The organism is Tatumella sp. JGM94, assembly GCF_018257595.1.
GTDB lineage: Bacteria > Pseudomonadota > Gammaproteobacteria > Enterobacterales > Enterobacteriaceae > Tatumella > Tatumella punctata.
Genome location: NZ_JAERJN010000006.1, coordinates 1 through 57,671, shown reverse-complemented (window position 1 = coordinate 57,671; position 57,671 = coordinate 1). Strand labels below are relative to the sequence as shown.

Below are 57,671 nucleotides of genomic sequence, written 5' to 3'. Positions count from 1 at the left end.
AGTACTCGACGAGCCTTTTGATGGCCTGGATGTGGAATCCAGGCAAATCCTCACCCGCCAGTTACAAGCGCTGCATCAGCAAGGCACCTCACTGGTACTGGTACTGAATCGCTTTGAAGATATTCCTGAGTTTATCGATCATGTCGGGGTACTGGCCGAAGGCACACTCAGCCATAGCGGGCCACGCAAGGACATTCTGCAACAGGCACTGATCATGCAACTGGCCCACAGCGAGAAAATCACCACCCTGGAATTACCCGCTACAGATGATCCGGCCACACAGCGACGCTGTCCGGCAGATCAGTCACCGGTGATTTTACGTAATGGTAAAGTCTCATGGGACGATAAACTGATTATTAACGGGCTGAACTGGCAAGTAGAACCGGGCCAGCACTGGCAAATCACCGGGCCTAATGGTGCCGGAAAATCCACTCTGCTCAGTCTGATTACCGGAGACCATCCTCAGGGATACAGTAATGACCTGACCCTGTTTGGTATCCGCCGTGGCAGTGGTGAAACAATCTGGGATATTAAGCAACATATTGGTTATGTCAGCAGTAGTCTGCACCTTGAATACCGTGTCAGCGCAACGGTGCGTACCGTCATTTTATCCGGATTTTTCGATTCAGTCGGCCTGTATCAGTCCGTATCTGATCGTCAGAATCAGCTGGCCAGCGAGTGGCTGGCGCTACTGGGGATGGATAATACACTGGCCAATGCGCCGTTCCATAGCCTGTCCTGGGGACAACAGCGGCTGGTGCTGATTGTCCGTGCACTGGTGAAACACCCGCGAATACTCATCCTGGATGAGCCGTTACAGGGGCTGGATGCCATCAACCGGCAACTGATCCGCCAGTTTGTGACCATTCTGATCCGCGAGGGGCATACCCAGTTATTATTTGTCTCCCACCATGCCGAAGATGCACCTGAATGTATTACCCACCGTCTGAGTTTTGTCCCTGATGGATCCGGGGGTTACACTTATCAGCAATCCCCCCTTCCTCCGCACTGATCTTATACCACACAGGGCGGGACAGCTCCTCTCTGCCCTGTTTTACAGGGCTACTGGCTGGCTGAATCGCCACATATAAATCTGCTGCTTTCCGCTATTTCCCTATTGTGTAAACGTTTCCATTCATCCACACTGATCACAATATTGATAGTTTCTCTATGTTAACGTCAGGGCATTTCGCCTTACCTGACTCATGATACTCAGGATAATATTATGTCCGTATTTAATCCGGTCGATCATCCGCATCGACGTTATAATCCGCTCACTGACCAATGGGTTTTAGTCTCTCCGCACCGCGCCAAACGTCCCTGGCAGGGTGCGCAGGAAACCCCGGCATTACCTGCACTGCCCGCGCATGATCCGGACTGTTTTCTTTGTGCCGGTAACCTGCGCATTACCGGGGATAAAAACCCCGATTACACCGGTTGCTGGGTATTTACCAACGACTTTGCCGCGCTGATGACCGATACACCGCCGGCACCCGAAAACGACGACCCGTTAATGCGTTATGAAGCGGCCCGCGGTACCAGCCGGGTGATCTGTTTTTCTCCGGATCACAGTAAAACCCTGCCGGAGTTATCCGTCAGTGCCTTGCTGCAGATTGTGACTGTCTGGCAGGAACAAACTGAAGTCCTGGGTAAAGAATATCCCTGGGTTCAGGTCTTCGAAAACAAAGGGGCAGCTATGGGCTGTTCTAATCCTCATCCCCACGGACAAATCTGGGCTAACAATTTTTTACCTAATGAGGCCCTGCGTGAAGACAAAAATCAGCGGCAGTATTATCAGCAGCACGGAACCCCGATGCTGCTTGATTATGCCAACAGAGAAATGGCCGACGGTCAGCGGACCGTTGCCGAGACCAGCCACTGGATTGCGGTCATCCCCTGGTGGGCGGCCTGGCCGTTTGAAACCCTGCTGTTGCCTAAATCCCCGGTGTTACGCCTCAGCGAACTGAACAGTGAACAAAGTCAGGATCTGGCGGTGATACTGAAGAAACTGACCAGCCGTTATGACAACCTGTTCCATTGTTCTTTCCCCTACTCAATGGGCTGGCACGGTGCACCTTTTAACGGGGAATCGAATCTGCACTGGCAGCTGCATGCGCATTTTTACCCGCCATTATTACGTTCGGCTACTGTGCGTAAATTTATGGTGGGCTATGAAATGCTGGCAGAAACACAACGTGATTTAACCCCCGAACAGGCCGCAGAGAAAATGCGCGCCGTAAGTGATATCCACTTCAATGAGGCGCGCTGACATGCTACTACAGCAACAGAACCGGACCCTGTTTAATGACCTTTTCGGTTATCCCGCCACCCATAGTTTTCAGGCCCCGGGACGGGTCAACCTTATCGGCGAACATACTGATTATAACCAGGGCTTTGTTTTACCTTGTGCGATTGATTACCAGACGGTCATCAGTTGTGCGAAACGCGATGATAATCTGATCAGGGTAATTGCCGCTGACTATGACTATGACAATGCCAGTGACCAGTTTTCCCTGGATGAGCCGGTACTCAGTGTCCGATCCCCGTTGTGGGCCAACTATGTTCGTGGTGTCGTTAAACACTTACATCAGCGTAATCCTGCTTTTGGCGGCATGGATTTAGTGATTAGCGGTAATGTGCCGCAGGGTGCCGGTCTGAGTTCTTCTGCTTCTCTGGAGGTCGCTGTCGGGACGATGATCCAGCAACTTTGGCAGCTGGACCTTGACCCGGCTACGCTGGCACTGATCGGCCAGCAGGCAGAGAACCAGTTTGTCGGTTGTAACTGCGGTATTATGGATCAGATGATCTCAGCACTGGGTGAAAAAGACCATGCGCTGCTGCTGGATTGCCGGTCACTGGAAACCCGGCCAGTGCCGATGCCACACAATGCCGCGGTGGTGATTATTAACTCCAATTTTAAACGTTCACTGGTCGGCAGTGAATACAATACCCGCAGAGAGCAGTGTGATACTGGCGCCCGGCTGTTTAATAAGCCCTCTTTGCGGGATGTCTCACTGTCAGAGTTCAGTGCGATGGTCACTGATATTGATCCGCTGGTGGCCAGACGCGTCCGCCATATTCTGACCGAGAATCAGCGAACGACTGATGCTGCCGATGCCCTGAGTCGTGGCGATTTAGTGGCTATCGGACATCTGATGGCTGAATCCCATGCTTCCATGCGCGATGACTTTGACATTACGGTACCGCAGATTGATCTGCTGGTAGATATTGTGAAATCAGTCATTGGTGAGCGGGGAGGCGTCCGCATGACCGGGGGCGGATTTGGTGGCTGCATTGTGGCACTTATCCCTGTAGGATTGGTTGAAGATGTCCGTCAGGCCGTTTCTGAACAATACCAGCCGCAGACGGGTATTAAAGAAACCTTTTATGTTTGCCATGCATCACAGGGGGCAGGAATATGTCACACAGCAACCAGTCAATAGCACCGGATGGTCAGCCCTGGCGGATGACCGTGTTACGTAATGCCAACGGTATGGATGTCACTTTTATGGACTGGGGAGCGACCTGGCTCTCCGCCAGAGTACCGCTGGAAGATGGCTCAGTGCGGGAAGCGGTGCTGGGGTGTGCCACCCCGGCCGACTATCTGAACCAGTCTGCCTATCTCGGTGCCTGTATCGGCCGTTATGCTAACCGGATTAGTCAGGCGTTGCTGACACGCAGCGGATGTCAGCTGCAGGCTAACCAGCCCCCGCATCAACTGCATGGCGGGCCGCAGGGCTTTAGCTGCCGCCGCTGGCTGATCGTCAGCCAGACACCCGATGAAGTTATCTATCGCCTGAATTCCCCGGATGGGGATCAGGGTTTTCCCGGTAACCTGACGGCGGAAGTCCGCTATCAGCTTAAAGAGGATAATAGTCTGGTCATCAGTTACCAGGCTGAAACGGATCAGCCCTGTCCGGTAGCATTAACTAATCATGCTTATTTTAACCTTGATGCGAATCAAGGTGATGCACGTCAGCATCGGTTACAAATAAACGCTGATCGTTATTTACCGGTAACTGCTGAGGGTATTCCTGACGGAGATTTACAGCCAGTCGCCGGTAGCGGATTTGATTTCCGCCAGGCAAAATCAGTTGCCGATGATTTTCTGACCGATGCTGACCAGAAAAAAACGTCCGGTTATGATCATGCATTTTTGCTGAACACCCTGAGCGGTAACTCTCAGCCAGCCGCCCGTTTATGGTCAGCCGATGGCAAACTCCGGATGTCCGTGTTTACCGATGCACCGGCGTTACAACTTTATACAGGGAATTTTTTAGCCGGTACTCCGGCGCGACAGGGAGTCTATGAAAATTATCAGGGGATTGCTTTAGAAACCGGTTTTCTGCCGGACTCACCCAATCATCCGGAATGGCCTCAGCCAGATTGCTGGCTGGCAGCAGGTGAAAAAATGCACACACAAACCTGTTACCGGTTTAATGCTGTCTGATTTGCGGTGAAATATCCTGCAGAGAGTCTTCGCCGGACTTACGCAGGCTGCAGTTTTCAGCTATGTTAACCTGTATCCTGCCCGGATGAAGACTCCGGCATTGGCATAGTTTCCATTATCATAGAACTTTTCGAGCATTAAGGAGTTAAGCGATGGCAGTAACCAAGCTTGTTCTGGTACGTCACGGCGAAAGCCAGTGGAATCAGGAAAACCGCTTTACCGGCTGGTACGATGTTGACTTGTCCGAGAAAGGCCGCGGAGAAGCAAAAGCCGCAGGAAAGTTACTGAAAGATGAAGGCTTTAATTTTGACTTTGCCTACACGTCGGTACTGAAACGTGCCATCCATACCCTGTGGAGCGTGCTGGATGAACTGGACCAGGCATGGCTGCCTGTTGAGAAGTCCTGGCGTCTGAATGAACGTCATTACGGTGCTCTGCAGGGCCTGAACAAAGCAGAAACGGCTGAAAAATACGGTGACGAACAGGTTAAACAATGGCGTCGTGGTTTTGCGGTCACTCCGCCGGAACTGGATCGCAGTGATGAGCGTTTCCCCGGTCATGACCCTCGTTATGCATCATTAACTGCAGAGCAATTACCAACCACCGAAAGTCTGGCCCTGACTATTGAGCGTGTTATCCCGTTCTGGCAGCAGTCTATCCTGCCACGTATTAAGACCGGTGAAAAAGTTATTATCGCTGCACACGGTAATTCCTTGCGTGCACTGATCAAATACCTGGATGACCTGTCCGAAGATGAAATTCTCGAACTGAATATCCCTACCGGCGTGCCACTGGTTTACGAGTTTGATGAAAACTTTAAACCACTGAAACGTTACTATCTGGGAAATGCTGATGAAGTCGCGGCTAAAGCTGCTGCGGTAGCTAACCAGGGTAAAGCCAAATAATCCGTTACGGGGATATCTGCCTGTAATCCGCGGCCGGTGAAGACTTTCACCGGCCGTTTTTTTATCCGTGCATCACAGCGCTCGTCTGGCACGTACCGCTGTGGCCAGCTGATGTAATACCTGTTCCGTTGCTTCCCAGCCGATGCAGGCATCGGTGACACTTTTACCATAAACCAGTGGCTGTCCTGCTTCCGGGTTCTGATTACCCTCTTCCAGATTACTTTCTATCATCGCTCCGATAATGTCCCGGTCCCCGCCAGCAATCTGCCCGGCAACATCCGCAGCCACGTCAAGCTGACGGCGGAATTGTTTAAGGCTATTGGCATGGCTGAAATCAATCATAATCTGTGGCTTAAGCCCGGCACCGGTCAGTCCCTGACGAACGGATTCAACATCTTCAGCACTGTAGTTAGGGACTTTTCCGCCGCGCAGAATGATATGACAATCCTGATTCCCGCGGGTTTCGACAATCGCGGAATGGCCATATTTAGTCACCGACAGGAAACAGTGTCCTGCTGCTGCGGCATTAATCGCATCAATTGCCACTTTAATGGTGCCATCAGTGCCATTTTTAAAACCTACCGGACAGGAAAGGCCTGAAGCCAGCTCACGGTGCACCTGAGATTCGGTGGTACGGGCCCCGATAGCGCCCCAACTCATCAAGTCAGCCAGATACTGGGGGGTGATCATATCCAGGAACTCTCCGGCTGCCGGCAGCCCGCTGTGGTTAATATCCCGTAATAGTTGCCGGGCAATTTTCAGCCCGTCATTGATCCGGAAACTGCCATCCATACCGGGATCATTAATCAGACCTTTCCAGCCGACGGTGGTGCGGGGCTTTTCGAAATAAACCCGCATCACAATTTCCAGATCATCGCCCAGTTGCTGACGAAGCTTAAGCAGTCGCCCGGCATAGTCCAGCGCGGCCTGTGGATCATGGATAGAGCATGGACCAATCACTACTAACAGACGATCGTCCTGTCCCTGTAAAATTTTTTGGATCGCCTCACGGCAACGAAATACTGTTGCAGCCGCTTCCTCGCTGGCCGGGAACGCCTCCAACAGTGCCACCGGAGGTAACAGTTCTTTGATATCCCTGATCCTTACGTCGTCGTTCTGATAGTTCATAGTGGTTCCATTAGAAGTGAGTCGAAATCATGGCCTTTACTCTAGCCTGCCGCGCCATCGGAGTAAATCGGCTTTATCCGTGCGGCAGAGAGAAATAAGTGTGGCTGCTGTGAATATCCGGTGGCAGCTGTGAATTTTTACCTGCTGAAATATATACAATATATTCTCCCCTGTTCCGGGCTTATGCCATACTGAACAGGCACGATTTAACAGTTTTTTATACAATGCTGTTCAGTATTACCGGAACAGCCTTTCAGGATTAACATCACTTTATGACTCACTCGCACAACCACAACACTGCCAGTGTCAATCGCTCACGTTTACTGGCAGCTTTTATTGTGACGGTTATTTTTATGCTGGCTGAAGTTATCGGCGGCTGGATGTCGGGTTCGCTGGCGCTGCTTGCAGATGCCGGCCATATGCTGACAGATGCCGCTGCATTACTTCTGGCATTACTGGCAACACATTTTTCAGGCCGTCAAACCGACCGTAACTACAGTTTCGGAATGCTGCGGCTCACCACGTTATCCGCGTTCGTCAATGCACTGGCTTTACTGCTGATTATTGTTTTTATCGTCGCTGAGGCAATAGCCCGCGTCTTTTCGCCGCAACCGGTAGCTGGCGGCCTGATGCTGGGGATCGCTATCGCCGGGCTACTGGCGAATATTCTGTGCTTCTTTTTGCTGCGGCAGGGGAACGGCGAGCAGAATATGAATGTGCGGGCTGCGGCACTGCATGTGCTGGGAGATTTGCTGGGATCCGCGGGGGCGATTATTGCTGCCTTGCTGATCATCCGGACCGGCTGGACACCTTTTGACCCGATTCTGTCAGTAGTGGTGTGTTTACCGGTTCTGAACAGTGCCTGCAGGCTGTTACGCGAAAGTGTACGTGAATTGCTGGAACGTACTCCCGCAGACGTTGATACGGATAAACTGGCCCGTCAGCTTACCTTACAGATTGCCGGAGTACGCAATGTGCACCATATCCATTGCTGGCAGGTTGGTGAAAAGAAAGTGCTGACCCTGCATGTGCAGATAATTTCTGACTATCAGCAGGATCAGTTACTGCAACGTATTCATCTCTGGCTGAATGAGCATTATTCCATATCCCATGCCACAGTACAGCTTGAATACCAGCTGTGCCCGCAGACTGAATGCAGGCTCAGCCACGAAGAACATCCCCATGACAACCCTGCGGCGGCTGGTAATCGTCACCAGCGGCATTCACACCACCATTAATCGGTTACCGGCGGCCGGGGAAGCAGCCCCGTAGCGCCGGATTTTCAGGACAATTACCGTAAACCGCTGGCTTCCAGTTGCAGTAATTGTTGTTTTACCGTTGTTCCGCCGGCAAAACCGGTCAGGCTGCCATCAGCACCAATCACCCGGTGGCAGGGGATAATGATTGATAACGGATTTCTGCCATTCGCCCCGCCTACCGCCCGAACGGCTTTTGGCCTGCCGATACGGGCAGCGATATCCCGATAACTGCGGGTTTCACCGTAGGGAATTTCTGCCAGTGCCTGCCAGACCTGCCGCTGGAACAAGGTCCCTTCTGGCTGTAAAGGTAAATCAAAGCATTTCCTGTCACCGGCAAAATATTCCGTTAACTGTTCTGCCGCCTGTAACAGCACCGGATGTTCCTCAGATAACAGCTCCGGTCTGGCCCTGATACGCGCCGGGGGCTCATTTTCCCAGGCAACCGCAGCCAGTCCCTGCTCACCGGCGATTAATGTCAGCTCCCCGACCTGCGTCGGTAATAATTTATAGAAGTACATGCTTATCATTTCCGGAGATACAGAGGGTGCATCGATTATGCCACGGAACAGCAAACTTATTGCCGTTTTTCGGACATAGGGGTATTTTTTATTGATCGCCGAAAACCGCCAGTAAGTACAGCGGGCGGCCAGGCAAAGGGCTCAGAGGATAACCTGACCCTGCGGCAGGCTTTCATCCGCGGCGGGATAATCAGAGAGCTGAAACGAAAAAAGCACCCTTACGGATGCTTTTCTCTGGAAACTGGTGGGTCGTGCAGGATTCGAACCTGCGACCAATTGATTAAAAGTCAACTGCTCTACCAACTGAGCTAACGACCCTGACGGGAATTTTTTGCGATAGCATTCTTAATGAATGGTGGGTCGTGCAGGATTCGAACCTGCGACCAATTGATTAAAAGTCAACTGCTCTACCAACTGAGCTAACGACCCCTCTTTTACCATTGCCGAATGCAATTTGTTTATCACCCGGCAACGGCGGCATATATTACTGATTTAACTGGGTAGCGCAACTCTTATTTAAAAAAAACTAACTGACTGCTTACCTTTCAGCCTGTAAGACCAGAAATGAAACGATTTCTGGTCAAATCATCGGTAATTAGCCTTCCGCCAGCTTTTTTTGTGCAGCTTTGGCAGATGCTGTTGCGGGATAAAGTTTTACCACTTGCTGGAAAACAGCCCTGGCTTTATCAGTATCTTTTTTATCCTGCATAACCACACCCACTTTAAATAATGCCTCAGGTGCTTTTGGTGATTTAGGATAATTTTTTACTACGGTCGCAAAATAATAGGCAGAATCATCAAGCTGACCTTTATTGTAGTAAAGCTGGCCCAGCCAGTAATTTGCATTAGGCTGATAAGTAGAATCCGGATATTTTTTCACCCACGCCTGCATTGCAGTGATCGCCTGATCAAACTTTTTCTGCTTCAGGATCAAATCAACAGCTGCATTATACTCGCTGTTTGCATCACCTGACTGGGTACCTGACGCGGCTTCTGTCGCCGGTGTGTTAGCGGTACTGGCAGCCCCATTGGTTGCCGCGGCAGCCGTTGCAGACGCAGAATTATTACTACTCAGCGCATCAATTTGCTGATAAAGCTGCTTTTGCTGCTCAGTAACCTGGCTAAGCTGATAGGTGTTTTGCTGAATCTGACCACGCAATGAGTCAATATCATTCTGGGTGTCACTGAGTTGCTGTTGCAGTTGTTGCAGTAACTGTGCCTGTGCATTCGAAATACGTTCAAGGGTGGTGACCCGGTCATCTACCGAGCCAGAGCCAACGCTACTGATTGACGCCTGAGCATGAGCGGCCGGAACGGCCGCTACAGCAATCAGTAACGACAGACTCAGGGTATGAAGTCTGAAGTTACTAATCATATTCTTCTCTTAGTAAACCAGTACGGCACGACGGTTTTTAGCCCAGGCGGCTTCGTCATGACCCAGTACTGCAGGTTTTTCTTTACCGTAAGATACGATAGACATTTGATCTTCGGCGACGCCTTTACCTTGCAGATACATTTTCACTGCATTAGCACGACGTTCACCCAGTGCAATATTGTATTCCGGTGTACCACGTTCATCCGCATGACCTTCGATAGTCACTTTGTATGAAGGGTTGCTGCGCAGGAAGTTAGCATGCTGATCCAGCATCTGAGCGTAGTCAGGCAGGATGTCATACTTATCCAGACCGAAGTAAACAATATTGTTCTGCTGCAGCTGCTGCATTTGCAGACGTGCCTGCTCATCAGAAGACATATTGCCGCTATTAGCGCCATTACCGTATGCACTGTCTGCACCGGTAGTTGCACCGCTATCATTATCATTTTTATGTGAGCTACAAGCTGCTACAGCCAGAACAGGCAGAGCAAGCATTAACCCTTTCAGCAGTTTATTCAGTTGCATTTCAAAATCCTATTATAGTTTGCCATACATATTTACACATGCATCACAGATACGGAGACCAGGCAGGTGATGACACCTGTCCGTCAGTCGCCGGAAGACGCGCTTTGAAACGCCCGTCGGTCGAAACCAACTGCAAGACGGACCCGTAACCCTGAGTAGAGCTATAGATAACCATTGTGCCGTTAGGTGCAAGACTTGGCGTCTCATCCAGGTACGTGTCCGTTAATGTTTGAACGGCTCCCGTTTCCAGATCCTGTTTAGTGACGTGCTGAGCACCGTTTGCGGTACTGATCATCACCATAAATTTCCCATTCGGGGCCACATCCGCATCCTGGTTCTGGTTGCCTTGCCAGGTAATACGTTGTGGTGTACCACCATTAATACCGATTTTATAAATTTGCGGACGTCCCGCCTGATCCGAAGTATACGCCAGAGACTGGCTGTCCGGGAACCATGTCGGTTCTGTACTGTTATATCGCGCATTTGTCAGCTGGCGAATCTGCCCCGACGCCAGATCCATCAGATAAAGATTCAGGCTGCCGGTCTTGGATAAAGCAAATGCCAGTTTGGTCCCGTCCGGAGAAAAGGCCGGTGCACCATTGTGTCGTGGGAAATCAGCGATAGTACGTATCGCACTGTTCGCCAGGGTCTGGACCACCAGTGCAGAACGGCCGGTTTCAAACGTAACATAGGCCAGTTTACTGCCATCCGGTGACCATGCCGGGGACATTAATGGTTGCGGTGAACGATGCACGACAAACTGGTTGTAGCCATCATAATCGGCAACACGCAGTTCCCATGGATACTGGCCACCATTGGTCTGAACGATATAAGCGATACGGGTACGGAATGCTCCTTTGATACCTGTCAGTTTCTGAAATACTTCGTCACTGGCAGTATGGGCCGCATAACGCAACCATTGTTTGGTCACTTTGTACGAGTTCTGAGAAAGTACGGTGCCCGGAGCCCCGGCGGTATCCACCAGCTGATACGATACCTGATAGCTGCCATCTGCATTCCCCTGAACCTGACCGACCACAACAGCATCAATCCCCAACGCAGACCATGCTGCAGGCTGAACCTCTTGTGCAGTTGTCGGTTGCTGAGGCAGGCGACTACGATCTAATGGATTGAACTTTCCACTGTTGCGTAAATCAGCTGCCACGATACCACCGATGTCCTCTGGCGCTGCACCTGTTCCCACCCACTGAAAAGGAACTACGCCTATCGGACGAGCCGTATTGACCCCCTGGGTGATTTCGATGCGTACTTCAGCCTGTGAGACTACGGTCCATAACAATAAAAAAAGACCCAAGGTTATACGAAATGCATGCTTCATCTTTTCTCCCTTATCTGAACTCAGTGTTCATGATAATTCGTATAAATTCCGATAAATTGTCTGATAAAAGAACGACTATCTTTGACAGCATAGTCGTTCTTTTATTCCGCGACACAGTTAAGGCTTAAATACCAGTGTTGCATCTTTTACCGCCTGCCAGACATCCTGACTTGGTGGTTTCGGAATACGTGCCAGTTTAGCCGCCGTAATCGCCGCCTGGCATAACGCCGTATCGCCTCCCGCCGACACCGCAGAAATCAGCGTCCCGTCTGGCATCAGTTTTATCCGGACATTACAGGTTTGCCCTGTATAGTTATCAGAGTCATAGAACTTGCTCTGAATAGCACCCTGTACCTGACCGATATAACTTTCAATCGCCGCACCTGATGCTCCGGATTTCTTCTGTGTTCCCTGACCAGCTGCAGAGGTCCCTGCATTTTTTCCTGCTTTGGGCGCATTTTTCCCTGACGCCAGCCCCCCCAGTAAATTATCAACTTCACTGCTTTGTCTGGCTGCCGCGGCGGCTTTGGCTTTCGCTTCTGCCGCTGCTTTCTGTTTCGCTTCCGCTGCTGCCTTCGCTTTCGCTTCTGCTTCAGCCTTCTGCTTCGCTTCCGCTACTGCCTTCGCTTTCGCTTCTGCCTCAGCCTTCTGCTTCGCTTCCGCTACTGCCTTCGCTTTCGCTTCTGCCTCAGCCTTCTGCTTCGCTTCCGCTGCTGCCTTCGCTTTCGCTTCTGCCTCAGCTTTCTGCTTCGCTTCCGCTACTGCCTTCGCTTTGGCTTCTGCCGCAGCAGCTTTCGCCTGCTGATCTGCCTGTGCTTTAGCTTCTGCCGCAGCAGCTTTCGCCTGCTGATCTGCCTGTGCTTTGGCTTCTGCCGCAGCGGCTTTCGCCTGCTGTTCTGCCTGTGCTTTGGCTTCTGCCGCAGCGGCTTTCGCCTGCTGATCTGCCTGTGCTTTGGCTTCTGCTGCAGCGGCTTTCGCCTGCTGATCTGCCTGTGCTTTGGCTTCTGCATCAGCATCGGCTTGCTTATCAGACTGTTGCTGTGCCTGTTTTGCGGCAGCCTGCTGCTGAGACTGCTGGGCATTATCGCGGTTGTATTGTTCAACGACAGCGCCAGGATCTACCATGACCGCATCAATGTCGCTTCCCCCGCCACCACCGCTGGGTTCAATATTTTCGTCAAACGAGCTAAGGATAAGCACCCCGACCACCAGAACATGCAAGGCGACGGATATCATCATTGAGCGCTTTAACTTATCGTTTTGTTCGGTTGCCTTCGACACTATTGGTTCCCAAAAACAGATGATAATTAAATCGGTTTGGTCATCAGACCGACAGACTTAACACCTGCCTGATGAAGTAAATTCAGTGCTTTAATTATTTCATCGTAAGGCACATCTTTTGCCCCGCCGATCAAAAATATACTTTTCGGATTCGCTTCCAGACAGTGCTGCGCCTCACTGATAATCTGTTCCGGCGGCAGTTGTTCTAACCGTTGATGATCTTCAACAATAGTATATTGTCCGACACCTGAGACTTCTAAAATCACCGGTGGGTTATCATCAGCAGACACTGTTTTAGAATCGGTAGCATCCGGCAGATCCACATTGACACTCTGGGTAATAATCGGTGCTGTTGCCATAAAAATCAGTAACAACACCAGCAATACATCCAGCAGCGGTACAATATTTATCTCTGACTTCAGGTCACGACGAGCGCGACCACGCGTTCTGGCCATGAGTCAACCTCTGCTTACTTAGGGCTTTCGCTGGTAAATGCCTGGCGATGCAGGATTGCGGTAAACTCTTCGGTGAAGTTATCGTAACCCTGTTCCAGCTTATTCACCCGCTGGTTCAGACGGTTATAAGCCATAACCGCAGGTATTGCCGCAAATAAACCAATTGCTGTCGCAATCAGTGCTTCCGCAATGCCGGGCGCAACCATTTGTAAAGTCGCCTGCTTCACTGCACCCAGAGCGATAAAGGCGTGCATAATCCCCCACACGGTACCAAACAGACCGATATACGGGCTGATAGATCCCACCGTACCGAGGAAAGGAATATGGTTTTCAAGATTTTCCAGTTCACGGTTCATCGAAATACGCATCGCACGGCTGGCACCTTCAACAACAGCTTCCGGCGCATGTACATTGGCACGGTGCAGCCGGGCAAACTCTTTAAATCCTGCGTAGAAAATCTGCTCTGAACCATTCAGTTCCTCACGGCGCCCCTGACTTTCCTGGTATAAACGGGATAAGTCGACACCTGACCAGAACTTATCTTCGAAGGCTTCGGCTTCACGGTTTGCCGCATTTAAAATACGGGTACGCTGAATAATGATGGCCCAGGATACGATGGAAAAACCAATCAAAATCAACATAATGAATTTGACCAGAAGGCTTGCCTTCAGGAACAAATCAAGGATGTTCATATCAGTCACTGCTTGAACTCCGCGACAATGGACTTAGGAAGCGCAATCGGCTTCATACGATGAGTGTTGATACAGGCAATAAGAACTTCAGCTTCATTAATCAGCCTGCCCTCTGAATTTAGCATGCGTTGACGAAAAGTCATGGTTGCCCGCCCCATATCGCTGACTTCACTCTCAATGTGCAGTAAGTCATCAAGCCGGGCTGCCGCAATGTAATCGACCGTCATACGCCGTACCACAAAAGCGGTCTGCTGCTCTAACAGCGTTTGCTGCGTAAAGCCGCACTGACGCAACATTTCGGTTCGTGCCCGTTCATAAAAAGCAATGTAGCTGGCGTGGTACACCACACCTCCGGCATCAGTGTCTTCGTAATAGACCCTGACCGGCCAACGAAACAGTAAGTTACTCACCCTGTATCCCGGTATTAAGTTAAACCAGCATACTATACGCAACTGAAATCGGCTTTGGAATGGGACAATACTGACCTGTGAAAATAATTATTTCCGCGGAAACACCCCTCGCCTCTGAGGGGGATAAATATGACAAACTCTTAAGATTTTTTACTCTCTGCGTACAGTCACAGCAGAAAAATTTGCATATACGGTAATAATTTCATCTCCTCTCGCAGGATAACCTGCGGGAGAAAATGATTTATTGGGATTGATCGTCAGAAAAAAGGAGGGAAATACGGATTCAGGCGCTGTAGAAGCAAATGATCGCAGACAATAAAATAATCCAGGCAAAAAGAGGATTAAACACTATCTGCCAGAGCATTGTACGGAGACGAAAACCACTGCCGTGTATCACACTGCTACACACCGCCCAGATGAGTAATATCCCCCACCACAGACTCAGCGTTTTTGAGGACAGTGAAAAACGGGTGGGATCCCAGAGAACACAACCTGCAACCAGCAAACCGGCGATCAGTGAAAGGCCCCGTAAAGGGGCCTTACCGGTCAGGTCATAAATCCTGCTGACCATCCGCTGCATCAGGCCTGTTCATCCTGATTATCTTTACTGCCATTCTCTAATGCCAGTGCAGTCATGATCCCGAAGGAACAAGCCAACAGCGTGCCAAGAATCCAGGCAAAATACCACATGGTTGACCTCTCTTTTAATACAGTGAATGGGTATTACGGTCGATATCATCTTTAGTGATCCGTCCGTACATTTTGTAATAACACCAGGCGGTATATGCCAGGATCAAAGGCACAAAGATAATCGCCGCAAACGTCATAGTGGTCAGAGTCAGCTTGCTGGAGGTCGCATCCCACATGGTCAGGCTCATACCAGGGTTAGTGTCCGATGGCATGATGAACGGGAACATAGCAATACCGGCAGTCATAATAACGCAGGCAATGGTCAGGGAAGAGAATACAAATGCCCAGGCGCCTTTGTTGAGACGGGTAGTGAGTATTGTCAGCAACGGCAGTACTGCCCCCAGCACCGGGAACAACCATAACACCGGCGACTGTTTAAAGTTTACCAGCCATGCACCACTTTCACGGATAACATCTTTACCAAGAGGATCCGAGGCGGCGTGACGATCGATTACACTTTTCACTACATAGCCATCAATACCATAAGCAATCCAGATGCCCGCCACAACAAAGCATACCAGCATCACCAGTGCTGTAACCTGCGTCATACTGCGGCTGCGCAGATACAATTCACCGGCAGTACGCATCTGCAGATAGGCCGCTCCCTGAGTCAGGATCATCGTCAGACTGACAATGCCGGCTAACAGGGCAAACGGATTCAGCAGCATAAAGAAATTACCCGTATAAAACAGGCGCAGATACTCATCCATGTGGAAAGGAACACCCTGCAGCAGGTTACCAAATGCCACACCTATTACCAGCGGCGGAACAAAGCTGCCGATGAAAATCCCCCAGTCCCACATTCCTCTCCAGCGGCTGTCAGCCAGTTTTGAACGATAATCAAAACCGATCGGCCGGAAGAACAATGAGGCCAGCACCAGAATCATCGCAATATAAAATCCGGAAAAGGCGGCCGCATAAACGGTCGGCCAGGCGGCAAACAGCGCACCACCGGCAGTAATCAGCCAGACCTGGTTACCGTCCCAATGGGGGGCAATACTGTTAATCATTATCCGGCGTTCAGTATCTGTTTTTCCGATAATCCGGCAGAGCATCCCTACCCCCATATCGAAACCATCGGTCACTGCAAACCCGATAAACAGAACCCCGATCAGCAGCCACCAGACAAAGCGCAATACTTCATAATCAAACATGTGTGCTCTCCTGAATTATCGTGCCGACTGAGTGGTTGCTGGCAATTGTTCATGATGATAGCGACCTGTTTTCAGACTGCTGGGTCCGAGACGAGCAAACTTGAACATCAGGTACATCTCTGCAATCAGGAACAACGTGTATAAACCACAAATCAGGCCCATGGAAAACAGCAGGTCGCCTGCTGTCAGGGAAGAGTTTGCCACAGCAGTCGGTAATACCTCACCGATAGCCCATGGCTGACGACCATATTCGGCCACAAACCAGCCTGACTCAACCGCGATCCAGGGTAACGGAATACCGAGTAATGCAGCTTTGAGTAACCAGCGGCATTTGCCAATCCGGTTACGCAGCACACTCCAGAAAGAAAGCGCAATAATCGCCAGCAGCAGCACTCCGCAAAGCACCATGATGCGGAAGGCAAAATAGAGCGGTGCTACTTCAGGGATAGAGTCTTTGGTCGCCTTCGCAATCTGAGCTTCTGTCGCATTGGTCACATCCGGTGTGTAACGTTTCAGCAGCAATCCATAACCCAGATCTTTTTTGGTTTGGTCGAATGCGGTACGTACCGCCGGATCCTGGTTGCCGTTGCGCAACTCATTCAGCAATCCATAGGCTTTCATCCCGTTACGAATACGAATTTCATGCTGCGCCAGTAAGTCTTTTAACCCGAGAACCGGGGTATCAAGAGAGCGCGTGGCAATTAATCCGAGCAGATAAGGGATTTGAATCGAGTAGTTATTTTTTTCAGTCTTCTGGTCCGGAATAGCAAACAGAGTGAATGAAGCGGGTGCCGGCTGAGTTTCCCATTCAGCTTCTATCGCAGCCAGCTTGGTTTTCTGTACATCCCCCATCTCGTAGCCTGATTCATCGCCAAGCAGAATAACGGACAACACGGCAGCCATACCAAAACTGGCAGCGATAGCAAACGAGCGTTTGGCAAATGCAGTATCCCGGCCTTTCAGTAAGTAGTACGCGCTGATACCCAGAATAAACATCGCCCCGGTGGTATAACCTGCGGCAACCGTATGAACAAATTTAACCTGCGCTACCGGATTAAGGACTAATTCGGAGAAACTGACCATCTCCATACGCATGGTTTCATAGTTAAATTCAGAGGCTACCGGATTTTGCATCCAGCCATTGGCCACCAGGATCCATAAGGCGGACATATTGGAACCCAGGGCAACCAGCCAGGTGACCGAAAGATGCTGAACCTTGCCCAGACGATCCCAGCCGAAAAAGAACAGACCGACAAAGGTGGACTCAAGGAAAAATGCCATCAGACCTTCGATGGCCAGCGGCGCTCCGAAAATATCTCCGACATAGTGGGAATAGTATGACCAGTTAGTCCCGAACTGAAACTCCATTGTCAGGCCGGTAGCGACCCCGAGGGCAAAGTTAATACCAAATAATTTCCCCCAGAACTTAGTCATATCTTTATAAATTTGTTTACCGCTCAGCACATATACGGTTTCCATAATTGCCAGCAGAAACGCCATACCGAGCGTCAGTGGCACAAACAGAAAGTGGTACATTGCAGTCAAGGCAAACTGTAGACGAGACAGTTCGACGATATCTAACATCCTGACTCCTTGCTCTTTTTAATAAAAATTCTCTTCAGATAACATTGGGTTGCTTCCGGACTTCAGAGAATAAGCCGTTAACGGTACCGGTAAATTGTACTTCGTTGTGTTGACAGAAAATTGACCGATTATTGATAATCAAACGTTTGTATCCGCTAATCAGGGTCTGATACCTGTCATTCCTCTGACTATCACTGTACTGTCAGGACTCACACCAGTGATCTTTATCAACTTTTTAATAACAGGAAAAACAACAGAAAAAACCCAAATTGACGTAAGACAATTTAATCTAAAATCCTTATTTATATCCAGCAGATAAAATAGATATAAGCCATGATTTATTGATCTAAGTCGTTATTTGTCGATAAACTTTTTGATATGTAAATGACCCTGTAACGATATCAATAGATATCCGTGATTACAGGCAGAGACAGAACGATGAACAATACAAGATTATTAAAAACCAGACTTCATGTCAGTTAACCCATGCATTTATAACATGCATTAAAGTAAGCGTAGTACATGATAGTGAATCAGGATATGTATTATTTACAGTTTAATGATATTTAAATAACAAAATAAATCATAATAAAAAGAATAATTGTATTTATCCCATTATTACAGCGTGTTAGTCGTTGAAGATTGTTTGTCATTCACTGACCTCTGCTATAGGGGAAAAAAAACCACCGCCGGCTGGCAGTGGTTTAATCAGAGCCGAAGGAGATCAGCGGGCAGGTAATACCGATTTCACAGCCTCACCGATCTCTGCGAGGCTGTGAACCGTTTTAACTCCGGCAGCTTCAAGAGCTGCAAATTTCTCATCTGCAGTCCCTTTCCCCCCGGCAATAATCGCGCCGGCATGCCCCATACGTTTACCTTTTGGTGCAGTCACACCGGCAATGTAGCTGACGACCGGTTTGGTCACATGCTGACTGATATAAGCGGCTGCTTCCTCTTCTGCACTCCCGCCAATTTCACCAATCATCACAATCGCCTCGGTCTGCGGATCCTGTTCAAACAATGCCAGAATATCAATAAAGTTTGAGCCTGGAATCGGGTCTCCGCCAATACCCACGCAGGTTGACTGTCCATAGCCAATATCTGTGGTTTGCTTAACAGCTTCATAAGTCAGTGTCCCTGAACGAGAGACAATCCCGATGCGACCCGGCAGATGGATATGACCTGGCATAATACCGATTTTACATTCTCCCGGAGTAATCACCCCCGGGCAGTTCGGGCCAATCATCCGCACACCGGCTTCATCTAGTTTGACTTTAACCGTCAGCATATCCAGCGTCGGGATACCTTCAGTGATAGTAATAATCAGTTTAATCCCGGCATCGATAGCTTCAAGGATACTGTCTTTGCAGAACGGTGCCGGCACATAAATAACCGAGGCTGTCGCTCCGGTATGCTCTACCGCTTCACGTACGGTATTGAATACCGGCAGGCCAAGGTGCGTGGTCCCGCCTTTACCCGGCGTGACTCCGCCCACCATTTGCGTACCATAAGCAATCGCCTGTTCAGAGTGAAATGTCCCCTGCCCGCCAGTAAATCCCTGGCAAATAACTTTGGTATTTTTGTCGATAAGAATTGACATTATTTGCCCTCCGCTGCAGCCACTACACGCTGAGCCGCGTCAGTGAGACTGGTTGCTGCAATAATATTTAAACCACTTTCGGCCAGTTTTTTCGCCCCTTTCTCCGCATTATTGCCTTCCAGACGGACCACTACCGGGACATTAACGCCGACTTCTTCAACCGCACCGATAATACCGTCGGCGATCAAATCGCAGCGGACAATACCACCGAAAATATTCACAAAAACCGCACTGACCGCATCATCCGACAAAATAATTTTAAATGCTTCGGTAACGCGTTCTTTAGTCGCACCACCGCCCACATCAAGGAAGTTCGCCGGCTGACCGCCGTGGTGCTTAACAATATCCATGGTTCCCATCGCCAGGCCGGCACCATTGACCATGCAACCAATATTGCCTTCCAGAGCTACGTAATTCAGCTCCCATTGTGCAGCACTGGCTTCACGGGCATCTTCCTGGCTTGGGTCATGCATTTCCCGCAGTTCAGGCTGACGGAATAACGCATTACTATCAATACTCAGTTTACCGTCCAGACACACCAGTTCCCCCGCGGTAGTTATCACCAGCGGGTTGATTTCCACCAGCGCCAGGTCCCGTTCAAGGAAGAGAGTTGCCAGTCCCATAAAAATTTTCGCAAACTGGCTCACCTGCCGGCCTTGCAGGCCAAGTTTAAATGCCAGTTCACGGCCCTGGTACGGCATCGGTCCGGTCAATGGATCAATGGCCATTTTGTGGATCAGATGAGGCGTTTCTTCCGCGACTTTCTCTATTTCCACACCACCTTCCGTCGAAGCCATAAAGACCACACGGCGGCTGCTGCGATCAACGACCGCACCCAGATATAATTCTTTATCAATATCAGTCGCCGCTTCGACCAGAATCTGATTGACTGGCTGACCATCAGCATCTGTCTGATAGGTAACCAGTTTGTTACCCAGCCACTGTTCAGCAAACGCACCAATGTCTTCTTTATTGTGCACAACCTTCACACCACCGGCTTTACCGCGACCACCGGCATGGACCTGACATTTCACGACCCAGGGCCCGGCTCCGATCTTCGATGCGGCTTCTTCCGCTTCACGCGGGGTTGTACAGGCATACCCTGTAGGGGCAGGTAAGCCGTACCGGGCAAACAGTTGTTTTGCCTGATATTCATGTAGATTCATGATGTTCTATCCATTCAGTTCTGAAAAGAATAAAAAACAGGCGCCCCTCAGGAACGCCCGGCTAAAAATCAGACATCCAGTAACAAGCGGGCCGGATCTTCCAGCAGCTCTTTAATCGCGACCAGATAACCCACGGATTCACGGCCATCGATCAAACGATGATCATAAGACAATGCCAGGTACATCATCGGCAGGATTACTACCTGACCATTGACGGCCATTGGTCGATCTTTTATCGCATGCATACCGAGGATCGCGCTCTGTGGCGGGTTAATGATCGGCGTCGACATCAGAGAGCCAAAGACTCCGCCATTGGTAATCGTGAAATTACCGCCCGTCAGTTCTTCAACCGTCAGTTTTCCGTCACGGCCTTTAATCGCCAGCTCTTTAATTTTCTTCTCGATCGCGGCCATGCTCAGGGCATCGACATCACGCAGCACCGGGGTGACCAGACCGCGCGGGGTAGACACGGCAATGCTGACATCAAAGTAGTTATGGTAGACCACATCATCACCATCGATGGAAGCATTGACTTCCGGATAGCGTTTCAGTGCCTCCACAACCGCTTTAAGGTAAAAAGACATAAACCCGAGCCGTACGCCGTGACGTTTTTCGAACGCTTCACCATACTGTTTACGGAGATCCATAATCGGTTGCATGTTCACTTCGTTAAACGTTGTCAGCATGGCAGTGCTGTTTTTCGCTTCCAGCAAACGTTCGGCCACCCGCTTACGTAACCGGGTCATCGGTACCCGTTTTTCACTGCGGTTGCTCAGTGCCGGTTGCTCTGCTGTTACTGTTGCTGCGGCAGCAGGCAGAGGGGCGGTCTTCTGTCCGGCCAGATATTTTTCAACATCTTCACGGGTCAGACGCCCGCCTACCCCGCTGCCTTTAATCTGAGAAGCATCCAGTGAATGTTCAGCAATTAAACGGCGGATAGCCGGGCTAAGAGCATCACTGGATTCTTCTTCCAGCGAAGCCGTCTGTCGTTGTGCCGGGGTCGATTCTTTGGCTTCGGTTTTCACCGCCGATTCTTTGCCGCTGCTGTTACCTTCTTTCAGACGGCCTAATAACTGGCGCGAAGTTACCGTCGCCCCTTCATCTTCCAGTACCGCCTCAAGCACCCCGTCAGCAAACGCCGGCACTTCCAGGATCACTTTATCGGTTTCAATTTCGACCAGCACTTCATCGCGCCGGACGCTGTCACCCGGTTTTTTATGCCAGGTAGCCACAGTGGCGTCGGCAACAGACTCCGGCAAATCGGGAACGAGAATATCTAAGCTACTCATTATCTTTCCTTATAATCAATCAACGTTCAGCGCATCATTTACCAGCGCTTGCTGCTGCTGCTGGTGAACAGACATATACCCGACAGCAGGCGAGGCGGATGCCGGACGCCCTGCATAGCGCAATGACGCTCCCTGCGGTACAACTTCACGGAAATTATGCTGACTGGAATACCATGCACCCTGATTCAGTGGCTCTTCCTGACACCAGATAAAATCGGTCACATGTGAATAAGACTGCAGGATCTCCTGCACAGCCTGATGCGGGAAAGGATACAGCTGTTCAATACGGATGAGAGCCACATCCTGCTGCTCATTTTTACGGCGCTGCTCAAGTAAATCGTAATAGACTTTGCCGGCACACATCACTACGCGGCGAATATTTGCCGGATTCAGCGGATCAATTTCACCGATCGCCGGCATAAACTGTCCGTCTGCCAGCTCCCCGAGCCCGGAAACGGCCAGCGGATGACGTAACAGGGATTTAGGGGACATCACAATCAGTGGCCGGCGCATACCGCGCAGGGCCTGGCGACGTAACATATGATAGACCTGCGCCGGCGTGGAAGGGACACAGACCTGCATATTCTGCTCTGCACAGAGTTGCAGATAACGTTCCAGCCGGGCGGATGAGTGTTCCGGCCCCTGCCCTTCATAGCCATGCGGTAATAACATGACCAGGCCACACATCCGTCCCCACTTTTGCTCACCGGAGCTGATAAACTGGTCAATAACCACCTGAGCACCATTGGCGAAGTCACCAAACTGGGCTTCCCAGATAGTCAGGGTACGTGGCTCTGCGGTTGCATAGCCATATTCAAAAGCCAGTACCGCTTCTTCAGACAATACGGAATCCCAGACTTTGAATTTTCCCTGCCCGTGGTGGATATGCTGTAACGGCGTGTAGGTTGAGCCGTTAATCTGATTATGGATCACCGCATGCCGATGGAAAAACGTTCCCCGTCCGGTATCTTCTCCCGACAGACGAATAGGCACACCTTCATCCACCAGCGTGGCATAGGCCAGGTTTTCCGCCCCGCCCCAGTCGAATGGCCGGGTGCCTTCGGCCATTTCCTGACGGTCACGATAAATTTTCAGTACCCGTGACTGTGCTTCAATACCTTCAGGTATCTGGCTGATACGCCGGGCCAGCTCCTGCAACCGTTTCATCTCAACGGTTGCAGGGTAGCTTTCGTCCCAGTCATGGTTCAGGTACGGAGACCAGGTGTAAGAATTGAGAGTCATCGGACGCCATTCGTCTACCACACATTCACCTGAATCCAGGGCATCCCGGTACAGGTTCATCATTTCTGTGGCATCCGCGCTGCTGATCACCCCTTCATCCTGCAATCGATCTGCATAAATTTTACGGGGCGTCGGATGTTTTTTGATTTTTTTATACATAAGCGGCTGGGTTGCACTTGGCTCATCCGCTTCGTTATGACCATGGCGGCGATAGCATACCAGGTCAATAAAGACGTCACGTTTAAAGGTATTACGATAATCCAGCGCCAGCCGTGTCACAAATGCCACGGCTTCCGCATCGTCCGCATTCACGTGAAAAATGGGTGCCAGCACCATTTTTCCGATATCAGTACAATAAGGTGTTGAACGTGCATCCTGAGGATTAGAGGTGGTGAAGCCCACCTGATTGTTGATAACAATACGAACCGTTCCGCCCACTTCATAACCACGGGCCTGGGACATATTCAGGGTTTCCTGCACGACCCCCTGACCGGTAACCGCAGCGTCACCGTGAATTGTAATTGGCAAAACCTGGTCAATCGACGGCTGTGACAGACGATCTAAACGGGCACGCACCGACCCCATCACTACCGGACTGACAATTTCCAGATGAGACGGGTTAAAGGCCAGTGCCAGATGCACCAGCCCGCCTTCGGTTTCAATATCTGAAGAAAACCCCATGTGGTATTTCACATCACCGGTGCCCAGCAATTCTTTGTGTTTACCGGCAAACTCATCAAACAGATGCTGGGTTTTCTTACCCAGTACATTGATCAGTACATTCAGACGCCCGCGGTGTGCCATACCCAGTACCACTTCACGGGTACCATGTTTTCCCGAATGTCGGATCATTTCACGCAACATCGGGATTAATGCATCTCCGCCTTCCAGAGAAAAACGTTTCGCCCCCGGGAATTTTGCCCCGAGATATTTCTCAATTCCCTCGGCTGCAGTCAGTTCCTGCAGAAATTTTTTCCGCTCGCCGCTCGTAAAGCTGGCACGTCCGGCCACCGATTCAATACGCTGCTGAATCCAGCGCTTTTCTTCGGTGTTATTAATATGCATATATTCCGCACCAATCGAGCCGCAGTATGTCTGCTTCAGTGCTTCATAAAGATCCGCCAGCTTCATGGTGTCTTTGCCAATGGCAAATGACCCCACATTAAAAGTTTCCCCGAAATCTTCGGCCATCAGACCATGAAATGCCGGGTCAAGATCCGGTACCGGATCCTGTTTCCAGAGCCCTAACGGGTCAAGGCTGGCTTGCTGATGGCCCCGAAAACGAAAAGCATTGATCAGCTGCAATACTTTTACCTGCCGGGAATTCGCTTCAGGATCCGTGACCGATGAGGTATACCGGGTGGAATCTTTAGCCAGACGGCGAAAGTAATCACGGGTCGTTGAATGAAATTGTTCCGGACGAAGGTTATCAGCAGGGAATTGTTCAAACAGTTCCCGCCAGACAGGTTCTACAGAATCAGGACTTGTAAGGTAATCCTCGTATAACTGTTCTATATAAGACTGGTTCGCTCCGGCCAGCCAGGAAGAATCCAGCCAGGGTTTCATTGCATTGTTCTGCATGGTGATCCCTTGTGCATTATCATGCTTTTCGTAGTTATTGTTGCCGTTTTCACGGGTGTTCCGGGACAATGCGTCGGCCGATGAGTGCTATTCCACAGTAAATTCTGCCTGCCTGATACTGCCATCCTGCAGGCGTTAAACGGGGAATGATTTTTTACCCTGCATCACTACTGTCCGCAATCATCATCACCTTGTTTTATATCATTAAACAGGGTGTTGTGGACATGCAAGATTGCCTTCAGCAGTCACACTGTCTCCCAGGTTCAACGGAGCGAACATCATGGTGCTGTCTTTGCCCGCAAGGGAACCTTTGTAAACCCTTTCGTCTGTCGCACCGGGAAAAGGTTTACCAGGGTTTCCGTCAATTGCCGGGAAGCAATGCTTCCCGGCGTATCTATATCAGGCCCCTCGTTGCAGCAGCATAGATTTAATGTGACCAATCGCGCGGGTAGGATTCAGCCCCTTCGGACAAACATTCACACAATTCATAATACTGTGGCAGCGGAAAACACTGAACGCGTCATCAAGTGCATCCAGACGTGCATCTGTTTCTGTATCACGACTATCAATCAGGAAACGATAAGCCGCCAGCAAACCCGCCGGGCCGACAAATTTATCCGGGTTCCACCAGAAAGACGGACAGGACGTTGAACAGCAGGCACACAGAATACATTCATACAGGCCATCAAGATGGGCACGCTGATCAGGAGACTGCAGATTTTCCCTGGCTGGCGGGTTACGGTCATTATTTTGCAGGAAAGGTTTAATCTTTTCGTACTGGGCATAAAACTGCCCCATGTCCACGACCAGATCACGGATCACCGGCAGCCCGGGTAACGGACGGATGACAATTTTACCTTTGCCTCTCAGGGCTGAGAGCGGGGTAATACAGGCCAGACCGTTTTTCCCGTTCATATTCAGACCGTCAGAACCACATACCCCTTCACGACAGGAACGGCGAAATGACAAGCTGGGGTCCTGTTCTTTAAGCAGAATTAATGCATCCAGCAGCATCATATCACTGCCTTCTTCTGCATTAAGGGTGTAATCCTGCATCCGCGGGGCATCATCAACCTCAGGATTATACCGGTACAGCGAAAATTCCAGTTTCATTTATCTTTCTCCACCGGTTAATAAGTACGCACTTTCGGCGGGAACGCCGGACGTAACTTAGGCTGCATATTGACTTCACGCCGCGTCATACTTTCAGTCTGAGGTAAATACAGACTGTGGCATAACCAGTTCGCATCATCCCTGTCAGGGAAATCGAAACGGCTGTGCGCGCCGCGGCTTTCGGTACGGTAATTTGCGGCAACTGCGGTGGCATAAGCCGTTTCCATCAGATTATCCAGCTCCAGACATTCAACACGCTGGGTGTTGAAGTCCGGGGAGCGATCATCAAGCCGCGCATCCTGCAGCCGGGCACGGATATGCTTTAATTCTTCCAGCCCTTTGGCCATTGCATCCCCCTCGCGGAATACGGAGAAGTTATGCTGCATACAGGTCTGGAGCGCTTTCCGGATTTCCGCCGGGTCTTCACCCGTAGTGTTATTATCCCAGCGCTGATAGCGGGCCAGCGCAGCATTAATATCGTCTTCTGTCGCATCAGCCAGTGGCCCCTGCTGCTGAATAGATTCCAGCAGGTGCAAGCCCGCAGCACGACCAAACACTACCAGGTCAAGCAGCGAGTTGCCTCCCAGCCGGTTAGCGCCATGCACTGATACGCAGGCGATTTCACCGACAGCAAACAAGCCCGGAACGACCTGATCATTACCATGTTCATCAACCGTCAGCGCCTGACCCGTCACTTTGGTCGGGATCCCGCCCATCATATAATGGCAGGTCGGGATCACCGGGATCGGCTCTTTCACCGGATCCGCATGGGCAAATGTCCGGGAGAGTTCAAGGATCCCCGGTAAACGTGATTCCAGGACGTCTTTACCTAAATGGTCAAGTTTGAGTTTAAGGTGAGGTCCCCACGGACCATCACAACCACGGCCTTCACGGATTTCGATCATCATAGAACGGGCCACCACATCACGTCCGGCAAGATCTTTGGCGTTCGGTGCATAGCGTTCCATAAAGCGTTCACCGTGTTTATTCAGCAAATATCCGCCTTCACCACGACAGCCTTCCGTGACTAACACCCCGGCACCGGCAATACCTGTCGGGTGAAACTGCCACATTTCCATATCCTGTACCGGCACTCCGGCCCGCAGGGCCATTCCCACACCATCACCGGTATTAATATGCGCGTTGGTTGTTGACTGATAAATACGCCCCGCCCCGCCGGTCGCCAGAATGGTCGCTTTGGCTTTGAAATAAACCACTTCTCCGGTTTCGATACAGAGCGCAGTACAACCGACAATTGCACCTTGCTGATTTTTCACCAGGTCCAGGGCATACCATTCAGAAAAGATGGTGGTTTTATTTTTCAGGTTCTGCTGATAAAGGGTATGTAACAACGCATGGCCGGTACGGTCAGCCGCTGCGGCAGTACGCGCTGCCTGTTCCCCGCCGAAATTTTTCGACTGCCCGCCAAAAGGACGCTGATAGACCCTGCCATCATCCAGACGGGAGAATGGTAATCCCATATGTTCCAGTTCCAGAATCGCTTCCGGCCCGGTTTTACACATATATTCGATAGCATCCTGATCACCGATATAATCGGACCCTTTAACAGTGTCATACATATGCCATTCCCAGTTATCTTCATGGGTATTACCCAGGGCAACGGTAATCCCCCCCTGAGCAGAAACCGTATGGGAACGGGTTGGAAATACTTTTGATAACAGAGCACAACTTTGCCCTGACTGTGAAATCTGTAGTGCTGCACGCATACCTGCGCCACCTGCACCAATGACCACTGCATCAAATTCTCTGACCGGCAAACTCATTTACACACCCCACACGATAATCGTTCCGTAAATCGCATACGTAAGTAACGCCAGGATCACCAGCCCCTGCACTACCAGCCGTAATGCTACATTTTTGACATAATCGGTCAGTACCTGCCACATACCGATCCAGCCATGAATCAGAAGCGAAAATAACGCCAGCAGAGTAAATACACGGGTAAATGTTGCGGCAAAAAAACCGCGCCAGACATCAAAAGTGACATGACCGGTAAAAACAAAGAAACCGAGTATATAGAGGACATACAGGGCGATGACAATCGCAGCACCACGCAACAATAACCAGTCATGGATACCATTACGGCCGAGTGCAGAAACGTTAGTTACCATACAAGAACCCCCGCCAGAACCGACAGCACAACAGTGATTGTAAAAGTAATCTGTGCAGAACGTTTACCGGCTGCCAGAGTTTCTTCGAGGAAGCCAAAATCCATCAGCATATGACGAATACCACCCGCGATATGATAAGCCAGCGCCGTCAGAATGCCCCACAGAATGAATCTGACGACCAGGCCATTGAGCATGGCTGATGCGTGTTGAAAGCCTTCGGGGGAAGAGAGAGACAATCCAAGTAACCACAGCAGAATTCCGATAGCGACAAAGGTAATCACGCCGGAGATACGGTGGAGAATTGATGCTATTGCAGTCAAGGGAAACTTGATTGTCGAGAGATCCAGGTTGACAGGTCTTTGTTTTTTCAAGGTTTTGCCCACACAGCTTTTATTATTTTAGCTTCCTCCGGTCCTGCTGGAACGTGAAAATCGTTATCATGCTGATTTTCCCGCCACTCTGACAGTAACATCCAGTGTTAAATGACGCGTAAAAACGCTGGGTGACTCCTGACGACAGGGTATTCCGGAGACCTTTACAAAGTATAAGATGATCACAATCTGATTACAATTACCCTACATATTGTTTGGATAAAATTGGGCAGAACAGTGATCACTATCACGATACAGACAATTTTTCCGACACCTCCGCTGTTGTTCACATTAAATAAACATTTATTTCACATCCTGAGTGTAAAGCCGTTATCATAGCCGCGCATGGTTCGGGATAGACATTCCGATATACCTGCGATATATAACTGACAGGAAGCAAATCGCTTAGATAATCATTACCGAACTATTTCAACGCCGGTAGCAGGCGAAAAATTATATCCGGACGTGTTTGCTGCCACAGGTTGTTTTAGCAAAATACCTGAGCAGTAAACAACAAGCGGTGCGTTTTTTTAAGCAAATATTGCGCATAATTTGGCGTTCCTGATGGTTGCAGTGAGACGCTAAAGGAGACCAGAATGACAGACAAGAAAGTGACGTTAACTTTTGAGGGTGAAACGTCTTTAGAGCTCAATGTCCTTAAAGCCAGTTTGGGTCAGGATGTCGTAGATGTCCGGGCACTGGGCAACCGCGGCCTGTACACTTTTGACCCGGGGTTTACCTCCACCGCGTCCTGCGAATCGAAAATCACGTATATTGATGGTGAGGAAGGTATCCTGTTACATCGCGGTTACCCAATCTCACAATTAGCGACACATTCCACCTATCTGGAAGTCTGTTATATTTTGCTGTACGGCGAGGCCCCGACACCGGAGCAGTACCAACAGTTTAAAACCACCGTCACCCGTCATACGATGATCCATGAACAAATTACCCGTCTGTTCCATGGCTTTCGCCGCGACTCCCATCCGATGGCAGTGATGTGCGGTGTGACCGGTGCCCTGGCTGCGTTTTATCATGACTCTCTGGATGTGAATAATCAGCGCCACCGGGATATCGCCGCTTATCGTCTGCTGTCGAAAATGCCGACGGTTGCCGCCATGTGCTATAAGTATTCCCTCGGACAGCCCTTTATTTATCCGCGTAACGACCTCTCCTATGCCGGGAATTTCCTGCATATGATGTTTGCCACCCCTTGTGAAGAGTATGTGGTCAACCCGGTACTTGAAAAGGCTATGGACAGGATCCTGATCCTGCATGCGGATCACGAACAGAATGCTTCAACATCGACGGTACGCACCGCCGGCTCTTCGGGTGCTAACCCATTCGCCTGTATCGCTGCGGGTATTGCTTCTCTGTGGGGACCTGCTCACGGGGGAGCCAACGAAGCAACGTTACGGATGCTGGAGGAAATACAGACGGTCGAGCATATTCCGGAGTTTATCCGCCGCGCGAAAGATAAAAACGATTCTTTCCGCTTAATGGGCTTCGGTCACCGGGTATATAAAAACTATGATCCCCGTGCCACGGTAATGCGCGAAACCTGCCATGAAGTATTGAAAGAGCTGGACATGAAAGACGACCTGCTGGAAGTCGCTATGGAACTGGAACATATTGCACTCAACGACCCGTATTTTATTGAGCGTAAATTGTATCCGAACGTCGATTTCTATTCCGGTCTGATCCTGAAAGCCATGGGGATACCGACTTCCATGTTTACGGTTATTTTCGCAATGGCAAGAACCGTCGGCTGGATATCCCACTGGATAGAAATGCATGAAGAAGGTATGAAAATTGCCCGTCCGCGCCAGCTGTATACCGGGTACAGTGAACGGGAATTTCATTCCCGCCTGCAGAAATAACCTGCTGAAGGTGCCTGCGGCACCTTCTTTTATCTCCCCCGTGACAACACAGACTTAGCCGGTGAAGAGTTGCTGTAATACTTTTTTCATCGGCGCTTTATCCGCCCGGCGATCAAACCAGTAAGCCAGATTAAGCGCTCCCTGATTTACCAGCATATTCAGCCCGTTAAGTGTCTGACAGCCTTGATCTGCGGCCTTACGTAATAAAGCTGTCTGCGGCGGGTTAGGGATAACATCAGCGACAAACTGGGTGGGTTTCAGGCTCTCAATATCAATATCCGGTAATGCTTCAGCATCATCCAGACCGACTGACGTCGCATTCACCACAATATCCTGTCCGGCATCAATGGCGATACCCGCTGTCCAGTGTACAAATCTGGCCCTGGCCGGGGTATGCTGCGTAATCAGTTCAGCCAGCGCCTGTCCTTTCTGCTGGTCACGGTTAATAATCGTAATCTCACTGGCGCCTGCCAGCGCTGATTCAACCGCAATCGCCCGGGCTGCGCCACCGGCTCCCAGTAATGTCAGCTTTTTTCCACGCGGGTCAATGTGTTCTTTCAATGCCTCGACAAATCCCTTGCCATCCGTATTCTCGCCGGTCAGTTTACCGTCACGGATAATCACACAATTGACTGCACCAATAACCCTGGCTGAGGTTCCCAGCTCATCAATATAATCAATAATGGTTTGTTTGTTGGGTATTGAACAATTAAATCCGCGCCAGCCCATCGCTTTAGCACCCGCCACTGCCATTGCCAGCTGTTGCTGTCCGACATCACAGTTAATATAACGCGCATTAATGCCCTGGTGGCGATAAACCGCTTCCATCATAGCCACCGTCGGGTTTTCACTACAGGGAGAGGAGAAAGAGCCGGTAAGATCACTCAGGAAATTTTGTTGTTCTGCCATGATATGCTCCTTTACAGGGTAGGTCTTTTAAGGGTCAGACAGAATTCTCTGCGGGTCAACCTGGTCAGGTTAATATTATGAATCATAATATTACATAACTCTCCGCCGCTGCCGCAGACATCCTTGTCCGCATCGGGCATCCCTGCCGACAGGCACTATTCTGCGGAAACAGTGATATCCTGTTGCCGGAAAGCGTCTTTGAGTTCGCGGGCGAATACCAACGCGTGTTCACCATCACCATGCAGGCAGACCGTCTCAGCGCTGACGTTAACATATTCGCCACTGACAGCCTGTACACGCCCTTGCTGAATCATCATCAGGGTCTGCCCGATAGCCTGAGAAGCATCGGCCAGCAAATCCCCCGGCTGCCCGCGGGGCACCAGTCGTCCGGATGCGGTATAACCACGATCAGCAAACACTTCTTCACGGGTTGTCAGCCCGTAATGCCGGCCGGCGGCAATCAGCTCACTGTTTGCCAGTCCGACCAGTACCAGCGCAGGATCGGCCGCCACCACGGCGCGGGCAATGGCATCCGCCAGTTGCCGATCATTCGCAGCCTGGTTATACAACATGCCATGAGGTTTCACATGAAATAACCCGACACCTTCGCTGGCGGCTATCGCCTGCAGCGCACCGATCTGATACAACTGCTGGGCATAAATCTCTGCCGGAGGTAAAGACATGGCTGTCCGGCCAAAGTTTTGGCGATCAGGAAAAGACGGGTGCGCACCAATCTTTACCTGATACTGTTTTGCCCAGCGTACCGACTGCAACATCATCGGTGCATCTCCGGCATGAAAACCGCAAGCAATATTGGCGGAACTCACCAGTTGCAGTAATTGCTGGTCATAATCACCGCCTTCCCCCAGGTCTGCATTTAAATCAATTTTCATGACGCCAGAAGCCCCCATTTAATCATATCCAGTGCATGCTGCTGCTGTTGCTTCGCCTGCCTGGCTTGCTCTAATGTACAGTGAATAAAGTGAACAGGTTCACCGGGCTTCAGCTGCGCAAGATGGTACAAATCTGCAGATATAACAACCCCGATACGCGGATATCCTCCGGTCGTCTGGGCATCAGCCATCAGTACCACCGGTTGTCCGCCATTGGTGACCTGCACCGTCCCCGGGACCACCGCATGAGACAACAACTCACGTGATGTATCCCGCGATAACGTCCGGCCCTGCAGACGGTATCCCATGCGGTTACTTTGGGGAGATAATACCCAGCCGGTACGCCAGAATGCCTGCTGAGCCTCGCGGCTGAACTCATGATATTCCGGCCCCGGCAACACCCGGATACGGTTACCCCACAATAATTGTCTGACACCGACACTTCGGGAAAAGTGATGTGTCGGCAGATTCAGCGGTAACATATCGCCGTCACGCAGATACCTGCCCTGCCAGCCGCCAAAACCCGCTTTCAAATCGGTACTGCACGACGCCATCACCTGCGGAATATCGAACCCGCCATCCACGGCCAGATAGCTGCGCACACCCCGGGTTGCCCTGCTTAACGTCAGTATTTGCCCCCGTTTCGCCGGGATCCGCCAGCCAGTCCAGACCGTTTTACCGTCCAGATCAGCGTCACATCCTGCCCCCGTAAGAGCGAACCAGCTGTCACGTTCAAAACGAAACTGGCACTGACCGAGTGTTATTTCTAAAACAGCACAGTCAGGGCTGTTACCCGCCAGCAGATTGGCAGTTTCCATTGCCGGATGATCCATAACCCCGGCAAGGCTGATCCCTGACTGCCGATAACCGGGCCGGCCGGCATCCTGAAGAGAGGTCGCCATACCGGCACGAAGAATAGTTAACATTGCCCCTCCTTTTGCGGAACAAAACGTACTCTGTCGCCCGGCGCCAGCAGTGCCGGAGGGGTTCGTTGTGCTAAAAACAACGGCGTCAGGGTACGGCCAATAAGCTGCCAGCCACCCGGGGCAGCTAACGGATAAATACCGGTCTGGCTGCCACCAATGCCGACACTGCCCGCAGGTACAGAGACCCGCGGCTCAGCACGGCGCGGACAATGGATCGCCGGGTCCAGCCCGCCAAGATAAGGAAACCCCGGCTGAAAACCAATACAATAAACGGTGTATAGCACCGCGCTGTGCCGTTCCACGACCTGCGACGCCGTCAGCTGACATTGCCTGGCAACCGCTGCAAGATCCGGTCCGGCATCTCCCCCATACACCACCGGAATCTCGATGGTGCGGGAAACCGACTCATCGGCATCACTTTCATCCCACCAACTGCGCAGCTGTCGCAGGGCGGCCAGCGGATCAGCAGGAATCTCACGGAGCATAACCGTCAGGTTATTCATGCCAGGCACCACTTCCTGAACCTGTTCCAGCGCAGATAACCGCCGGGTTAACCCGCGGATTTTTTGCTGTGAGTCCAGCAATAATGGTGCCGACAACTCCAGAACTAACGCCTGTTCACCCAGCATGTAACATCTTAGTTGCTGCACAACCTGCCTCCACTTATCCCCTGTCAACAACTCCCGCGTTATATTACCGGCTGCCGGATAAACGGGGAGTCATTCCGTTAATAACCTTATCCGCAACCGGAGGATTTATGTCAATAATTTTAATATCCGGGATGCTTTTAAGGTTGTTTATCTCTGACAAAACACACCTTTTTTACGGAGGTTATGCAGAAAAAAGCAGTGAAAAACGGGGATAAGATGAGATATGGCGGAAACCTTTAGCCGTTTCCGCCGCATAGCCGGGCGGGTGTGATACCTCAGGCAGGGTTATCAATATCAACAAATGTGACGTCCAGCCCGTGGGTTTCAGTCAGCCACTCTCCCAGGGCTTTAACCCCGCCACGCTCGGTGGCATGATGGCCGGCAGCAAAGAAATGCAGACCGCACTCACGGGCCACATGGATAGTCTTTTCGGAAACTTCACCGCTGATAAAGGCATCAACCCCATACTCTGCCGCGTCATCAATAAAGCCCTGTCCGCCACCTGTACACCAGGCCAGAGTACGGATCGTCTGAGGAGCATTATCAGCACAATGCAGCGGCGCACGGCCCAGTTTTTGGCCGATCAGTTCAGCAAATGCTTCCCCTTCCATCGGAACAGCCAGACGCCCGCAAGGGACTAAAGGGGCAATTTCACCTTCAGGGATAATGCCCAGCAGTTTTGCCAGTTGTGCGTTATTACCCAGTTCAGGGTGGGCATCTAATGGCAGATGCCAGCCATACAGATTAATGTCATTCAGTAATAACGTCCGTAGTCGCTGACGCTTCATCCCTTTAATCAGCGGCGATTCGTTTTTCCAGAAATAGCCATGGTGCACAATTAATGCGTCCGCTTGTAAACGCACAGCTTCATCGAGCAGCGCCTGGCAGGCAGTTACTCCGGTCACCACCTTACGGACCTGCTGACGGCCTTCAACCTGCATCCCATTCGGCGCATAATCGCTGAAGCTCTGGCTGTTAAGCTGCTGATTAATTAATTCTTCAAGCATGGTGTTTTTCATGGATAACCTTATTCCTGTACTGAATTTCCGCCTTTACGGGCAGTTTCGAATGCCTGCAGCGTAGTCTGCCGTGCCTGCTTATGATCGACAATCGGTAACGGATAAGCCAGCGTTACACGGTTCTTTTTTGCCCACTCATGGGGGTCATGGATAGCTTTTCCCGGTATTCCCGCCAGTTCAGGCAGCCAGCGGCGGATAAAATCGCCCTGCGGGTCAAAACGTTCTCCCTGTAAACGCGGATTAAAAATACGGAAATAAGGCGCAGCATCGGTACCCGTCGACGCTGCCCACTGCCAGCCACCATTATTCGCCGCCAGATCGCCATCAAGTAGTTGTGACATAAAATAGCGTTCACCTTGCCGCCAGTCGATAAGCAAATCTTTTACCAGAAAACTGGCAACGATCATTCTCAGGCGATTATGCATCCAGCCCGTTTCCTGTAATTGCCGCATCGCGGCATCCACTATCGGAAACCCGGTGCTGCCCTGTTGCCAGGCAGTAAACTGCACATCATTCTGCTGCCAGCGGATATTTCGCGTCCAGTCCGTAAACGGCTGATGCCGGCATAATTGCGGATACGCGACCAGTAAATGGCGATAAAATTCACGCCAGAAAATTTCATTCAGCCAGCTGCCTTCATCGCCGCCGGACAGCGCCCGGGGATGATCATGGACAATACGTCGCAGACACTGACGGGCGGAAATTTGTCCGGTCGTCAGATAAGGGGACAACCCGCTGGTTGCCGGTTGCTCAGGAAAATCACGCAGCCGGTGGTAATCCCGGATTTTATCCTGACTGAAACTGCGTAAACGTTGTAATGCAGCCCGGTGGCCCGGCGGGAATAATTTCCGGTCATATTGCTGGCTGTCCGGGCTGAGGCACGGAATCTCATCTCCGGCCAGATCAGCCGGGTATTCTCTGACTGCCGGTGACGGATAGCATTCGGGAAGCTCTGTATTAAGCACCTTCAGCAAGGCTTTACTGAACGGGGTATAAACATTGTACATTGTCCCTTTACCGGTCAGCACACTGCCCGGCGGCAACAGGGTCCCGTCATGAAATCCTTCACAGATAATACCGCTGGCGGAGAGCTGCTGTTCTGCCAGCCGGTCCCGTCGTTGTTCATTGAGTTCATACTGGTAATTATAAAACAGCTGAGTTGCCTGATGCTTTATACAGAGCGTTGTCAGACAGGAGACACTGTCGGTAAAACTGTCAGCAGAGGCATATAATAACGGGATACGGAGTGCCGATAATTCTTCACTCAGCAGTTTCAGCCCGTCGCGGATAAATTCCAGCTGACGACCAGAAACATCATGCTGCTGCCATTGCCCCGGGGTGGCAATATACAGAGCAATGACCCTTGCCTGAGGATCCTGGCAGGCGGCATAAAGTGCAGGATTATCATGCAGTCGTAAATCTGCACGCAGCCAGACAATATGTGTTTTCACTTATCCTCCTGTAATTCAGTACATTTCCGCGCCGAAGGCAGATAAGGAAACAGATAGCGTTGCGATTCAAGCCAGGGATGAGGGTATTCCGCCAGTAACTGACGTAATTCCGTGACCGGTACGGAAAGAGGGAGTAACCCGCAACGATAGTGTTCAATAGTTTCCGTCAGGTGCTGGCGCCGGGCGCTACTCAGGTAAGGCCTGAAATATCCCTGAATATGCATCAGGACATTGGTATGGTTGGCACGGCTGTCAGGTAATAACATGATTGCCATCATCCTGCTGCGATACTCTGCGGCAAAATCTTTCAGGGACGACCATTCAGATATCCCTGCCACCAGCGGCCCCAGCTGACGATATAACGGCTGTGAGTGTGCCAGTAACAACGATTTATACCGGCTATGGAACTGAATCAGCTGATGCGCACTGAGCCGCGACTCACACAATGCATCGAACTCGGCACGGGCGCTGACTGCCTGAATAAACAGCCGCCGTTGTTCAGGATCCTGAAGTCCGTCCTCACTGCAGACCGGCATATCGACCAGCTGCCGTTGCAAATGTTGCGGAGAAAATAGCGCATCACCGGACTCAGTAACATTGCGGCTGACAATGATGCCGCTGACCGGTAATTCAGGGTAATAAGCCTTGGGCTGCGTATTGCTCCGGGCCACATCACAGTCCTGAAGCATGCCGGACAACTCAGTCAGCGGCAGCTGTAGCAGTTGCCATTCGGCGGGCAATGCCATCAGCAGGTGCTCAGTCACCGGGGCATAATCAGAACCGGCCAGCAGGCCAGCGACGACTAAAGGAGGCATAAACTTGTACCTTGTTAGAATTTTGTACAAGTTTACAATATCGTCCCGCGCCACGTAAAGGTCCTCTTGCCTGGCGGGGATGCGCGGGGGATGGCACTGTTATTGCTTCTGCCTGGCTCAAAACTCCGGGCCGCCAGGATAAAAAAAGGCGCTGATATCAGCGCCTTTGTTACTATGGATAGCCGTCAGGCATTTTTCAGCACTTCGCTGACAATCTGTACGGCTTCTTTTTCAATTTTCTCGCGATGTTCTGCGCCGAGGAAACTCTCACAATAGATTTTGTAAGCATCTTCGGTCCCTGACGGACGTGCAGCAAACCAGCCGTTCGCGGTCATCACTTTCAGACCACCGATAGAGGCACCATTACCCGGAGCGTCAGTCAGACGGGCAATGATCGGATCGCCCGCCAGTGTCTCTGCGCTGACCATTTCAGGAGACAGCTTAGATAACGCCGCCTTCTGTGATGTACTGGCCGCAGCCTGCAGACGGTTATAACTCGGCGACCCAAATTTCTCCGCCAGGTTATCATAGTGCTGTTGCGGATTAAGTCCTGTCACAGCGGTAATTTCTGCCGCCAGCAGGCACATAATAATACCGTCTTTATCCGTGGACCATGGCGTGCCATCAAAACGCAGGAATGAAGCACCGGCGCTCTCTTCTCCACCGAACCCAAGGCTGCCATCAAACAGACCATCCACGAACCATTTGAAACCCACCGGGACTTCGACCAGTTTACGACCGAGATCCTGCACTACCCGGTCAATCATGGCACTGGACACCAGGGTTTTACCCACAGCAACTTCCGGTGACCATTGTTTACGGTGACGGAACAGATAATTAATTGCGACCGCCAGATAGTGGTTAGGATTCATTAATCCGGCTGGCGTCACGATACCATGCCGGTCATAGTCCGGATCGTTGGCAAAAGCTAAATCAAACTTATCACGCAGCGCCAGTAAGCCCGCCATTGCACATTCGGATGAACAATCCATACGGATTGCGCCATCTTTATCGAGATGCATAAAACGGAAGGTCTGATCGATAGCATCATTTACCAGCGTAATATTCAGCTGATAATGTTCTGCAATACGTGGCCAGTAGGCAATGCCTGAACCGCCCAGCGGATCAACACCGATGGTCAGATTAGCGTTTCTGATGGCATCAAAATCAATAATCTCTGCCAGCCCTTCAATATACGGCTGTACCAGATCCTGCTCATGAATCAGACCGCTGGCGGCAGCCTGTGCCGGGGTGTAACGTTTTATATCCCGTAATTCATCTTTTATCAGCTGGTTAGCACGTGCTTCAACCACTTTCGTGACATTGGTATCCGCAGGTCCGCCATTGGGCGGATTATATTTGATCCCCCCGTCTTCAGGCGGATTATGAGAAGGCGTTATGACAATACCGTCAGCCAGCGAAGCGCCACGTTTATTATGTTCGAGGATTGCGTTAGAGATAGCCGGTGTCGGTGTATAGCCATTATCCTGCTGGACAATCACTTCAACGCCATTCGCCGTCAGCACTTCCAGTACTGAAAGAATTGCTGGCTCTGAAAGTGCATGAGTATCTTTACCTACATAACATGGCCCGGTAATTCCATTTTTTTTGCGTTCCTCGGCAATAGCCTGGGCGATAGCAAGGATATGTGTTTCATTGAAGCTGTTACGTGCTGCACTACCACGGTGGCCGGAGGTGCCGAATTTAACGGCATGTTCACTGTCAGAAACATCCGGTTTCAGTACATAATATTGTGATGTCAGTTGTGCAACATTAATCAGATCACTCTGCTGAGCAGGTTGCCCTGCCCGTGGGTGATTGGCCATCGACATTTCTCCCTAACGCTTAAGTTCGGATTAAATAGTACCGCAAACTTTGTCAGCAAGCTCCTGAGGGAACTTCATCGACTGCATAATATGTTCAATCATGCTGCATTTGCGGCCGGTATTCGTATTAGTAATCACCCAATACGGGGTTCCGGGAATATGTTTTGGTTTGGTATGCGTACCATTCTGTAACAATGTTTGTTCATCACCGGCAAAATACACCCGGGTGCGGCCCTGCATGGTGGTGGTAGCTACCTGAAATTCCCGCGGGTCCAGCCGGTAGAGGGTGGATAACACCATCATAAACCGGTTAACAGCACGTTTTTGTTCCGCATATTCGTCAGATAACAGCAATTCACGTACGGTACGGACCCGATCCTGCGGGCGAGAGCCAGCTCGGGTTTCTGCCAGTAGCGGCGTATCACGTTTCTCAGACGGTATTTCCTGAGCCGCGGATTCCGCCAGCCCGGATACATTCAGCATTCTGCGTAATATATCAGAGGCACTTTCACCAATATGGTGTGTATGGCTGGCAATATAACGATAAAGATCATCGTCTATTTCAATCGTTTTCATCTTATTCCGTACTGTTATGACTGGGGTAAAATGTCTTCCTGCGCAGTTGTGCCGCTAAATATCCGGTATTCTGCGCCCGATATTTTACCAGGTGATTATAAAATTAAACTCAGCGAAGCCGGAAGCGCTGAATAGCAATTCCGCTAAAAGTCAGATAATACCCTAAACATTTTCTGCTGAGTTCATGAAAGATTAAACCATGATACCCTAAGCCAGGCTTTCAACCGTAAGAACTTTGCCATGATTTTAAACAGCCGTCTGCAAACTGAACAATTTGATGAAGAATTATCCCCGATCTTATTGATCCATGGGTTGTTTGGCAGCCTGGATAACCTGGGGGTATTGGCCCGTCATCTGAAATCCCGCGCGCCGGTGGTTCAGGTCGATGTGCGAAACCACGGACATTCTCCGCGGGCAGCAGAGATGTCCTATGCCGCCATGGCCCGGGATATGCTCGATACTCTCGACCATCTGCAACTCGGAACGGTGAATGTTATCGGCCATTCGATGGGCGGAAAAATTGCCATGGCCATGTCCGCACTGGCACCGGCACGGATCAAACGACTGGTGATGATTGATATTGCCCCGGTCGATTATCAGATTCGTCGCCATGACGATATTTTCGCAGCACTGCGGGCGGTCAGTCAGGCAGCGGTCACCCGAAGAGATGCGGCGGCGGAACTGATGAGACCCATACTCAGGGATGAGATGGTGATTAATTTTCTGCTTAAATCTTTTCATCAGGGAGAATGGTTGTTTAATGTGCCGGCTTTATGGGAAAACTACACCACCATTGCTGGCTGGGAAACCTGCCCTTGCTGGCCTCATCCGGCATTATTTATCGGCGGAGGTGCATCACCTTACCTTGACCCGCTGTACCGTACCCCGTTACTGGCACAATTTCCCTGTGCGAAAGCACATATCATTGCCGGTGCCGGTCACTGGGTCCATGCGGAAAAACCTGTGGCAGTGCTCAACGCAGTTCAGCGTTTTTTATACGGCCCGCAGAAAACTCAGGGCTGAGATGGTTTAAACATTGGCGTCCTTCATCGCACTGGAGTATGATTGCGCGCTAAATTTTTATCGTGTGCTTTTAACATGATAACGGTATTCATTCATCATAAGCTGCGTGTATCTGATACATAGCAGGTGTTCAGTTTCAAAAATCATGGCAAAAGAAAATACGGATCGTACCACGCTCGATTTGTTCGCCAACGAACGCCGGCCCGGTCGTCCCAAAACCAGTCTGCTTTCCCGGGATGAGCAATTGCGGATAAATAAGCGCAATCAACTGAAACGAGATAAAGTCCGAGGTTTACAACGGGTTGAACTCAAAATGAACACTGAAGTCGTCGATGCTCTGAACGCGCTGGCTGCGGAACGTAACCTGAGCCGCAGTGAACTTATTGAACAAATTATTCTGGCACAGCTAAAGCAGGACTGAGTTCAGGGAAACGCACTCAGGGACAAATCTGACCGGTTTACAAGTTCCGCACACATCGCAGGTCTGTTATCATCTGCGCATCTGTAGTGACATTACAATTATCTGATTCGAAGATTCAAGAGGTTATCCCCACATGGCAATCGTAGGCATCTTTTTTGGCAGCGATACCGGCAACACAGAAAACATCGCGAAAATGATCCAGAAACAATTGGGTAAAGACGTTGCTGAAGTGCACGATATCGCTAAGAGTACCAAAGAAGATTTGGAAGCTTTCGATATTCTGCTGCTGGGCATCCCGACCTGGTACTATGGCGAAGCACAATGCGACTGGGATGACTTCTTCCCGACCCTCGAAGAAATTGATTTTAACGGTAAGCTGGTTGCGCTGTTTGGTTGCGGTGATCAGGAAGACTACGCCGAATATTTCTGTGATGCACTGGGTACCCTGCGTGACATTATCGAGCCAAAAGGCGCGGTGATTGTCGGCCACTGGCCGACTGCCGGTTACCATTTTGAAGCATCCAAAGGCCTTGCCGATGACAACCACTTCCTCGGACTGGCGATTGACGAAGATCGTCAGCCAGAGCTGACTGCTGAGCGTGTCAGCCAGTGGGTAAACCAGATTTCGGACGAACTGCAGCTGAAAGAAATCCTCGAAGCTTAATAGGGGTTTTAGTATCAGTTGTGATACTGTTTACTTCAGACACTTGCGGGAACGACTAACATGACCAGAAGAACCCGCACTCTTCTTTTCGGCAGCGCCCGGCTTATAAGAGATGTCAGGGTCAGACCCTGACAGAGTTGATGCACCGGACCTGAGCACAGTAAAACACTTTATTGAAGTGTTATTGGTGCGTTGTTTTCAGGTCTGTAGTTTCAATTTTGGTGTATCAGTCCTATAATGGACTAACAATTATAAGGTCATTATCTAACAAACTTCAGGGCTTCTTGCCAAAGTCATTTTTCAAAAGTAACAGGACATAAACTGCATGACTGACAACAACTCCGCATTGAAGAAGGCTGGCCTGAAAGTTACCCTTCCAAGACTGAAAATTCTGGAAGTGCTTCAGGAACCAGAATGCCACCATGTCAGTGCGGAAGACTTGTATAAACGCCTGATCGATATGGGTGAAGAAATTGGTCTGGCCACCGTTTACCGTGTGCTTAACCAGTTTGATGATGCGGGCATCGTTACCCGTCACAACTTCGAAGGCGGTAAGTCAGTTTTTGAATTGACTCAGCAGCAACATCATGACCACCTGATCTGCCTGGATTGCGGCAGAGTGATTGAGTTCAGTGATGAGTCAATTGAACAACGCCAGCGTGAAATCGCAACCCGGTTTGGTATTAAGCTAACTAACCATAGTCTTTATCTGTATGGTCACTGTACAGAAGGTGACTGCCGCGAAGATGATTCATTACATAACGATAAATAACCCGGCCCTGTTCAGGTTGTAACTGTTATCTGATGACGGATGTTTACCGTCATAGTCTTACAGATAAAAAACCCGCAAATTGCGGGTTTTTTTATCTGCCCTTCCCTCTGTTATCCGGCCACCGGAGCTACTGAAGGACTAAAGCGTTTACCGTCAGGGCTGACGGATCTGACCAGTACGTTACCGGCCACCGCAGGAGCTTTCAGACTGTTATACGGTAGCCATTGCTGACCACCATCGACGGAATATTCAATAGCGACCCCGGGTAAAGCAGTGTTAGCCTGCAGAGTGCCGTTGATGATCACCGCGCCGGGCACAGGTATACGGTAATTTATACCGGCCGTATCCAGCCGTATCAGGGCTGACTGCCCCAAAAGATTAGCAAAGCGCTGCCAGTCATTATCCAGCCGTTGCTGATCGACATGCTGTGTTTTCCCTTTTTCAAAATACTGGTCCTGTTTATACGGTAATTCCCAGTCAGCTTTATGCCAGGCCCGCTCTGCCACGGAAAATAACCGTGGATATAACCGGTACTCCATCTGCTGATCGGTACGCACTATTTCACTCCAGACCTGTGCTGACATACCATAAGCCCCCGGCCAGTGACCGGCAGAATTGGCCGCAAAGCTGTTACCATCACGGTCCGTAGATGTTTCTGCATTTTGTGGCAGGTTATCCGGCGCGAAACTGAAGATCTTCCGCTCATCAGTGAAACGGGTTGCCCAGTAATAGCCGGGTTCCTGAGGATTCACTTCATAGGGCATATCCAGATAAAGATAATCAGGATTAGATACAATCACCCGATAACCTTTATTCGCCCAGTCATTGACTGAACTGACGCCCCCCCAATAGAGGGTATCCCAGAAATTCACCAGATTATCTCTGGTACTAAACTGACGGTTATCACTGATTTCTTTCAGTCCGTCCTGCCAGGCCTGAATACCCTTCAGCCCGTGAGATTTGGCCAGCTGGCTGACCTGCAATGCAAACCAGCCAGGTAAATGGGTGAGATCCGCAACGGCACCGGATTGCAGTAATTTATTGCAACTTGCTGATTTCTGCCACGGATGATCCTGCAACCGCATATCCCGCTGACCTTTACCCGGTTCAGGATTAGTCTTATCCGTATATCCGGCCCCGAGATAGATATTTTTGGCTTCATCCCCCCCGAAATGCCAGCGCTGTAACGGTTGCCCGGCGTCTTTATGCATACTGATAATTTCCGACATGACTTTATCAGTAAAACGCCGCGAAGAAGGCAGGCAGGGATTAACAAAACTGGTACGATCATAAAACTGTACTGTGGTCACCTGCGAGTTATCCCCGGCATCCTGAAGACGATATTCATTCGCCTCTCTGGTTTTACCTTCCGCCATCAGTTTTTTATAACGGGCTTCCATCGAAATCACTGCCGCCCGGGCATGGGCTGGCATATCGATTTCAGGGATCACCGTTATTTGTCTGGCTTTCGCATATCTCAGTATTTCCAGGTAATCTTCACGGCTGAAGAATCCGCTGCCATTGGTACCGGTATCCGGGCCGGAGCCGAGTTGCGGTAGCAAACAGCGGGTTTCACTGAGGTCATGGCAACGGCTGGCCCCGACCTGCGTCAGCTCAGGTAAACCGGGGATTTCCAGTCGCCAGCCTTCATCGTCACTCAGATGCAGATGCAGAGTATTGAGTTTATAGGCAGACATTTGAGCCAGAGTCCGCAGGATCGCGGCTTTAGAATGAAAGTTCCTGGCGACATCAATAAATATTCCACGATAAGCAAAGCGCGGCGCATCCTGTATGCGAATTTCCGGTATCAGCGGGTCACCCTGCGGCGGGATTAATTGCAATAATGACTGAAGGCCATAAAATACGCCTTGCGGATCGTAACCGGTAATCACGGTTTTATCTGCCGAAACATCCAGCCGGTATGCCCCTTGTTTTATTGCCTCACCGGTAAAATCAGCGGGGACAATGCGGGTGCTCACCGGATACCCTTCACCGGTCCGGACCCCCGCCGCTTCAAATGCCCGGTGAATCACCTGCGCACTGTCTGTCGGTAATGCCCCGAGACTAAGTACAACCCCTTGTTTCAGGCTGACATTTCCCTGCCGTATATCCACTTGTTGCGGGGTGGGGATAATCTGACCACGCAGTTGCTGGCGGCTGATTAACCGGACAGACTTATTTTTCAGGTAACGATTTTCTGCAGTCATCAGGATATTGGCATCGGTCGGGCTGCGACGCCACTGGCCCGACGGGATGTCGGTGATCTGCTGCAGATCTTCAGTATCCGTGACACGGATCACCTTCGGGGTTGCTCCGCCAGAAGTGACATACCAGCGCGGCAATACATCACTGACAGAAACCTGCCAGTATTCATTGATCAATGGCAAAACCACTGACTGCCTGGCCGGAAAGCCACGAAATTTATCCGTGGGTTCTATCTTGTGTAAATCCCCCACCAGATGCGTGATTTTAAACTGATCATTCCCGACGGACAGAATCTGTCGAATACTGGAGAAATAAATGGCCCAGTCTTTGTCATTCAGCGCTTCTCCGGGATTAGTCAGTGTGATAGAGGCACGGTAACAGGATCCCCAGTCGCCGCCCAGGGCGGCACAGTCAATACCATTGGTCGCGGCCAGATTATCCTGTACTGAAAACTTCACACCAAACTGACTTATTTTATCGATAGTCATCTGACTGGCGGTAGCCGTACTGCATAACAGCAAAGCACTGACTATACCGGCTAACACATGTTTTCGGGTATATTTCATGAGTCGTCCTTAATTCATTATGTTAATTTAATTAATTTTTTCTTATTTCATTAGTAATACGCTGGCAACGAATAACAGAGTCTTCATCATCACCGCTTTTCAGGGTATTAATACAGGCCTGATAATCACGCGGACTGACAGTTTCCATATTATTATTAAGTGGTTTTTTTATTGATGCCTGACACCCGGCCAGGCCAGATACGATAAAAAAGTACAGTAAATACTTCATAATCCGTCCTTTTACGGGAATTAAATAATATTAAAAGGTACCATCATGATAAATTTCACATCACGCTCATCCTGAAACATATTTCCGTAACCCCCGGAATAGCTGGGTATATCAGAGTGATTGCTGTATTGTGTAAAGTGCAATTTAAATAATGTTCCTTTAGCACGCCCCTGCTGTACGGTATAAATCCCATCCAGACTCCAGGAGGATTCCTTTATTTTATTCCCGGAGAAATACCAGCTATCTGCAGCCTCATTGACAGAGGACGGCTTCGCATTCCAGCCATAAGCAACCGATGCGCCTACCGCCCAGCCCGGAAGTTGCCAGCGGCTGAGGTCATACATCGCACTAAGGAATACTGCTTTTTCACCGTTGGCGTTAAAGTCAGAACGGTTATCCCACCACACATCCAGCCGGCCATTAGACGAGGAATAGGTCTGGGTCATGCGTTGCAGAAAATATCCCTGCCTGCCTGCGGCTTTTACACTGGTGGCTTCCAGACGTAAATCGACCTGACCGACACGATAACCAAAGGTTACAGCCTGTAGCCACGCCATTCCGTCATACACCTGGTTCGCCCCTTGTTGCTGAGATTTATTCCGGGAACCATAAAACTGATAACTGCTGTGTAACGGCGAACCGGCAAGGTCAACGCTATAGCTGGTTTTCAAAAAATACTGACTGATATAATTTCTGGCTTCACCATAAGCGGCTTCCAGTAACAAACCATTTTTGAAATCATACTTAGCCCCCAGTGAGTGCAGGTATGCGACTCTGGAACGGCGATCATTTTTGTAAAAACGGTCCATTTCGATATGCCACGGTGACTTATAGCGGTTGGTCCACATATAAGAAAATTTGAGAGCTCCGTAGTCTGCATAATCGAAAGCAGCTTCAGCCTCTGCGCCCTGATAGGTACCCGGTAACAGACTCCAGTGTGGTGCCAGTAATGTCTGGCCTTCTGGCTGAATATATCCGGCACGTAATTTAAAGGGACCGTATTTCATTTTTAATGCGGCTTTATATAAACTAATCCCGCTTTTATCACCGCTCCAGTCTTCAGAATAGGCTTTATTACTCGATGAAAAAGCAATTTCGTTCGGATGGCTGCTGTCACCGGACTCCGTCATTTCTATCGCAGTGAAGGCTGCAACATCAATACCGATGATATCCGCCGCATAACCCGAAGAGAAGTCCAGATTACCGTTCCATGTACCATGCGCAAGATTTGTTTTATATTTTCCAGAAGCAATATCCTTACGGTCTCTCTCCCGCTGCCAATAATAAACATTACCATTCAGCTGACTGTCATCAATAAAACCTGCCCCATTCACCTCCGGTGATAAAACGAAATAACTGCCTGTCATCAGTAACGACAGAGTTAATACTTTATAGTTACGGGTATACTCAGACATATCGCGGATCCTTCCCGATAGTAATATTCAACAGTAAAATGATTAAATAATTACAGTGATAACAGCATATCTTCCCTGCACAACGTTATTCATCGGCTTCAGAATATTTTTCGTGACGCGAATTATCAAGCTATTTCCGCGTGAAATATCAAATGCATGATAAAGTTCACAAAAAGAATAAATGTTAAAAATAATAAAAATCAGGAAGATATAATTATCGGAAATAAGCAATAATGGTAAGAGCGTTAAAATAATAATAGGTTATTTCAATCCAAAAAAAAACGCCACAAACGTGGCGTTTTTCCCGTTATTTCAGTCAGCCGATTCAGGAACCGGCTTTAGCCCAGGTATCCCGAAGTCCGACGGTGCGGTTAAAAACCAGCTTTTCAGGACAGGAATACACAGTATCAGCACAGAAATAACCTTCCCGCTCAAACTGATACGAGAAAGAAGCGACTGCATTTTGCAGGCTCTGTTCCGCATAGCCATGGCGAATTTCCAGCGATTCAGGGTTAATCGTTGACAGGAAATCGTCTTCTGCTCCGGGATTAGCGACACTGAACAGGCGATCATACAAACGGAATTCAGCAGGCACACCGGCGGTTACCGATACCCAGTGGATCACACCTTTAACTTTACGTCCGTCGGCAGGATCTTTGCTCAGCGTCTCCGTATCGCACTGGCAATAAATAGTCGTGATATTACCCGCCTCGTCTTTTTCCACCCGCTCAGCTTTTATCACATAGGCATTGCGCAGACGAACCTCTTTACCTGTCACCAGACGTTTATAATGTTTGTTGGCTTCTTCACGGAAATCAGCACGGTCAATCCAAACCTCACGGCTAAACACCACTTCACGGCTTCCCATCTCCGGGCGGTTCGGATGATTAGGCATCGATAACACTTCCGTGTGACCTTCCGCCAGGTTTTCCAACACGACACGAACCGGGTCAAGGACCGCCATCGCCCGCGGTGCATTTTCATTTAAATCATCACGAATACAGGACTCCAGCGAGGCCATTTCAACAATATTGTCCTGTTTGGTTACCCCGATACGACGGCAAAACTCACGTACAGAAGCCGCGGTGTAACCCCGACGACGCAGGCCTGAAACAGTCAGCATGCGCGGGTCGTCCCAGCCTTCCACAATATTTTCGGCCACCAGCTGTGTCAGTTTACGTTTCGACATCACCGCATATTCGAGATTCAGGCGGGAAAATTCGTACTGACGCGGGTGACTTTCAATCGAAATATTGTCCAGTACCCAGTCATACAACCGGCGGTTATCCTGGAACTCCAGAGTACAGAGTGAATGGGTAATCCCTTCCAGCGCATCGGAAATACAGTGAGTAAAGTCATACATCGGATAAATGCACCATGCATTACCGGTCTGGTGATGCTCAGCAAATTTAATCCGGTACAGCACCGGGTCACGCATGACCATAAAACTGGATGCCATATCGATTTTAGCGCGCAGGCAGGCCCTCCCCTCAGCAAACTCACCGTTGCGCATTTTCTCAAATAATGCCTGGTTTTCTGCCGGGCTGCGGTCACGGTAAGGACTGTTTTTACCCGCTGATGTCAGTGAACCACGGTATTCACGGATTTGTTCCGGAGAAAGCTCATCCACGTAAGCCAGGCCTTTCTGAATCAGTTCCATCGCGTACTGATACAACTGTTCAAAATAGTCTGAAGAATAGTGGATCTGACCATCCCACTGATATCCCAGCCATTGCACATCACGTTTAATCGACTCGACAAACTCCACGTCTTCTTTGACCGGGTTGGTGTCATCAAAGCGTAAATTACATTGCCCCTGATAGTCCTGTGCAATACCAAAGTTCAGGCAGATAGATTTCGCATGCCCAATGTGCAGGTAGCCGTTAGGTTCGGGTGGAAAACGGGTATGCACCGTGTTGTGCTTACCGCTCGCCAGATCTTCATCAATAATCTGGCGAATAAAGTTCGTTGGGCGGGCTTCAGCCTCACTCATCTCAATTTCCTCAGTACGTAGATCAGGGTGATTACCCATAAAGTTACCGGATATGATCCACAAAGCGACACCGGGAAACAACCGTTAGTTGATAAACAAAGATAAAAAAGGCAGGAATGACTTCCTGCCTGATGATCGTCCGGGAAAAATCAGCCTTTTATCTGATAAATCTCCGTTTCTCCTGCTACTACTGTCTCACCGGCCAGCAGGGTCAGCCCGCTGTAATCATCAATATTACTGATAACCACAGGGCTTATCATCGACCGCGCATGGCTATTCAGGTAATCGAGATCCATTTCCAGTATCGGCTGCCCGGCAACCACGCTGTCACCTTCCGTGATCAGACAACGGAAGCCGTTTCCTTCCAGTGCCACCGTATCCAGCCCCATATGTACCACAACTTCCGCACCGCACTCTGACTCCAGACAGAAGGCATGGTGCGTGGCAAATATTTTGACGACTGTGCCACTGAGCGGAGAGACCACCGTACTGCCTGATGGCAGGATTGCCAGACCATCGCCGACCGCCTTAGAAGCAAATGCCTCATCGGGAACGTCTTCAATCGCCACAACTTTACCGCTGACCGGTGCCACCAGAGTCGCAACAACTGGCTGAGTGCTGTTACGGGTGGCCTGTTGCGGTGTGTTTTCTGCTGCTTTGCGGGCTGCAGGCTCCGGAGTACCTGCCGCCGGTACCGGCCCTTTTTCCAGTACCGTTTTCATTGCCCTGGCGATGCTTTCGGCCTGGGTTCCGACCACAATCTGGACACTTTGTTTATTCAGACGGATCACCCCGGCCGCCCCCAGTTTTTTGGCCAGCGAATCATTCACCCGCTCAGCGTCGGCCACATTAAGACGCAGGCGTGTAATGCAGGCATCAATAGCCGTCAGGTTATCTGAACCTCCGACAGCACCAATATAACGCCTTGCCAGAGTCTCCGTGGCTGATTCTTTACTGTCAGCAGGCTCAATATCTTCATCATAACCATCTGATTCATCACCACTGACCGCCAGTTCACGGCCCGGTGTTTTCAGATTAAATTTCAGAATAGTGAACCGGAAAACAACGTAGTAGATAACAAAGAACACCAGTCCCTGAGGGATCAACATATACCAGTGTGTCGCCAGCGGATTACGGGTCGACAAGACCAGGTCCACCAGTCCGGCACTGAAACCGAATCCGGCAATCCAGTGCATAGATGCAGCAATAAAGACCGAAATACCGGTCAGCACGGCATGTATCAGATACAGCACCGGGGCAACAAACATAAATGAAAATTCAAGAGGTTCGGTAATACCGGTGAAAAATGCAGCGAAAGCCGCGGCCAGCATAATACTGCCGACTTTGGCACGGTTTTCCGGGCGAGCACACTGCCAGATAGCCAGCGCAGCACCGGGTAAACCAAACATCATCACCGGAAAGAAACCCGCCTGATAACGCCCGGTAATACCGACAATGCCGGTTCCGTTGGCAATAGATTCAGCGCCGCCGAGAAATTTAGGGATATCGTTAATACCGGCCACATCAAACCAGAACACAGAATTCAGCGCATGGTGCAAACCGACCGGAATCAGTAAACGGTTAAAAAAGGCATAGATCCCTGCGCCTGCCGCCCCCAGTTTCTGGATATGTTCGCCAAAAGAGACCAGCACACCAAAGATCACCGGCCAGATATACATCAGTAAAAAGGCCACCACAATCATCAGAAACGATACCAGGATCGGCACCAGCCGTCGGCCACTGAAAAAAGACAGCGCTTTGGGTAATTCCACATGGCTGAAACGGTTATAGACTTCTGCTGAAAGGATCCCGACCAGTATACCGACAAACTGATTATTAATTTTTCCGAAAGCCGCAGGAACCTGGTCAACAGGGATCTTTTGTATCATTGAGACGGCGGCCGGTGAACACAGCGTCGTCACCACCAGGAAGCCGACAAACCCGGTTAATGCGGCAGAGCCATCTTTGTCTTTCGATAAACCATAGGCTACCCCGATAGCAAATAACACTGACATATTATCAATAATTGCCGACCCGGATTTAATCAGCAGGGCAGCTAACGCATTTCCTGCCCCCCAGGCATCCGGATCCAGCCAGTAACCTACCCCCATCAGAATGGCGGCAGCGGGTAAGGTTGCAACCGGCACCATCAGTGCACGCCCGACTTTCTGTAAATAACCGATTATATTCACTAATCTCCCCTCTGAAACAGGCTGTTCAACGCCTATGCCTGCCGAACCTTACATCGTAAGTCATTCAGACAGTGCCAGCACCAAAACTCTCTGCGATTGAGTGTATGTAGTTTTTAATTCGCTTCGCAAATTAATTCCCGTTTTATCGTGATTAAAATCAACAAAAATTACATTGCAAGATAGATGCCACTGGTAATAACTCACTACTTATTTTATGATTTTAATTATCGATACAGCATCCCTGCCAGAGTGTTATTGTGTCGGCCCTTAATCCGCAACAACCGGCACTCTCTCACCGTTAACTGATTTGTTTACTGAATTGAGGTAATGTATGAGACTCATCCCGCTGGAAACCTCAGCCGAAGTTGCATGCTGGGCAGCCAGGCATATCACCCAACGCATTAATGCCTTCGCTCCGAATGCCGACCGTCCTTTTATTCTCGGCTTACCCACCGGAAGCACGCCCCGGCAAACCTACCAGCATTTGATCCGGATGCACCAAAATGGTGAGGTCAGCTTTAAGCACGTTGTGACCTTTAATATGGACGAATATGTCGGTTTACCCAGACAGCATCCGGAAAGCTATCATACGTTTATGCACCGGAATTTCTTTGACCATATTGATATTCCGGCCGACAACATTAATCTGCTGGACGGTAATGCCAGTGATGTTGATGCCGAATGTCAGCGCTATGAAAATAAAATCCGCCAGTACGGTAAAGTTCACCTGTTTATGGGCGGTGTGGGTAATGACGGCCATATCGCTTTTAATGAACCGGCATCCTCACTGGCATCCCGGACACGTATTAAAACCCTGACTCAGGAAACCCGTCTTGCTAATTCACGTTTTTTTGGCGGTGATGTCAGTCAGGTGCCAAAACATGCGCTGACCGTTGGTGTCGGAACACTGCTGGATGCTGAAGAAATCATGATTCTGGTGAACGGACAGGTAAAGTCACTGGCACTGCAGGCTGCAGTGGAAGGCAATGTTAATCACCTCTGGACCATCAGTTGCCTGCAATTACACGCTAAATCCATTATCGTCTGTGACGAACCTGCCACCGGTGAACTGAAAGTAAAAACCGTAAAGTACTTCCGTGAAATGGAAGCTGATAATATAAAAGATATTTAACTCAGCAAGTAATGCAGATAACGGATCCCCGCCCGGTGTGACGGGCCGCTTTATTATCTGACGGAGAACCTCAAATGTACGCTTTAGTGAATGGCCGGATTTATACGGGATATCAGGTACTTGATGATCATGCGGTTCTGATCAAAGACGGACGGATTGCACAACTCTGCCCTGCCCGTCAGTTACCGGAAAATACCCCCCGCCATGACGTGTCAGGGGCAATCATCTCTCCCGGCTTTATTGACCTGCAATTGAATGGCTGTGGCGGTGTACAGTTTAACGATGAGTTATCCGCTCTGAGTATCGACACACTGGCGATCATGCAACGGGCCAACGAAAAATCCGGCTGCACCAGTTTTCTGCCGACTCTGATAACCAGTACCGACGAGATGATCATTAAAGCTGTTAAGACCATGCAGCAATGGCTGACGCAACATAAACACCAGGCGCTGGGGCTGCATATTGAAGGCCCCTGGTTGAATAAAATTAAAAAAGGGACCCACAATCCGGACTTAATCCGCCCCGTAACTGCAGAATTATTAAAATTTCTTTGTGATAATGCTGATGCCGTTAGTCAGATCACTCTGGCACCGGAAAATGTGAGCGCAGAAGACATCCGCGCCTTACGTAAAGCAGGTATTATCGTTTCAGCGGGCCATTCTAATGCCACTTATGCCAGGGCCATCGAGGGCTTCGATGCCGGCATTACCAGCGCGACTCACCTGTATAATGCGATGACCGCAGCCGCCGGCCGTGAACCGGGATTAACAGGGGCGATCTTTGACTCCCCGCAGGTCTACTGTGGTGTTATCGCGGATGGCCTGCATGTTCATTATGCCAATATTCGTAATGCCAAAGCCATCAAAGGTGACAAGCTGATGCTGGTCACCGATGCCACTGCCCCGGCCGGGGCCGATATTGAACAGTTCATTTTTGCCGGTAAAACAATATACTATCGCAACGGCTTGTGTGTGGATGAGCAGGGTACGCTAAGTGGTTCTTCACTGACCATGATTGAAGCCGTGCGTAATTGTGTTGAACATGCAGGATTCTCTCTGGAGGAAACCCTGCGCATGGCAACTCTCTATCCGGCCAGGGCTATGGGCGCAGAGGAACAGCTGGGGTCGATTCAGCAAGGCAAAGTAGCCAACCTGACTGTTTTTTCTCGTGACTTTACAATATTAAAAACTATCGTTAATGGTGACGTGGTTTTCAGCAGGTAAGTATTTAATGGGCACTGGCAGACAGACGCAAATTGGTAATATTGATCTTGTTAAGCAATTAAACAGCGCAGCAGTATATCGCCTGATTGATCAGGAGGGACCTATATCCCGGATACAGATTGCAGAAATCAGCCAGCTTGCCCCCGCCAGCGTTACCAAAATTACCCGCCAGCTGATTGAGCGCGGACTGATTAAAGAAGTCGAGCAGCAGGCATCCACCGGCGGACGACGGGCAATTTCTATTGTGACCGAAAACCACGGTTTCCATACCATTGCAGTACGTCTGGGCCGCCAGGATGCTACCCTGGCACTGTTTGACTTAGGTGGCGAATTACTGGCCGAACAACACTACCCTGTTCCATACAGCGAACAGGATGCCGTCGAAGCTGCATTATTTTCAGCTATCGATAGCTTTATGCAGCAACAGCACAGGGTACTGAAAGAAATCATTGCCATCGCCGTTATTTTGCCGGGCCTGGTCGATCCGGAACGCGGTGTAGTGCGCTTTATGCCACATATTGGTAAAACTCACTGGCCACTGGTGAAAAATCTGACCGCCCGTTTTAATATTGCCAGCTTCGTCGGCCACGATATTCGCAGCCTGGCCCTGGCCGAACACTATTTTGGCGCTACCCGTGATTGCGCAGATTCCTTACTGGTGCGTATTCACCGTGGAACCGGTGCCGGAATTATTGTGAACGGTAATATTTTTCTCGGCAGTAATGGAAACGTCGGGGAAATTGGCCATATACAGGTTGATCCTTTAGGTGAGCGTTGTTACTGCGGTAACTTTGGCTGTCTGGAAACGATTGCCTCGAACAATGCAATTACAGAAAAAGCACAGAAACTAATAGCAGAAGGCTATCCCGGTACGCTGCACCCGTCAGCCACCGGCATCGCCGATATCTGCCGGGCCGCCTGTGAGGGTGATACCATGGCCCGGGCGCTGATCACCGACGTGGGCATCCATCTGGGTAAAGCGCTGGCGATGGCCATTAATCTGTTTAACCCACAAAAAGTTGTACTGGCAGGAGAGATCACCGCCGCAGAAGAGATACTCTTCCCGGTGATCCGCAGCTGTATTGATAATCAGGCACTGAATGATTTTCGTCAGAACCTGCCGGTGGTACGTTCACAACTGGATAACCGCTCTGCTATTGGTGCTTTCGCGCTGGCCAAACGTGCGATGCTGAACGGCATCCTGCTGCAGCATTTACTGGAAGAATAATAACGTAATTTTGCAACTCTACTTGCGGATGGTAATGAATGACGATTAAGAATGTGATTTGCGATATTGACGGCGTTTTAATGCATGATAATACGGCCGTTGAGGGTGCTAAAGAATTTCTGCACGGTTTACTGGAAAAAGAAATTCCGCTGGTGGTACTGACCAATTATCCGTCACAGACAGAGCAGGATCTTGCTAACCGTTTCTCTTCTGCTGGTATTACCCTGCCCGAATCTGCTTTCTATACCTCGGCCATGGCCACCGCAGATTTTTTACGCCGCCAGGAAGGGAAAAAAGCCTATGTCATTGGCGAAGGCGCACTTATTCATGAATTGTACAAAGCCGGATTTACGATTACTGATATCAACCCCGACTTTGTGATTGTCGGAGAGACCCGGTCTTTTAACTGGGAAATGATGCATAAAGCGGCATTCTTTATCGTCAACGGTGCACGCTTTATTGCGACCAACCCTGACTCTCACGGGCGTGGTTTTGTCCCGGCGTGCGGTGCGTTATGTGCCGGTATTGAGCGAATTTCAGGGCGTAGTCCGTTCGTGGTCGGTAAACCCAGCCCCTATATTATGCGGGCAGCTCTTAACAAAATGCATGCCCATTCCGAAGACACGGTAATTATCGGCGATAATCTGCGAACCGATATTCTGGCCGGATTCCAGGCCGGTTTAAAAACGGTTCTGGTGTTATCGGGTGTATCACAGGCGGAAGATGTCAGTCAGTTACCCTTCAGGCCGGACTGGATTTATCCATCAGTCGCTGATATAGACCTGTTCTGAACCAGAGTATTTTCTGATAACACACCCGGTGCCGGTTAAAGATATCTTCAGGGTATCCGCTTCCGGCACGATTAATATACCCGAACCCGCTCATTCCTTGTCGGGCGAGCAGAGTATAAAAAACAGACGGAAAGGCAGTTTCTTTAAATTAAATTCAAAAAACACCCACAAAAACTGAATATTTTTTAATATTACAGCCCTGCAAACCACTATTTCCAATTTCAGAATTAAATGACTTGCCAACCTCCGGTGTAATAGCGCATTTTCTTATATATCGCGCCCGGACAGGCAGCTGTTAATCACTATTATTTATTCTGACAATATTACCGTCTATGCACTCAGGAGTAGCTTATGTGTTCGATTTTTGGGGTTCTGGATCTGAAAACGGATCCCGTTGAATTGCGTAAAAAAGCGCTGGAACTTTCGCGTCTGATGCGTCACCGTGGCCCGGACTGGTCAGGTATTTATGCTGATGATAATGCGATTCTGGCCCATGAACGCTTATCAATTGTTGACGTCAATAACGGAGCACAACCACTGTACAACGCAGCCGGTACCCACGTTCTGGCGGTCAACGGCGAAATCTATAACCATCGCGCACTGCGTGCAGAACTGAGTGACCGCTATCAGTTCCAGACAGACTCAGACTGTGAAGTTATTCTGGCCCTGTATCAGGAAAAAGGTATCGATTTCCTCGACGATTTACAGGGGATGTTTGCCTTCATTCTTTACGATAAAGAAAAAAACAGCTGGCTGATCGGCCGCGATCATATCGGGATTATCCCGCTGTATATTGGTTATGATGAGCACGGTAACCTGTTTGCTGCCTCTGAGATGAAAGCACTGGTACCGGTGTGTCGTACTATCAGCGAATTCCCGCCGGGAAGCTATATGTCCAGCACCGACGGAGAAATTCGTCAGTACTACCAGCGTGACTGGATGGAATATGACAATGTTGCTAATAACAAGACTGATGCGGCTGCACTGAAAGAAGCGCTGGAAGAGTCAGTGAAAAGCCATCTGATGTCAGATGTACCTTACGGAGTCTTATTATCAGGCGGCCTGGATTCGTCGATTATTTCGGCTGTTACCAAGCGTTTTGCGGCCAGACGTATTGAAGATCAGGATAAAAGTGATGCCTGGTGGCCTCAGCTGCACTCTTTCGCCGTTGGCCTGAAAGGCGCACCGGACCTGAAAGCAGCCAAAGAAGTGGCTGATTCGCTGGGGACTGTACACCATGAAATTCACTTCACCGAGCAGGAAGGGCTGGATGCTATCCGTGATGTGATTTATCACATCGAAACTTACGATGTTACCACCATCAGGGCATCCACCCCGATGTACCTGATGTCGCGTAAGATCAAAGCGATGGGCATTAAAATGGTGCTGTCAGGTGAAGGTGCGGACGAAGTGTTTGGTGGTTATCTGTATTTCCACAAAGCGCCTGATGCCCGAGAATTCCACGAGGAAAACGTCCGTAAACTGGCAGCACTGCATATGTACGATTGCGCCAGAGCGAACAAAGCCATGTCCGCATGGGGAGTAGAAGCCCGTGTGCCTTTTCTGGATAAAAAATTCCTCGATGTGGCCATGCGTATTAACCCGGCAGATAAAATGTGTGGCAGTAACGGAAAAATGGAAAAACACATTCTGCGTGAATGCTTCTCTTCCTATCTGCCGGAAAGCGTGGCATGGCGTCAGAAAGAGCAGTTTTCTGATGGTGTCGGCTATAGCTGGATCGATACACTGAAAGCAGTCGCGGCCAGCCAGATCACTGATCAGCAACTTGAGATGGCGCACTTCCGTTTCCCGTACAATACACCCGCGTCGAAAGAAGCCTTTTTGTACCGTGAGATATTTGAAGAGTTGTTCCCTGTTGCGACGGCCGCAGAATGTGTGCCTGGCGGTCCTTCGGTCGCCTGCTCCTCGGCGAAAGCCATTGAATGGGACGACGCTTTCAAAACCATGGATGACCCGTCAGGACGTGCCGTAGGCGTCCACCAGTCAGCCTACTGATTTATTATTCCCCTGTTTATCGGGCCGCGTTTTCGCGGCCTTTTTTATGGGCACCGTCCGGTGATTTACTGCAGTCCCGTCAGCGGACCGGAGCGCAGCTTAGCCATGATGGCACGGTCAGTTTCTCCTTATATCCCCCGCAGTTCGGTCTTATCCGCAGGATCGGGTAAAGCAACAGCACAAAACGACCAACAATTCACCATTATGGTTATTCACCATTCAAACAAACCCTTTCAGGTAAAAAACGTCAAAAAACTTGTTGACGATCATGGGTCAACTCCGCATAATGCGCCCCGCAACGCCGATGAAGGTAACGCAAAAACATACGTATGGCTACGTAGCTCAGTTGGTTAGAGCACATCACTCATAATGATGGGGTCACAGGTTCGAATCCCGTCGTAGCCACCATGTTTTGCGGGAGTGGCGAAATTGGTAGACGCACCAGATTTAGGTTCTGGCGCCGCAAGGTGTGCGAGTTCAAGTCTCGCCTCCCGCACCATTATCTTCAGAGTTTAGCAGGTGGGATATCGCCAAGCGGTAAGGCACCGGTTTTTGATACCGGCATTCCCTGGTTCGAATCCAGGTATCCCAGCCAAT

The 57,671-nt window shown here is 50.1% G+C and carries 51 protein-coding genes and 5 tRNA genes (1 of these 56 running past the window's edge); 19 read left to right on the top strand and 37 right to left on the bottom strand.

All coding sequences use genetic code 11. The features are described from left to right. The 5 genes from modF to gpmA form a co-directional block, all read left to right on the top strand. Nucleotides 1-1,012: the 3' portion of a molybdate ABC transporter ATP-binding protein ModF gene (gene modF / locus JK216_RS06065; RefSeq protein ID WP_212711106.1), read on the top strand. The gene continues 470 nt to the left of window position 1, outside the view; 1,012 of the gene's 1,482 nt are visible here — the last part of the coding sequence; its start codon lies beyond the left edge, outside the window; it ends in the stop codon at nt 1,010-1,012. Between the two features lie 213 nt (nt 1,013-1,225). Continuing rightward, nucleotides 1,226-2,269, top strand: coding sequence for a galactose-1-phosphate uridylyltransferase (galT, locus tag JK216_RS06060; RefSeq protein ID WP_212711105.1), 1,044 nt, complete (start codon nt 1,226-1,228; stop codon nt 2,267-2,269). A 1-nt stretch (nt 2,270) separates the two neighbouring features. Further along, complete coding sequence (gene galK / locus JK216_RS06055; protein WP_212711104.1) at nt 2,271-3,443, top strand: galactokinase; 1,173 nt, start codon at nt 2,271-2,273, stop codon at nt 3,441-3,443. Then, nucleotides 3,419-4,450, top strand: coding sequence for a galactose-1-epimerase (gene galM / locus JK216_RS06050; protein ID WP_212706774.1), 1,032 nt, complete (start codon nt 3,419-3,421; stop codon nt 4,448-4,450). Before galK ends, galM begins: the two co-directional genes overlap by 25 nt. A 152-nt stretch (nt 4,451-4,602) precedes the next feature. Then, nucleotides 4,603-5,355 (top strand): 2,3-diphosphoglycerate-dependent phosphoglycerate mutase, encoded by a 753-nt coding sequence (gene gpmA / locus JK216_RS06045; RefSeq protein ID WP_212706775.1) that lies wholly within the window; start codon nt 4,603-4,605, stop codon nt 5,353-5,355. 72 nt (nt 5,356-5,427) lie between these two features. Here gpmA and aroG read toward each other — a convergent pair whose 3' ends face one another. After that, entirely contained in the window at nt 5,428-6,483 is a 1,056-nt protein-coding gene (aroG, locus tag JK216_RS06040; protein ID WP_212706776.1) for a 3-deoxy-7-phosphoheptulonate synthase AroG, read from the bottom strand. A gap of 272 nt (nt 6,484-6,755) precedes the next feature. On the opposite strand from aroG, the gene zitB reads away from it, so the two are divergent. Beyond that, nucleotides 6,756-7,721 carry a CDF family zinc transporter ZitB gene (gene zitB / locus JK216_RS06035; protein WP_212706777.1) on the top strand — a complete coding sequence of 322 codons (966 nt, stop codon included), beginning with the start codon at nt 6,756-6,758 and terminating at the stop codon, nt 7,719-7,721. A 53-nt stretch (nt 7,722-7,774) separates the two neighbouring features. On the opposite strand, the gene JK216_RS06030 is transcribed toward zitB, so the two are convergent. The 22 genes from JK216_RS06030 to sdhC form a co-directional block, all read right to left on the bottom strand. Continuing rightward, nucleotides 7,775-8,260 carry a methylated-DNA--[protein]-cysteine S-methyltransferase gene (locus JK216_RS06030; protein WP_212706778.1) on the bottom strand — a complete coding sequence of 162 codons (486 nt, stop codon included), beginning with the start codon at nt 8,258-8,260 and terminating at the stop codon, nt 7,775-7,777. Between the two features lie 242 nt (nt 8,261-8,502). Beyond that, a tRNA-Lys gene (locus JK216_RS06025) sits at nt 8,503-8,578 on the bottom strand. 35 nt (nt 8,579-8,613) lie between these two features. Then, nucleotides 8,614-8,689: transfer RNA gene (locus JK216_RS06020), tRNA-Lys, on the bottom strand. A gap of 166 nt (nt 8,690-8,855) precedes the next feature. Then, on the bottom strand, nt 8,856-9,635 hold the full coding sequence (gene cpoB / locus JK216_RS06015; protein WP_212706779.1) for a cell division protein CpoB: 780 nt from the start codon (nt 9,633-9,635) through the stop codon (nt 8,856-8,858). 9 nt (nt 9,636-9,644) lie between these two features. Beyond that, on the bottom strand, nt 9,645-10,160 hold the full coding sequence (gene pal / locus JK216_RS06010; RefSeq protein WP_212706780.1) for a peptidoglycan-associated lipoprotein Pal: 516 nt from the start codon (nt 10,158-10,160) through the stop codon (nt 9,645-9,647). Nucleotides 10,161-10,203: 43 nt separating this feature from the next. Continuing rightward, nucleotides 10,204-11,499: a Tol-Pal system beta propeller repeat protein TolB gene (gene tolB / locus JK216_RS06005; RefSeq protein ID WP_212706781.1), complete on the bottom strand. Its 1,296-nt coding sequence runs from the start codon at nt 11,497-11,499 to the stop codon at nt 10,204-10,206. 117 nt (nt 11,500-11,616) lie between these two features. After that, nucleotides 11,617-12,780, bottom strand: a complete 1,164-nt coding sequence (gene tolA / locus JK216_RS06000; protein WP_212715374.1) for a cell envelope integrity protein TolA — start codon at nt 12,778-12,780, stop codon at nt 11,617-11,619. A gap of 26 nt (nt 12,781-12,806) precedes the next feature. After that, nucleotides 12,807-13,235 (bottom strand): colicin uptake protein TolR, encoded by a 429-nt coding sequence (gene tolR / locus JK216_RS05995; protein WP_212711102.1) that lies wholly within the window; start codon nt 13,233-13,235, stop codon nt 12,807-12,809. Between the two features lie 14 nt (nt 13,236-13,249). Continuing rightward, the gene (gene tolQ / locus JK216_RS05990; protein ID WP_212706784.1) at nt 13,250-13,936 is read right to left on the bottom strand and encodes a Tol-Pal system protein TolQ; all 687 of its coding nucleotides are present in this window, start codon (nt 13,934-13,936) and stop codon (nt 13,250-13,252) included. Next, entirely contained in the window at nt 13,933-14,337 is a 405-nt protein-coding gene (gene ybgC, locus JK216_RS05985; RefSeq protein WP_212706785.1) for a tol-pal system-associated acyl-CoA thioesterase, read from the bottom strand. Before ybgC ends, tolQ begins: the two co-directional genes overlap by 4 nt. A gap of 283 nt (nt 14,338-14,620) precedes the next feature. Next, nucleotides 14,621-14,908, bottom strand: a complete 288-nt coding sequence (ybgE, locus tag JK216_RS05980; RefSeq protein ID WP_249213367.1) for a cyd operon protein YbgE — start codon at nt 14,906-14,908, stop codon at nt 14,621-14,623. An 8-nt stretch (nt 14,909-14,916) separates the two neighbouring features. Next, nucleotides 14,917-15,027 (bottom strand): cytochrome bd-I oxidase subunit CydX, encoded by a 111-nt coding sequence (gene cydX, locus JK216_RS05975; protein WP_212706787.1) that lies wholly within the window; start codon nt 15,025-15,027, stop codon nt 14,917-14,919. A 14-nt stretch (nt 15,028-15,041) separates the two neighbouring features. Next, nucleotides 15,042-16,181: a cytochrome d ubiquinol oxidase subunit II gene (gene cydB, locus JK216_RS05970; RefSeq protein ID WP_212706788.1), complete on the bottom strand. Its 1,140-nt coding sequence runs from the start codon at nt 16,179-16,181 to the stop codon at nt 15,042-15,044. A 15-nt stretch (nt 16,182-16,196) separates the two neighbouring features. Then, on the bottom strand, nt 16,197-17,765 hold the full coding sequence (gene cydA / locus JK216_RS05965) for a cytochrome ubiquinol oxidase subunit I (RefSeq protein WP_212706789.1): 1,569 nt from the start codon (nt 17,763-17,765) through the stop codon (nt 16,197-16,199). Between the two features lie 724 nt (nt 17,766-18,489). Continuing rightward, complete coding sequence (gene sucD, locus JK216_RS05960) at nt 18,490-19,365, bottom strand: succinate--CoA ligase subunit alpha (RefSeq protein WP_212708377.1); 876 nt, start codon at nt 19,363-19,365, stop codon at nt 18,490-18,492. Then, on the bottom strand, nt 19,365-20,531 hold the full coding sequence (sucC, locus tag JK216_RS05955; protein WP_212708378.1) for an ADP-forming succinate--CoA ligase subunit beta: 1,167 nt from the start codon (nt 20,529-20,531) through the stop codon (nt 19,365-19,367). The genes sucD and sucC overlap by 1 nt, the downstream gene beginning before the upstream one ends. A 68-nt stretch (nt 20,532-20,599) precedes the next feature. Then, nucleotides 20,600-21,820: a 2-oxoglutarate dehydrogenase complex dihydrolipoyllysine-residue succinyltransferase gene (odhB, locus tag JK216_RS05950; protein WP_212708379.1), complete on the bottom strand. Its 1,221-nt coding sequence runs from the start codon at nt 21,818-21,820 to the stop codon at nt 20,600-20,602. Nucleotides 21,821-21,835: 15 nt separating this feature from the next. Then, on the bottom strand, nt 21,836-24,643 hold the full coding sequence (gene sucA, locus JK216_RS05945) for a 2-oxoglutarate dehydrogenase E1 component (protein WP_212711101.1): 2,808 nt from the start codon (nt 24,641-24,643) through the stop codon (nt 21,836-21,838). A 399-nt stretch (nt 24,644-25,042) separates the two neighbouring features. Next, complete coding sequence (locus JK216_RS05940) at nt 25,043-25,756, bottom strand: succinate dehydrogenase iron-sulfur subunit (protein WP_212708381.1); 714 nt, start codon at nt 25,754-25,756, stop codon at nt 25,043-25,045. A gap of 17 nt (nt 25,757-25,773) precedes the next feature. After that, nucleotides 25,774-27,540 carry a succinate dehydrogenase flavoprotein subunit gene (gene sdhA / locus JK216_RS05935; RefSeq protein ID WP_212708382.1) on the bottom strand — a complete coding sequence of 589 codons (1,767 nt, stop codon included), beginning with the start codon at nt 27,538-27,540 and terminating at the stop codon, nt 25,774-25,776. Next, the gene (gene sdhD, locus JK216_RS05930) at nt 27,541-27,888 is read right to left on the bottom strand and encodes a succinate dehydrogenase membrane anchor subunit (protein ID WP_212708383.1); all 348 of its coding nucleotides are present in this window, start codon (nt 27,886-27,888) and stop codon (nt 27,541-27,543) included. After that, complete coding sequence (gene sdhC, locus JK216_RS05925; protein WP_212708384.1) at nt 27,882-28,271, bottom strand: succinate dehydrogenase cytochrome b556 subunit; 390 nt, start codon at nt 28,269-28,271, stop codon at nt 27,882-27,884. Before sdhC ends, sdhD begins: the two co-directional genes overlap by 7 nt. A gap of 584 nt (nt 28,272-28,855) precedes the next feature. Here sdhC and JK216_RS05920 point away from each other — a divergent pair. Next, complete coding sequence (locus JK216_RS05920; RefSeq protein WP_212708385.1) at nt 28,856-30,139, top strand: citrate synthase; 1,284 nt, start codon at nt 28,856-28,858, stop codon at nt 30,137-30,139. A gap of 54 nt (nt 30,140-30,193) precedes the next feature. On the opposite strand, the gene JK216_RS05915 is transcribed toward JK216_RS05920, so the two are convergent. The 9 genes from JK216_RS05915 to seqA form a co-directional block, all read right to left on the bottom strand. Continuing rightward, nucleotides 30,194-31,048 (bottom strand): shikimate dehydrogenase, encoded by an 855-nt coding sequence (locus tag JK216_RS05915; RefSeq protein ID WP_212708386.1) that lies wholly within the window; start codon nt 31,046-31,048, stop codon nt 30,194-30,196. 155 nt (nt 31,049-31,203) lie between these two features. Then, nucleotides 31,204-31,941, bottom strand: coding sequence for a 5-oxoprolinase subunit PxpA (gene pxpA / locus JK216_RS05910; RefSeq protein ID WP_212708387.1), 738 nt, complete (start codon nt 31,939-31,941; stop codon nt 31,204-31,206). After that, nucleotides 31,938-32,867: a 5-oxoprolinase subunit PxpC gene (pxpC, locus tag JK216_RS05905; RefSeq protein WP_212711100.1), complete on the bottom strand. Its 930-nt coding sequence runs from the start codon at nt 32,865-32,867 to the stop codon at nt 31,938-31,940. Before pxpC ends, pxpA begins: the two co-directional genes overlap by 4 nt. Next, nucleotides 32,861-33,517, bottom strand: a complete 657-nt coding sequence (gene pxpB / locus JK216_RS05900) for a 5-oxoprolinase subunit PxpB (protein ID WP_212708389.1) — start codon at nt 33,515-33,517, stop codon at nt 32,861-32,863. The genes pxpC and pxpB overlap by 7 nt, the downstream gene beginning before the upstream one ends. A 275-nt stretch (nt 33,518-33,792) precedes the next feature. Next, the gene (locus JK216_RS05895) at nt 33,793-34,536 is read right to left on the bottom strand and encodes a type 2 GTP cyclohydrolase I (RefSeq protein ID WP_212708390.1); all 744 of its coding nucleotides are present in this window, start codon (nt 34,534-34,536) and stop codon (nt 33,793-33,795) included. Between the two features lie 8 nt (nt 34,537-34,544). After that, on the bottom strand, nt 34,545-35,987 hold the full coding sequence (phrB, locus tag JK216_RS05890) for a deoxyribodipyrimidine photo-lyase (protein ID WP_212708391.1): 1,443 nt from the start codon (nt 35,985-35,987) through the stop codon (nt 34,545-34,547). Beyond that, on the bottom strand, nt 35,984-36,802 hold the full coding sequence (locus JK216_RS05885) for a DUF1722 domain-containing protein (RefSeq protein WP_212708392.1): 819 nt from the start codon (nt 36,800-36,802) through the stop codon (nt 35,984-35,986). The genes phrB and JK216_RS05885 overlap by 4 nt, the downstream gene beginning before the upstream one ends. A 185-nt stretch (nt 36,803-36,987) precedes the next feature. Then, the gene (pgm, locus tag JK216_RS05880) at nt 36,988-38,628 is read right to left on the bottom strand and encodes a phosphoglucomutase (alpha-D-glucose-1,6-bisphosphate-dependent) (RefSeq protein ID WP_212708393.1); all 1,641 of its coding nucleotides are present in this window, start codon (nt 38,626-38,628) and stop codon (nt 36,988-36,990) included. Between the two features lie 30 nt (nt 38,629-38,658). Next, on the bottom strand, nt 38,659-39,204 hold the full coding sequence (seqA, locus tag JK216_RS05875; RefSeq protein ID WP_212708394.1) for a replication initiation negative regulator SeqA: 546 nt from the start codon (nt 39,202-39,204) through the stop codon (nt 38,659-38,661). A 240-nt stretch (nt 39,205-39,444) separates the two neighbouring features. On the opposite strand from seqA, the gene ybfF reads away from it, so the two are divergent. The 4 genes from ybfF to fur all read left to right on the top strand — a co-directional run bounded on the left by ybfF (nt 39,445) and on the right by fur (nt 42,084). Beyond that, the gene (gene ybfF / locus JK216_RS05870; RefSeq protein ID WP_212708395.1) at nt 39,445-40,227 is read left to right on the top strand and encodes an esterase; all 783 of its coding nucleotides are present in this window, start codon (nt 39,445-39,447) and stop codon (nt 40,225-40,227) included. A 145-nt stretch (nt 40,228-40,372) separates the two neighbouring features. Then, nucleotides 40,373-40,648, top strand: a complete 276-nt coding sequence (ybfE, locus tag JK216_RS05865; RefSeq protein WP_212708396.1) for a LexA regulated protein — start codon at nt 40,373-40,375, stop codon at nt 40,646-40,648. A gap of 133 nt (nt 40,649-40,781) precedes the next feature. Beyond that, nucleotides 40,782-41,312 (top strand): flavodoxin FldA, encoded by a 531-nt coding sequence (gene fldA / locus JK216_RS05860; RefSeq protein WP_212708397.1) that lies wholly within the window; start codon nt 40,782-40,784, stop codon nt 41,310-41,312. Nucleotides 41,313-41,637: 325 nt separating this feature from the next. After that, entirely contained in the window at nt 41,638-42,084 is a 447-nt protein-coding gene (fur, locus tag JK216_RS05855) for a ferric iron uptake transcriptional regulator (protein ID WP_212708398.1), read from the top strand. A 110-nt stretch (nt 42,085-42,194) separates the two neighbouring features. Here the strand turns inward: fur and JK216_RS05850 are convergent, their stop codons facing one another. From JK216_RS05850 to nagE, 5 genes are all read right to left on the bottom strand, one after another. Then, a complete protein-coding gene (locus tag JK216_RS05850; RefSeq protein ID WP_212711099.1) occupies nt 42,195-44,855 on the bottom strand; it encodes a family 20 glycosylhydrolase in 2,661 nt (886 codons plus the stop codon). A gap of 31 nt (nt 44,856-44,886) precedes the next feature. Beyond that, nucleotides 44,887-45,084 (bottom strand): ChiQ/YbfN family lipoprotein, encoded by a 198-nt coding sequence (gene chiQ / locus JK216_RS05845; protein WP_212709894.1) that lies wholly within the window; start codon nt 45,082-45,084, stop codon nt 44,887-44,889. Between the two features lie 20 nt (nt 45,085-45,104). Beyond that, nucleotides 45,105-46,451, bottom strand: coding sequence for an OprD family outer membrane porin (locus tag JK216_RS05840; protein WP_249212923.1), 1,347 nt, complete (start codon nt 46,449-46,451; stop codon nt 45,105-45,107). Nucleotides 46,452-46,824: 373 nt separating this feature from the next. Continuing rightward, a complete protein-coding gene (gene glnS, locus JK216_RS05835) occupies nt 46,825-48,492 on the bottom strand; it encodes a glutamine--tRNA ligase (RefSeq protein WP_212711131.1) in 1,668 nt (555 codons plus the stop codon). A 149-nt stretch (nt 48,493-48,641) separates the two neighbouring features. Then, entirely contained in the window at nt 48,642-50,678 is a 2,037-nt protein-coding gene (gene nagE / locus JK216_RS05830; RefSeq protein ID WP_212708440.1) for an N-acetylglucosamine-specific PTS transporter subunit IIBC, read from the bottom strand. Between the two features lie 337 nt (nt 50,679-51,015). On the opposite strand from nagE, the gene nagB reads away from it, so the two are divergent. From nagB to JK216_RS05790, 8 genes are all read left to right on the top strand, one after another. Continuing rightward, entirely contained in the window at nt 51,016-51,816 is an 801-nt protein-coding gene (nagB, locus tag JK216_RS05825) for a glucosamine-6-phosphate deaminase (protein ID WP_212708402.1), read from the top strand. Between the two features lie 74 nt (nt 51,817-51,890). Then, nucleotides 51,891-53,039 carry an N-acetylglucosamine-6-phosphate deacetylase gene (gene nagA, locus JK216_RS05820; protein WP_212708403.1) on the top strand — a complete coding sequence of 383 codons (1,149 nt, stop codon included), beginning with the start codon at nt 51,891-51,893 and terminating at the stop codon, nt 53,037-53,039. A 7-nt stretch (nt 53,040-53,046) separates the two neighbouring features. Further along, nucleotides 53,047-54,267, top strand: coding sequence for an ROK family protein (locus JK216_RS05815; protein ID WP_212708404.1), 1,221 nt, complete (start codon nt 53,047-53,049; stop codon nt 54,265-54,267). Between the two features lie 38 nt (nt 54,268-54,305). Continuing rightward, nucleotides 54,306-55,058: an HAD-IIA family hydrolase gene (locus JK216_RS05810; protein WP_212708405.1), complete on the top strand. Its 753-nt coding sequence runs from the start codon at nt 54,306-54,308 to the stop codon at nt 55,056-55,058. A gap of 351 nt (nt 55,059-55,409) precedes the next feature. Beyond that, a complete protein-coding gene (asnB, locus tag JK216_RS05805; protein ID WP_212708406.1) occupies nt 55,410-57,074 on the top strand; it encodes an asparagine synthase B in 1,665 nt (554 codons plus the stop codon). A 331-nt stretch (nt 57,075-57,405) separates the two neighbouring features. Continuing rightward, nucleotides 57,406-57,482 (top strand) — tRNA-Met (locus tag JK216_RS05800). Between the two features lie 6 nt (nt 57,483-57,488). After that, nucleotides 57,489-57,573, top strand: a tRNA-Leu gene (locus JK216_RS05795). Nucleotides 57,574-57,594: 21 nt separating this feature from the next. Further along, nucleotides 57,595-57,669: transfer RNA gene (locus tag JK216_RS05790), tRNA-Gln, on the top strand. The last annotated feature ends 2 nt before the right edge of the window (nt 57,670-57,671 follow it).

Coding starts and splice junctions, on each gene's coding strand:
- galT (WP_212711105.1), top strand. CDS start 1,226: ATGTCCGTATTTAATCCGGTCGATCATCCGCATCGACGTTATAATCCG.
- galK (WP_212711104.1), top strand. CDS start 2,271: ATGCTACTACAGCAACAGAACCGGACCCTGTTTAATGACCTTTTCGGT.
- galM (WP_212706774.1), top strand. CDS start 3,419: ATGTCACACAGCAACCAGTCAATAGCACCGGATGGTCAGCCCTGGCGG.
- gpmA (WP_212706775.1), top strand. CDS start 4,603: ATGGCAGTAACCAAGCTTGTTCTGGTACGTCACGGCGAAAGCCAGTGG.
- aroG (WP_212706776.1), bottom strand. CDS start 6,483: ATGAACTATCAGAACGACGACGTAAGGATCAGGGATATCAAAGAACTG.
- zitB (WP_212706777.1), top strand. CDS start 6,756: ATGACTCACTCGCACAACCACAACACTGCCAGTGTCAATCGCTCACGT.
- JK216_RS06030 (WP_212706778.1), bottom strand. CDS start 8,260: ATGTACTTCTATAAATTATTACCGACGCAGGTCGGGGAGCTGACATTA.
- cpoB (WP_212706779.1), bottom strand. CDS start 9,635: ATGATTAGTAACTTCAGACTTCATACCCTGAGTCTGTCGTTACTGATT.
- pal (WP_212706780.1), bottom strand. CDS start 10,160: ATGCAACTGAATAAACTGCTGAAAGGGTTAATGCTTGCTCTGCCTGTT.
- tolB (WP_212706781.1), bottom strand. CDS start 11,499: ATGAAGCATGCATTTCGTATAACCTTGGGTCTTTTTTTATTGTTATGG.
- tolR (WP_212711102.1), bottom strand. CDS start 13,235: ATGGCCAGAACGCGTGGTCGCGCTCGTCGTGACCTGAAGTCAGAGATA.
- ybgE (WP_249213367.1), bottom strand. CDS start 14,908: ATGGTCAGCAGGATTTATGACCTGACCGGTAAGGCCCCTTTACGGGGC.
- cydX (WP_212706787.1), bottom strand. CDS start 15,027: ATGTGGTATTTTGCCTGGATTCTTGGCACGCTGTTGGCTTGTTCCTTC.
- cydB (WP_212706788.1), bottom strand. CDS start 16,181: ATGTTTGATTATGAAGTATTGCGCTTTGTCTGGTGGCTGCTGATCGGG.
- cydA (WP_212706789.1), bottom strand. CDS start 17,765: ATGTTAGATATCGTCGAACTGTCTCGTCTACAGTTTGCCTTGACTGCA.
- sucD (WP_212708377.1), bottom strand. CDS start 19,365: ATGTCAATTCTTATCGACAAAAATACCAAAGTTATTTGCCAGGGATTT.
- sucC (WP_212708378.1), bottom strand. CDS start 20,531: ATGAATCTACATGAATATCAGGCAAAACAACTGTTTGCCCGGTACGGC.
- odhB (WP_212708379.1), bottom strand. CDS start 21,820: ATGAGTAGCTTAGATATTCTCGTTCCCGATTTGCCGGAGTCTGTTGCC.
- sucA (WP_212711101.1), bottom strand. CDS start 24,643: ATGCAGAACAATGCAATGAAACCCTGGCTGGATTCTTCCTGGCTGGCC.
- JK216_RS05940 (WP_212708381.1), bottom strand. CDS start 25,756: ATGAAACTGGAATTTTCGCTGTACCGGTATAATCCTGAGGTTGATGAT.
- sdhA (WP_212708382.1), bottom strand. CDS start 27,540: ATGAGTTTGCCGGTCAGAGAATTTGATGCAGTGGTCATTGGTGCAGGT.
- sdhD (WP_212708383.1), bottom strand. CDS start 27,888: ATGGTAACTAACGTTTCTGCACTCGGCCGTAATGGTATCCATGACTGG.
- JK216_RS05920 (WP_212708385.1), top strand. CDS start 28,856: ATGACAGACAAGAAAGTGACGTTAACTTTTGAGGGTGAAACGTCTTTA.
- JK216_RS05915 (WP_212708386.1), bottom strand. CDS start 31,048: ATGGCAGAACAACAAAATTTCCTGAGTGATCTTACCGGCTCTTTCTCC.
- pxpA (WP_212708387.1), bottom strand. CDS start 31,941: ATGAAAATTGATTTAAATGCAGACCTGGGGGAAGGCGGTGATTATGAC.
- pxpC (WP_212711100.1), bottom strand. CDS start 32,867: ATGTTAACTATTCTTCGTGCCGGTATGGCGACCTCTCTTCAGGATGCC.
- JK216_RS05895 (WP_212708390.1), bottom strand. CDS start 34,536: ATGAAAAACACCATGCTTGAAGAATTAATTAATCAGCAGCTTAACAGC.
- JK216_RS05885 (WP_212708392.1), bottom strand. CDS start 36,802: ATGCCTCCTTTAGTCGTCGCTGGCCTGCTGGCCGGTTCTGATTATGCC.
- pgm (WP_212708393.1), bottom strand. CDS start 38,628: ATGGCCAATCACCCACGGGCAGGGCAACCTGCTCAGCAGAGTGATCTG.
- seqA (WP_212708394.1), bottom strand. CDS start 39,204: ATGAAAACGATTGAAATAGACGATGATCTTTATCGTTATATTGCCAGC.
- ybfF (WP_212708395.1), top strand. CDS start 39,445: ATGATTTTAAACAGCCGTCTGCAAACTGAACAATTTGATGAAGAATTA.
- ybfE (WP_212708396.1), top strand. CDS start 40,373: ATGGCAAAAGAAAATACGGATCGTACCACGCTCGATTTGTTCGCCAAC.
- fldA (WP_212708397.1), top strand. CDS start 40,782: ATGGCAATCGTAGGCATCTTTTTTGGCAGCGATACCGGCAACACAGAA.
- fur (WP_212708398.1), top strand. CDS start 41,638: ATGACTGACAACAACTCCGCATTGAAGAAGGCTGGCCTGAAAGTTACC.
- JK216_RS05850 (WP_212711099.1), bottom strand. CDS start 44,855: ATGAAATATACCCGAAAACATGTGTTAGCCGGTATAGTCAGTGCTTTG.
- chiQ (WP_212709894.1), bottom strand. CDS start 45,084: ATGAAGTATTTACTGTACTTTTTTATCGTATCTGGCCTGGCCGGGTGT.
- JK216_RS05840 (WP_249212923.1), bottom strand. CDS start 46,451: ATGACAGGCAGTTATTTCGTTTTATCACCGGAGGTGAATGGGGCAGGT.
- glnS (WP_212711131.1), bottom strand. CDS start 48,492: ATGAGTGAGGCTGAAGCCCGCCCAACGAACTTTATTCGCCAGATTATT.
- nagB (WP_212708402.1), top strand. CDS start 51,016: ATGAGACTCATCCCGCTGGAAACCTCAGCCGAAGTTGCATGCTGGGCA.
- nagA (WP_212708403.1), top strand. CDS start 51,891: ATGTACGCTTTAGTGAATGGCCGGATTTATACGGGATATCAGGTACTT.
- JK216_RS05815 (WP_212708404.1), top strand. CDS start 53,047: ATGGGCACTGGCAGACAGACGCAAATTGGTAATATTGATCTTGTTAAG.
- JK216_RS05810 (WP_212708405.1), top strand. CDS start 54,306: ATGACGATTAAGAATGTGATTTGCGATATTGACGGCGTTTTAATGCAT.
- asnB (WP_212708406.1), top strand. CDS start 55,410: ATGTGTTCGATTTTTGGGGTTCTGGATCTGAAAACGGATCCCGTTGAA.